General features: G+C 51.6%; 52 protein-coding genes (2 of these 52 running past the window's edge). 14 read left to right on the top strand and 38 right to left on the bottom strand.

The window, feature by feature from the left end:
* Window positions 1-335 carry the 3' portion of a GNAT family N-acetyltransferase gene (locus ACFSDB_RS01850; RefSeq protein WP_204891343.1) on the top strand. 229 nt of this gene lie to the left of the window's left edge, so the window shows 335 of its 564 coding nt (coding positions 230-564); the start codon falls outside the window, past its left edge; its stop codon occupies window positions 333-335.
* Between the two features lie 41 nt (window positions 336-376).
* Here the strand turns inward: ACFSDB_RS01850 and ACFSDB_RS01845 are convergent, their stop codons facing one another.
* Entirely contained in the window at window positions 377-1,171 is a 795-nt protein-coding gene (locus ACFSDB_RS01845) for a carbon-nitrogen family hydrolase (protein WP_204891344.1), read from the bottom strand.
* Window positions 1,172-1,259: 88 nt separating this feature from the next.
* Here ACFSDB_RS01845 and ACFSDB_RS01840 point away from each other — a divergent pair, with 88 nt between their 5' ends.
* Window positions 1,260-2,429: a pyridoxal phosphate-dependent aminotransferase gene (locus ACFSDB_RS01840; RefSeq protein WP_204891345.1), complete on the top strand. Its 1,170-nt coding sequence runs from the start codon at window positions 1,260-1,262 to the stop codon at window positions 2,427-2,429.
* Window positions 2,430-2,463: 34 nt separating this feature from the next.
* On the opposite strand, the gene ACFSDB_RS01835 is transcribed toward ACFSDB_RS01840, so the two are convergent.
* From ACFSDB_RS01835 to lepB, 8 genes are all read right to left on the bottom strand, one after another.
* Window positions 2,464-4,815, bottom strand: a complete 2,352-nt coding sequence (locus ACFSDB_RS01835; RefSeq protein WP_204891346.1) for a fibronectin type III domain-containing protein — start codon at window positions 4,813-4,815, stop codon at window positions 2,464-2,466.
* 416 nt (window positions 4,816-5,231) lie between these two features.
* Window positions 5,232-6,746, bottom strand: a complete 1,515-nt coding sequence (gene hutH, locus ACFSDB_RS01830; protein WP_204891347.1) for a histidine ammonia-lyase — start codon at window positions 6,744-6,746, stop codon at window positions 5,232-5,234.
* Between the two features lie 140 nt (window positions 6,747-6,886).
* Window positions 6,887-8,218, bottom strand: coding sequence for a YjiH family protein (locus ACFSDB_RS01825; RefSeq protein WP_204891348.1), 1,332 nt, complete (start codon window positions 8,216-8,218; stop codon window positions 6,887-6,889).
* 29 nt (window positions 8,219-8,247) lie between these two features.
* Window positions 8,248-9,180 (bottom strand): agmatinase family protein, encoded by a 933-nt coding sequence (locus ACFSDB_RS01820; RefSeq protein ID WP_204891349.1) that lies wholly within the window; start codon window positions 9,178-9,180, stop codon window positions 8,248-8,250.
* The gene (gene hutI, locus ACFSDB_RS01815) at window positions 9,177-10,424 is read right to left on the bottom strand and encodes an imidazolonepropionase (RefSeq protein ID WP_204891350.1); all 1,248 of its coding nucleotides are present in this window, start codon (window positions 10,422-10,424) and stop codon (window positions 9,177-9,179) included. Before hutI ends, ACFSDB_RS01820 begins: the two co-directional genes overlap by 4 nt.
* Window positions 10,417-12,099, bottom strand: coding sequence for a urocanate hydratase (hutU, locus tag ACFSDB_RS01810; RefSeq protein ID WP_204891351.1), 1,683 nt, complete (start codon window positions 12,097-12,099; stop codon window positions 10,417-10,419). Before hutU ends, hutI begins: the two co-directional genes overlap by 8 nt.
* Before the next feature lie 170 nt (window positions 12,100-12,269).
* Window positions 12,270-13,691, bottom strand: coding sequence for a helix-turn-helix transcriptional regulator (locus ACFSDB_RS01805; RefSeq protein WP_204891352.1), 1,422 nt, complete (start codon window positions 13,689-13,691; stop codon window positions 12,270-12,272).
* Window positions 13,692-13,712: 21 nt separating this feature from the next.
* Entirely contained in the window at window positions 13,713-14,246 is a 534-nt protein-coding gene (gene lepB, locus ACFSDB_RS01800) for a signal peptidase I (RefSeq protein ID WP_204891353.1), read from the bottom strand.
* A 129-nt stretch (window positions 14,247-14,375) separates the two neighbouring features.
* Between lepB and ACFSDB_RS01795 the strand changes: the two genes are divergently transcribed.
* The 4 genes from ACFSDB_RS01795 to ACFSDB_RS01780 all read left to right on the top strand — a co-directional run bounded on the left by ACFSDB_RS01795 (window position 14,376) and on the right by ACFSDB_RS01780 (window position 17,719).
* On the top strand, window positions 14,376-15,278 hold the full coding sequence (locus ACFSDB_RS01795) for an acetamidase/formamidase family protein (protein WP_204891354.1): 903 nt from the start codon (window positions 14,376-14,378) through the stop codon (window positions 15,276-15,278).
* A 12-nt stretch (window positions 15,279-15,290) separates the two neighbouring features.
* Window positions 15,291-15,815, top strand: coding sequence for a GNAT family N-acetyltransferase (locus ACFSDB_RS01790; protein ID WP_204891355.1), 525 nt, complete (start codon window positions 15,291-15,293; stop codon window positions 15,813-15,815).
* Between the two features lie 50 nt (window positions 15,816-15,865).
* Entirely contained in the window at window positions 15,866-16,885 is a 1,020-nt protein-coding gene (locus ACFSDB_RS01785) for an SEC-C metal-binding domain-containing protein (RefSeq protein WP_204891356.1), read from the top strand.
* Between the two features lie 324 nt (window positions 16,886-17,209).
* Window positions 17,210-17,719 (top strand): DUF421 domain-containing protein, encoded by a 510-nt coding sequence (locus ACFSDB_RS01780; RefSeq protein WP_204891357.1) that lies wholly within the window; start codon window positions 17,210-17,212, stop codon window positions 17,717-17,719.
* Window positions 17,720-17,752: 33 nt separating this feature from the next.
* Here the strand turns inward: ACFSDB_RS01780 and ACFSDB_RS01775 are convergent, their stop codons facing one another.
* On the bottom strand, window positions 17,753-18,226 hold the full coding sequence (locus ACFSDB_RS01775; RefSeq protein WP_204891358.1) for an acyl-CoA thioesterase: 474 nt from the start codon (window positions 18,224-18,226) through the stop codon (window positions 17,753-17,755).
* A 77-nt stretch (window positions 18,227-18,303) separates the two neighbouring features.
* Between ACFSDB_RS01775 and ACFSDB_RS01770 the strand changes: the two genes are divergently transcribed.
* Entirely contained in the window at window positions 18,304-19,122 is an 819-nt protein-coding gene (locus tag ACFSDB_RS01770; protein WP_204891359.1) for an AAC(3) family N-acetyltransferase, read from the top strand.
* Window positions 19,123-19,154: 32 nt separating this feature from the next.
* Here the strand turns inward: ACFSDB_RS01770 and ACFSDB_RS01765 are convergent, their stop codons facing one another.
* The 4 genes from ACFSDB_RS01765 to adh form a co-directional block, all read right to left on the bottom strand.
* Window positions 19,155-19,745: a Fic/DOC family protein gene (locus tag ACFSDB_RS01765; RefSeq protein WP_204891360.1), complete on the bottom strand. Its 591-nt coding sequence runs from the start codon at window positions 19,743-19,745 to the stop codon at window positions 19,155-19,157.
* Complete coding sequence (locus ACFSDB_RS01760; protein WP_377338915.1) at window positions 19,738-19,932, bottom strand: hypothetical protein; 195 nt, start codon at window positions 19,930-19,932, stop codon at window positions 19,738-19,740. Before ACFSDB_RS01760 ends, ACFSDB_RS01765 begins: the two co-directional genes overlap by 8 nt.
* A gap of 136 nt (window positions 19,933-20,068) precedes the next feature.
* Entirely contained in the window at window positions 20,069-20,431 is a 363-nt protein-coding gene (locus ACFSDB_RS01755) for a DUF779 domain-containing protein (RefSeq protein ID WP_204891362.1), read from the bottom strand.
* A gap of 20 nt (window positions 20,432-20,451) precedes the next feature.
* Complete coding sequence (gene adh, locus ACFSDB_RS01750; protein ID WP_204891693.1) at window positions 20,452-21,972, bottom strand: aldehyde dehydrogenase; 1,521 nt, start codon at window positions 21,970-21,972, stop codon at window positions 20,452-20,454.
* Between the two features lie 222 nt (window positions 21,973-22,194).
* On the opposite strand from adh, the gene rluF reads away from it, so the two are divergent.
* Window positions 22,195-22,902: a 23S rRNA pseudouridine(2604) synthase RluF gene (gene rluF, locus ACFSDB_RS01745; protein ID WP_204891363.1), complete on the top strand. Its 708-nt coding sequence runs from the start codon at window positions 22,195-22,197 to the stop codon at window positions 22,900-22,902.
* A 17-nt stretch (window positions 22,903-22,919) separates the two neighbouring features.
* Complete coding sequence (locus ACFSDB_RS01740) at window positions 22,920-23,636, top strand: DUF6904 family protein (protein WP_204891364.1); 717 nt, start codon at window positions 22,920-22,922, stop codon at window positions 23,634-23,636.
* Window positions 23,637-24,074: 438 nt separating this feature from the next.
* Here ACFSDB_RS01740 and ACFSDB_RS01735 read toward each other — a convergent pair whose 3' ends face one another.
* From ACFSDB_RS01735 to ACFSDB_RS01680, 12 genes are all read right to left on the bottom strand, one after another.
* The gene (locus ACFSDB_RS01735) at window positions 24,075-24,377 is read right to left on the bottom strand and encodes an AraC family ligand binding domain-containing protein (protein WP_204891365.1); all 303 of its coding nucleotides are present in this window, start codon (window positions 24,375-24,377) and stop codon (window positions 24,075-24,077) included.
* Between the two features lie 85 nt (window positions 24,378-24,462).
* Complete coding sequence (locus tag ACFSDB_RS01730; protein WP_204891366.1) at window positions 24,463-25,335, bottom strand: glycine betaine ABC transporter substrate-binding protein; 873 nt, start codon at window positions 25,333-25,335, stop codon at window positions 24,463-24,465.
* A 22-nt stretch (window positions 25,336-25,357) separates the two neighbouring features.
* The gene (locus ACFSDB_RS01725; protein ID WP_204891367.1) at window positions 25,358-26,188 is read right to left on the bottom strand and encodes an ABC transporter permease; all 831 of its coding nucleotides are present in this window, start codon (window positions 26,186-26,188) and stop codon (window positions 25,358-25,360) included.
* Complete coding sequence (locus tag ACFSDB_RS01720; protein ID WP_204891368.1) at window positions 26,185-27,378, bottom strand: quaternary amine ABC transporter ATP-binding protein; 1,194 nt, start codon at window positions 27,376-27,378, stop codon at window positions 26,185-26,187. Before ACFSDB_RS01720 ends, ACFSDB_RS01725 begins: the two co-directional genes overlap by 4 nt.
* 31 nt (window positions 27,379-27,409) lie before the next feature.
* Window positions 27,410-27,880 (bottom strand): thioesterase family protein, encoded by a 471-nt coding sequence (locus tag ACFSDB_RS01715; protein ID WP_204891369.1) that lies wholly within the window; start codon window positions 27,878-27,880, stop codon window positions 27,410-27,412.
* A gap of 22 nt (window positions 27,881-27,902) precedes the next feature.
* Window positions 27,903-28,871, bottom strand: a complete 969-nt coding sequence (locus tag ACFSDB_RS01710; RefSeq protein ID WP_204891370.1) for an L-carnitine dehydrogenase — start codon at window positions 28,869-28,871, stop codon at window positions 27,903-27,905.
* Entirely contained in the window at window positions 28,868-29,764 is an 897-nt protein-coding gene (locus ACFSDB_RS01705; RefSeq protein ID WP_204891371.1) for a beta-keto acid cleavage family enzyme, read from the bottom strand. Before ACFSDB_RS01705 ends, ACFSDB_RS01710 begins: the two co-directional genes overlap by 4 nt.
* 272 nt (window positions 29,765-30,036) lie before the next feature.
* A complete protein-coding gene (locus ACFSDB_RS01700; RefSeq protein ID WP_204891372.1) occupies window positions 30,037-30,573 on the bottom strand; it encodes a TetR/AcrR family transcriptional regulator in 537 nt (178 codons plus the stop codon).
* A 218-nt stretch (window positions 30,574-30,791) separates the two neighbouring features.
* On the bottom strand, window positions 30,792-31,514 hold the full coding sequence (locus tag ACFSDB_RS01695; RefSeq protein WP_204891373.1) for an amino acid ABC transporter ATP-binding protein: 723 nt from the start codon (window positions 31,512-31,514) through the stop codon (window positions 30,792-30,794).
* Between the two features lie 13 nt (window positions 31,515-31,527).
* Window positions 31,528-32,193 (bottom strand): amino acid ABC transporter permease, encoded by a 666-nt coding sequence (locus ACFSDB_RS01690; RefSeq protein WP_204891374.1) that lies wholly within the window; start codon window positions 32,191-32,193, stop codon window positions 31,528-31,530.
* Window positions 32,194-32,211: 18 nt separating this feature from the next.
* Complete coding sequence (locus tag ACFSDB_RS01685) at window positions 32,212-33,057, bottom strand: transporter substrate-binding domain-containing protein (RefSeq protein WP_204891375.1); 846 nt, start codon at window positions 33,055-33,057, stop codon at window positions 32,212-32,214.
* Between the two features lie 78 nt (window positions 33,058-33,135).
* A complete protein-coding gene (locus ACFSDB_RS01680) occupies window positions 33,136-33,978 on the bottom strand; it encodes a MurR/RpiR family transcriptional regulator (protein ID WP_204891376.1) in 843 nt (280 codons plus the stop codon).
* Window positions 33,979-34,440: 462 nt separating this feature from the next.
* On the opposite strand from ACFSDB_RS01680, the gene ACFSDB_RS01675 reads away from it, so the two are divergent.
* Genes ACFSDB_RS01675 through ACFSDB_RS01660 form a run of 4 tightly spaced genes read left to right on the top strand, consistent with a single transcriptional unit; the run spans window position 34,441 to window position 38,441 of the window.
* On the top strand, window positions 34,441-35,193 hold the full coding sequence (locus ACFSDB_RS01675; protein ID WP_204891377.1) for a carotenoid biosynthesis protein: 753 nt from the start codon (window positions 34,441-34,443) through the stop codon (window positions 35,191-35,193).
* Window positions 35,190-35,864 (top strand): lysophospholipid acyltransferase family protein, encoded by a 675-nt coding sequence (locus tag ACFSDB_RS01670; protein WP_204891378.1) that lies wholly within the window; start codon window positions 35,190-35,192, stop codon window positions 35,862-35,864. The genes ACFSDB_RS01675 and ACFSDB_RS01670 overlap by 4 nt, the downstream gene beginning before the upstream one ends.
* Window position 35,865: 1 nt before the next feature.
* The gene (locus ACFSDB_RS01665) at window positions 35,866-36,966 is read left to right on the top strand and encodes a glycosyltransferase family 2 protein (RefSeq protein WP_204891379.1); all 1,101 of its coding nucleotides are present in this window, start codon (window positions 35,866-35,868) and stop codon (window positions 36,964-36,966) included.
* Entirely contained in the window at window positions 36,963-38,441 is a 1,479-nt protein-coding gene (locus tag ACFSDB_RS01660) for a phytoene desaturase family protein (protein ID WP_204891380.1), read from the top strand. The genes ACFSDB_RS01665 and ACFSDB_RS01660 overlap by 4 nt, the downstream gene beginning before the upstream one ends.
* Window positions 38,442-38,477: 36 nt before the next feature.
* Here the strand turns inward: ACFSDB_RS01660 and ACFSDB_RS01655 are convergent, their stop codons facing one another.
* Genes ACFSDB_RS01655 through ACFSDB_RS01645 form a run of 3 tightly spaced genes read right to left on the bottom strand, consistent with a single transcriptional unit; the run spans window position 38,478 to window position 42,288 of the window.
* Window positions 38,478-39,311: a phytoene/squalene synthase family protein gene (locus ACFSDB_RS01655; protein WP_204891381.1), complete on the bottom strand. Its 834-nt coding sequence runs from the start codon at window positions 39,309-39,311 to the stop codon at window positions 38,478-38,480.
* The gene (locus tag ACFSDB_RS01650; RefSeq protein ID WP_204891382.1) at window positions 39,308-40,765 is read right to left on the bottom strand and encodes a phytoene desaturase family protein; all 1,458 of its coding nucleotides are present in this window, start codon (window positions 40,763-40,765) and stop codon (window positions 39,308-39,310) included. The genes ACFSDB_RS01655 and ACFSDB_RS01650 overlap by 4 nt, the downstream gene beginning before the upstream one ends.
* Window positions 40,762-42,288, bottom strand: a complete 1,527-nt coding sequence (locus tag ACFSDB_RS01645; protein WP_204891383.1) for a phytoene desaturase family protein — start codon at window positions 42,286-42,288, stop codon at window positions 40,762-40,764. The genes ACFSDB_RS01650 and ACFSDB_RS01645 overlap by 4 nt, the downstream gene beginning before the upstream one ends.
* 458 nt (window positions 42,289-42,746) lie before the next feature.
* On the opposite strand from ACFSDB_RS01645, the gene ACFSDB_RS01640 reads away from it, so the two are divergent.
* Window positions 42,747-45,101, top strand: coding sequence for an immune inhibitor A domain-containing protein (locus tag ACFSDB_RS01640; RefSeq protein WP_204891384.1), 2,355 nt, complete (start codon window positions 42,747-42,749; stop codon window positions 45,099-45,101).
* Window positions 45,102-45,229: 128 nt separating this feature from the next.
* Here the strand turns inward: ACFSDB_RS01640 and ACFSDB_RS01635 are convergent, their stop codons facing one another.
* From ACFSDB_RS01635 to gltB, 9 genes are all read right to left on the bottom strand, one after another.
* Window positions 45,230-45,796, bottom strand: coding sequence for a 3D domain-containing protein (locus ACFSDB_RS01635; RefSeq protein WP_204891385.1), 567 nt, complete (start codon window positions 45,794-45,796; stop codon window positions 45,230-45,232).
* A gap of 229 nt (window positions 45,797-46,025) precedes the next feature.
* Window positions 46,026-47,471 (bottom strand): DEAD/DEAH box helicase, encoded by a 1,446-nt coding sequence (locus ACFSDB_RS01630; protein ID WP_204891386.1) that lies wholly within the window; start codon window positions 47,469-47,471, stop codon window positions 46,026-46,028.
* A 151-nt stretch (window positions 47,472-47,622) separates the two neighbouring features.
* Entirely contained in the window at window positions 47,623-49,500 is a 1,878-nt protein-coding gene (locus ACFSDB_RS01625) for an alpha-E domain-containing protein (protein ID WP_204891387.1), read from the bottom strand.
* Complete coding sequence (locus tag ACFSDB_RS01620) at window positions 49,501-50,958, bottom strand: circularly permuted type 2 ATP-grasp protein (protein ID WP_204891388.1); 1,458 nt, start codon at window positions 50,956-50,958, stop codon at window positions 49,501-49,503.
* A gap of 143 nt (window positions 50,959-51,101) precedes the next feature.
* Entirely contained in the window at window positions 51,102-51,662 is a 561-nt protein-coding gene (locus ACFSDB_RS01615) for a hypothetical protein (RefSeq protein WP_204891389.1), read from the bottom strand.
* 130 nt (window positions 51,663-51,792) lie between these two features.
* A complete protein-coding gene (locus ACFSDB_RS01610) occupies window positions 51,793-52,314 on the bottom strand; it encodes an HD-GYP domain-containing protein (RefSeq protein ID WP_377338899.1) in 522 nt (173 codons plus the stop codon).
* A 472-nt stretch (window positions 52,315-52,786) separates the two neighbouring features.
* Window positions 52,787-53,218, bottom strand: a complete 432-nt coding sequence (locus ACFSDB_RS01605; RefSeq protein WP_204891391.1) for a hypothetical protein — start codon at window positions 53,216-53,218, stop codon at window positions 52,787-52,789.
* 253 nt (window positions 53,219-53,471) lie between these two features.
* The gene (locus tag ACFSDB_RS01600) at window positions 53,472-54,959 is read right to left on the bottom strand and encodes a glutamate synthase subunit beta (RefSeq protein ID WP_204891392.1); all 1,488 of its coding nucleotides are present in this window, start codon (window positions 54,957-54,959) and stop codon (window positions 53,472-53,474) included.
* Between the two features lie 18 nt (window positions 54,960-54,977).
* Window positions 54,978-57,671, bottom strand: partial view of a glutamate synthase large subunit gene (gene gltB, locus ACFSDB_RS01595; protein ID WP_204891393.1) — the 3' portion only. It continues 1,893 nt past the right edge of the window; only the last 2,694 of its 4,587 coding nucleotides appear in the window; its start codon lies off the right edge, out of view — the gene reads right to left on this strand; its stop codon occupies window positions 54,978-54,980.

Below are 57,671 nucleotides of genomic sequence, written 5' to 3'. Positions count from 1 at the left end.
ACGGCAGCGAAGCCGAAGCGCTCGACCGCTATCTTTACGATGAATTGAAGAAACAAGGGCACGACCGGACCATCGAACCGGAAGCCCATCTCGACGAGTGGTATATCGACACGGTTTCTGTGGATCCCGGATTCCAGGGGAAAGGCATCGGTTCCGCATTGTTCCGCCATGCAGAAGAGCTGGTCTCCAAAAACGGAGGCGGCAAGCTTGCGCTGAATGTCGATACAGGAAAAGATGGGGCCATCCGGCTTTACCACCGGCTCGGCTACACAATTGCCGGTCCCTGGACGATCATCGGAGAGCCGTTCCATCACATGGTGAAAACCGTCCACTAAAAAACCGCCCTGATTTTCGGATCAGGGCGGTTTTTTCGGATTTAATCAATTTTCTTGAAGCTATCGTACAGCGGGTCGCGCCGGTCGGCAAAAACCGGAATGCGCTTCCGCACTTCCTCCACCTCGGACAAGTCGATATCTGCATAGCCGATGCCTTCCTGTTTTTGCATGTCGAGGCGGATTTCCCCCCAAGGTGCGATGACCATGGAACTGCCCCCGAATTCGTTTTTCGGGTCGCTTCCGACCCGGTTAACTGCGACGATAAAGCACTGGTTCTCGATGGCGCGCGCCTGGAGCAGGATGCGCCAGTGGTCAATCCGTGCTTCCGGCCATTCAGCCGGCACAAAGACGACTTTTGCGCCATTGAGCGCCTGGGCGCGGATCCACTCCGGAAAGCGGATATCGTAGCAGATAACACCGCCGCAAACCGTGCCGTCCAATTCGAATGTCCCCAGTCCGCTTCCTTCTTCCAGATGGATATGTTCATCCATCAGCCCGAAGCGGTGGGCTTTGTCGTATTCCGAGACAAGTTCTCCGGAATTATTGACCACATACATCGTGTTGTAAAACCCGCCCTGCTTTTTAGTCGAGACCGAACCGCCGACAATATTCACGTTATGTTCTTTTGCAAATCTCACCAAAAAGTCCAAAGTCCGGTTCGTGCTGTCGGCAAGGGCCTCCAGTTCCGTCAAGGCATATCCCGTGTTCCACATCTCCGGCAGCACAATCGTCTCTGCCCCGTTCCGCACGGCTTCTTCCATGTATCCGGCAGCCTGCTGAAAGTTCAAATCCGGCTGTCCAAACGCGATATCCATCTGTACGCATGCAATTTTCATATGATCTTCCCTCCAGTAGACAAGTTACTCTAAACTCTATAAGATTTGGAGTAGATGTGCAATTATTAAGAAAATGAGGGACTTATACATGGAATTTTCAAATCGTCTGCAGCAATTGCCGCCGCAGTTCTTCTCAAAACTTGCTGCCAGGACTTTCCAGGCCATATCCGAAGGCCGCGACATCATCAATTTAGGCCAGGGGAATCCGGACCAACCGACACCTCCTCACATCGTCAAAGCGATGCAGGCAGCGGTAGCGGACCCGAAAAACCATAAATACTCGCCGTTCCGCGGCATTCCGGAACTTCACCGAGCGGCTGCGGAATTTTACAAGCGCGAATACGATGTCGATATCGATCCTTTTACAGAAGTTGCTGTGCTTGCCGGCACTAAAATCGGACTTGTCGAATTGCCGCTTGCTTTTTTGAATCCGGGAGAGCTTATGCTGCTGCCGGATCCCGGCTATCCGGATTACTTGTCCGGCGCACCGCTTGCCGAAGCCCAATTCGCAACCATGCCGCTGAAAGAAGAAGACGGATTTTTGCCGGTGTACGGGGAGTTGCCCATTTCGGACGTCGAACGCGCTAAACTGATGTATTTGAACTACCCGAACAATCCGACCGGCGCAGTGGCAACGCCGGAGTTTTTCGACGAAACAGTGGCATTTGCCAAAAAGCACGGCATTGCGGTTGTGCATGATTTCGCCTACGGGGCAGTCGGCTTTGACGGCGTAAAACCGCCAAGCTTCCTCCAGTCGCCAGGAGCGAAAGAAATCGGAATCGAGATGTACACCCTTTCGAAAACCTATAATATGGCCGGCTGGCGAATCGGTTTTGCTGTTGGAAACGCCAAAATGATCGAAGCATTGAATATTATCCAAGACCATTTGTTTGCCGGCCTTTCCCCTGCGCTTCAATTGGCGGCGGCTGAAGCGCTGACAAGCAGCCAGCAATGCGTCGCTGACCTTGTTGAGACCTACGAAAAGCGCCGGGGAGTTCTGGCACGGGAATGTGCCCGGATCGGCTGGGACATCACCGCACCGAAAGGTTCGTTCTTCGCCTGGCTTCCTGTACCCGAAGGCTTCACCAGCGTAGAATTCGCAGACCTTCTGCTCGAAAAGGCGGATATTTCGGTTGCGGCCGGAAGCGGATTCGGCGAAAGCGGCGAAGGCTTTATCCGCGTCGGCCTGTTGGTGGACGAAGAACGGATTGCTGAAGCTGTCCGGCGCATCGAGAAACTGAATCTGTTCCAAAAATAACCATAAAAAGGAGAGCCCAACGGCTCTCCTTTTTTCATTCGCCGGAACCGGTTTTCAGGTTTGTGACGAATTGCATTTCCCAAAAGACATCAGAGCTCTGTGGACTGTCCTGGTGCACTTGTACGGCCAGGACGTTTTCGCCTTCGACCAGAAGGCCGAGCGCTTCTTCATCAAGCCGGATGCGCTGGTCTTTGTTTTCTTCCGGAATGTCCTCTCCAGCAAAATCGAGCAAGTAGGAATCGGATGGGATCTCCCCTTCCGGCAAGTTGTACCGGCCGATTTCCTCGCCGTTCAAGTAGACGACCGCTGCGTCATCCGCCGCAAAGTCGATCAGTCCGAGGTTGCCGATTGCATCCGGATCGTCCACGTTGAATGAAGTCCGGAAGTAGGAAACCGGATGTTTATCGGATTCATCGTCCCCGTAGCCGATTTCCGTCTGGATAGCCCCGTAATCTGAATGCTCTTCCTCTTCCGGATAGCCAAGAGGTGCGTTGCCGGCCTCCCAATCGCTGTCGTCGAAGTCCGGCTGCCTCCACTCTTCATCTTGCTCCGACCCATCATCGAGGTACGTCCATTCAGCGCCCGGCTCCAGCAGCGTGGTTTCCGCATGCTCGACAAGCGAAATGGTTGTCCGGCCGGTCGTGATGGATTTCCCGTCCGCTTCGACTTCCGCCCATACTTCGACTTCTCCTGGCGAAGCGTTTTCCGCCGCAGTGACTACCCCTGTCGGTGCAATTTGAATCTGTCCTTCGGGTGCGGTCCTGAAAGTGATATCTTCCTGGAACAAATCGAACGGTCCGCCTTCCACGTTGGTCCCTTTGACGTCCAGCTTCACTTCCGGATAAAACTCGGTCGGCTCGGTTGCGAGTATGTCGCTGCTCAAAGCGAGTTCCGCATCTTCAAGCGCCGGGAATACCACTTGGATCGACTCATCCTTGATGAGTTTATAGGTATCCACGACTTCCATCGTATCCGTCCGGTACGTCGTGAATTCCAGGCTCGACGGTGTGACGTCGACATTCATGAATGTCGGCAGCTCGAGCTGTTCACGGACGGCAGCATAAGGTTCAGGCGTTTCATACATCTGGTAGAACTTGCTGCCGCTGGATGAATTCCCGGTCAAGTAAACGGTGCCTTCGGGATTGATTGCCGCTCCATCTTCCACTTTCAAGTTCTGAATCGGTTCGAATTCCCGCATTTGATGGGTCCGGACATAGGAATGGTCATGGCCCATCAGCACAGCATCGATATCAAGCCGGTCGATTACCGGCACCAGTGCTTCCCGCAAGCCCACCACATGATCGCTCCTCGAATGCACTGCTGCGCTGTAGATGGAATGGTGCAAGACAACGAATTTCCATTTGAAATCCTGGCCAGCGGTGGCAGCAGCTGTTTCTTCCATAAAGCGGATATGCTGCTCGGCCTCCGTCTGATTCGAATTCAGGTTGATGAACAGCGCATCGCCGTAAGTGAAATAATAATTTCCGCCCGATTGGTCGTAGTTCCCGAGTTCCGGATTTTGGTTCGGCACGTTGAAATGGTATTCATAATGGATCGTGTTGTCGTGGTTTCCCACTGTCGTAGCAGTCGGAATCTGACGCAGCACTTCCGGCGCAAAATAGGCATCGTATTCTTCTTCGAGGTAGCGGGTCTCGACCTGGTCGCCCGCTGATTGGATAAAACTTGTATGAGGGAATTTCTCAAGTGCTTTCTCCAGTGTGTCATTCCAGCCGGCGATGTCCGCATTCAAATCTCCGGAAGCGCCAATCTGCGGGTCGCCCATGAGGAGGAAATTATAAGAATCCTGCGGCCGGGTATGGAACCGGTAAGTATCGGTCCATTTTCCGGAACCGTCGCCGAACCGGTAAATATATTCAGCCGATGGCTCCAGTCCTGTAATCACCGCTTCATTAGCCGAATAGCCATCTGAAGCGGGAGCCAGTCTGGCAATGGCCTTTTTCGCCTGGACCGGCTCTGCTTCTTTGGAGAACTGATTGGTCACTTTAGCATATTCAATGACGCCTGGGGTGCCGGTTGCCGGCGAGTACCAGGAAAAATTCATTTCACTTTCATTGCTGCCCGGTGCGAATGCCAGGGCGCTGGCCAAATAGCGTGACGGCTCCGGGAAGACGGATGGCCCATTGCGGTCGAGGAGCAGATAAAACCGGTCGAACTCTTCCTGATAGCTGCCCGAGAAGCCCAGCAATTTGCGTCCCAGGCGGATATCCGCCTGGGCATAGGCAGGCGCTTCAGCCAGAGTGAGCGAAGTCGCTGCTGTACCTGAAGCTGCATACGAAGGTTGGGCAAGAGAAAAGACGAGACCCAACAGCAGCGCCGGCTTTATCCAAGATTTTAATATGCTGGATTTCATCGGTGCTTTGACCATTTATCTTCACTCCATTCCAAGAGATTTCACCAAGGTGTACTGTGCAGAAAAGGGAAAAACCACGCGAATTAATCAAGGAAAAAAAGGATATTGAGAAGCTATGACCGAAGGCTTTCAGAAAGCGGATCCTACTAATCCTTTCAAGGCATAAGGCAGACAAAAAAATGGATAATTTAATACATTTTTAATCCAATTAATGTAATAAAGGTTGTAACAGCCAATATTCAACATTATTATTTGATATTTCTGATTTTTATTATATCCTACACCTTTTCTGGATAAAAAGGAACCTTCTTCTTAGACTATTTGCATATTAAGACGCTGGACATGTGAAAAAAGTTCTTTTTTTGCCATCTTTCAAATACATCTTAAAATTCCCCAAAAAAATAAAGCCCGGAAATTCACGGGCTTTCTGATTATGTTGCAACTGTTTGCCGGTTGCCTTGCTTGGCTTCTTCGAGAAGGAGGCCTGCAATCCGTTCGATGTCCGGATTGAAGATCCGGTCTTCATCAATTGGTCCGGCAACGTTCCGAATTGCCTGAAGCCGTTCGGCAGTCCGGCCGGACAATTTTTCAGCCCCTCGGTATTCAACAGCCTGAGCGGCGCAGAATGCTTCAATTGCCAGCACCCTTCTTGCGTTTTCGATGACATCTCGCGCATGCCGCGCGCCGATCGTCCCCATGCTGACATGGTCTTCCTGATTCGCAGAAGACGGAATCGAGTCCACCGACGCTGGATGCGCCAAGGTCTTATTCTCCGAAACCAAGCTCGCCGCCGCGTATTGGAGGATCATCGCACCGGACTGAAGCCCCGGCTGCGGGCTCAGAAACGGAGGCAGCCCCTCATTCAATGCCGGGTTCACCAGCCGTTCAATACGGCGCTCTGAAATATTGGCAAGTTCCGCCATGCCGACTTTCAGGAAATCAGCAGCAAAAGCGATCGGCTGGCCGTGGAAATTGCCGCCTGAAATCACCACTTCCCCATCCTCAAAAATCAGCGGATTGTCCGTAGCTGCATTCATCTCGATTTCCAGTTTTTCTTTGACATAGCTGAGCACTTGCCAAGTGGCGCCATGCACCTGCGGAATGCAGCGGAGCGAGTAGGCATCCTGGACCCGGACATCGCCTTGGCGAGTTGCCAGCCGGCTGCCTTCAAGCCACCAGCGCATTCGTTCGGCCACTGCTGTCTGCTCTTTATAGCCCCGGGCTTCATGGACAGCCGGATGGAATGCATCCTTGATGCCATAGAGCGCCTGGAATGTCATTGCCGCTATCCATTCACTCTGGTATGCCAATGCCTCCGCTTCTATATAAGCGAGCGCCCCTTGGGCCGTCATGGCCTGCGTTCCGTTGATCAGCGCAAGCCCTTCTTTCGCTTCCAGTTCAAGCGGCGCCAAGCCAAATCGGTTCCAAACGCCTTCTGCCGGAACACGTTCCCCGCTGCGCCAAATTTCCCCTTCTCCAATTGCCACGAGAGCCAGATGGGACAACGGCGCCAAATCTCCGGATGCGCCGAGCGAGCCTTGCTGCGGAATCACGGGATGGATCCCTTCATTGACCATCATTGCCAGGCGTTCAGCCAGAATCGGACGGATGCCGGAAAAACCTTTCAGCAAAGCATTCAGCCGCAGTACGACCATCGCACGCGATACAGGCTCCGGAAACGGTGCTCCGATTCCACAAGCATGCGAACGGATCAGATGCAATTGAAGCGGGTTGCAATCTTCTCCGGCGATGACCACGTCGCTGAACTTCCCGAATCCGGTATTGATTCCGTAGACGGTCCGGTTTTCGGCCACAATCCGTTCGACAGCTTCACGGCTTTTGCGGACCTTCTCCATCGACTCCCTGTCCAGTTCGATCCGTTCATTTTCAAAAACGATTCTGCGGAGCTGTTCAATCGTCAAATCATTTCCTGTTAAAGTAATCATTCAAATTCCCGCCCTTCAAAAAAGATACAGTAGCTTAGGCTGCCGCATCTCCGATTATCCTCAGTATAAATTTTCTGAAAACAAAGCTCAAGGATTAATTACCAAATTTTAACAAGATACAGCGGCAGTGAATTAGCGCACTAAAGGATGAGGTAAGCAATCGGCGTAACAAATATAATGGTCAAGATCACGCGTTCGACCCAAATAACCACAAGTTTAGGAATTGAAAGCGGAATATCTGTCGCCACGATGCACGGCACCAGCGCCGAAAAGAATATGATTGAAGATACCGAGACCACTGCGACAACGAATTTCACCATGATCGCTGCTTCAGCTACAAGCAATGCAGGCAAGAACATTTCCGCGATTCCCAGCGCACTCGCTTTTGCAATCAGCATCGGTTCCGGCAATTGCATAGCCCAGGTGAACGGGAAGAACAGATAACCGAGCCAGTCAAAGACCGGTGTGAATTCAGCCAAGACAAGGCCCAGCAGGCCGATGGAAAGAATGGTCGGCAAAATGGCCATCGTCATCAGGAAGCCATCTTTCAAGTTCTGGATAATATTATCGACGAGTTTCGGGGAAGCGGCAACGGTTTCTCTCGCTTCGTTCCATGCCTTGGAAAATCTGTTGCCGTCGGTTTTTCCTTCCGGCTGCGGCGTCGCGTCCGGGTGGTAATCGTCTTTTATCTTCGAAAGCGGCCAGATGCGCACCGTTACCATCGTTACGAGGAATGTCACCACCAGCGTGACCCAGAAATACGTATTCCACATATCCATCAAACCGAGTGTCGAAGCGACAACGACCATGAACGTTGCCGAGACGGTGGAAAAGCCGGTCGCGATGATGGCGGCTTCCTTCGCTGAATATTTCCCTTCTTTATAAACCCGGTTGGTGATCAGCAGGCCGAGCGAATAGCTTCCGACGAACGAGGCCGCCGCATCGATGGCGGACCTCCCCGGCGTCTTGAACAAGGGCCGCATGATCGGCTGGACCAGCACCCCTATAAATTCCAACAGGCCATAGCCGACCAACAGAGCCAAAAAGACGGCTCCGATCGGGACCAGCAGACTGACCGGCACTACAAGCGCATTAAAGAGGAACGGCCCCATGTCCGGCGCAAAGAGCCAGGCAGGTCCTATGTTGAACATCACCATGATGCCGACGCCTAGGCCGACCACCTTGAACATGGAGAAGACCAGATCTACTGTGGATTTTCTCCAAGTACCGGCAACGAACGGGTAAAGAGCGCCTGCTGCAATGACCGCGAGCGCGTAATACGGAACAGCGCCTCCGGCATTTGTGCGGATATAAGTGACGATATGGTCGAGCATGATGGAACTTTTCCCTGCAATGGTCACTGGAACAAAGAACATGAATGCACCGATGAAACTGTATACGAAAAACTTCCACATGGCCGCCGTCTTTTTAGCCGGCACAAAATCTGATTCTTTAACCCCTTTTACCACCATATCCCCATCCCCATCCCCATTCCATTAGTTTATGTCCGTAGAGCGAAGCCTGTCATAAATTGCAGCCACGCATACACCCCTGTTTTAACTGTGGCAGCCACATGATTATCTTTTGCGGGATCCAGGCAGACAAAATCGATATGCTTCACATTCGGCAGTTTGCCGATTTCCAGCAAAGCTTCAAACAGTTCTTCCGCTTTCATGCCGCCGGGCGTTGAAGCAGGAACACCCGGCGCCGCGCTGATGTCCAAGACATCGAGGTCGATGGTGGCATAAATCCGGTCAACGTGCGAAAGCTTCCGGGCAGCTTCCGCGATGGCTGCCGCCATACCGCTCTTCCGTGCTTCCCGCATCGTCACCATATGGATGCTGTGTGCATCCGCATAGTCGACGAGCGGCTTGGCATTGAAATAGCCGTGCAGCCCGATGTTTACTATGTTCCGGCCTTCCACCGTTTCTCCGTCAATCAATTGTCGGATCGGTGTGCCGTTCGCCGGCCCGAGCTCAGCCGGATCCCGGACATCGAGGTGGGTATCAAGCTGCAGGATGCCAATGGTCTCTTCCGGGAAAGCAGCTTTGATGCCCCGGACGGCGCAAGCGGTCGTTGAATGGTCTCCGCCGATCATGCACGTGGTCTCGCCTGCAAGCTCCCTGGCTGCCGATTCGATGCGCCGGTGCGATTCCAGGATATCCGTAGTATGCATGGAGACGTTTCCGGCATCCCGCACGGAAATTCTGCTGAGGTCCACCCGCTCGTCCAGGTTGTACACCGTAAAACCTTTCCACATCTTGCGGAACGCATCCGGGTATTCGGATGCGGCAGAAGCGGAAATCGACGAGCGCGACAATGGAGCGCCAAACAACACAACATCCGCTTGCCCTTCCTGCTTCACCCATTGATGGACATGGGTCGCTTCACCTTCCGGCTGCCAGATCCATTCAGGTTTTTTCAAATAGCTCATCCAACCACCCGCTCCCCGTTTTTCCAGACAGACTCAACATGGTTCACGCCGAACAGATACTGCAATTCTTGATAGCTATGCACGCCCCACAGCACAACGTCCGCCCCTTTGCCTGTTTCAAGTGAACCAACCCGATCCTGGCGGTTGATCGCGCACGCCGCGTTATAGGTCGCAGCGGCGAGTGCTTCTGCCGGGGTCAGGCGCATGGAAATGCAAGCCAGGTTCATGACAAGCGGCATCGAGACGGTCGGTGAAGATCCCGGATTGCAGTCAGTCGATACGGCAACCGCGACGCCCCTGTCAATCATCTTCCGCCCTTCGGCCGCTTCTTCCCGCAAATACAGCGCGGTCGCCGGCAGCAGGCAGGCGATCGTGCCCGCAGCCGCCATCGCTTCGATTCCCTCATCCGAGGCTTTCAATAAATGCTCTGCCGAAATGGCGCCCACTTTTGCGGCAAGTTCCGCTCCGCCGTAGGAGACGATCTCGTCCGCATGGATTTTTGGCGTCAGCCCATAGCGCTTGCCGGCTTCGAGAATGCGCTCCGACTGTTCAGGTGTAAAGACATTCCGTTCGCAGAAAACATCATTGAATTCCGCAAGTCCAGCCGCTTTCGGCAACATTTTTTCTATTAGATGATCCACGTATTCATCTTCCCGGCCTTTATACTCGGCCGGCACCGCATGCGCGCCCATGAATGTCGGCACCAGGTCAATCGGATGTTCCGCATTCAACCGCTTCATGACTTCAAGCTGTTTCATTTCCGTTTCCAGGTCCATGCCGTATCCGCTTTTCCCTTCCACTGTCGTGACGCCGTGCACCAAGAAAGCATCCAGCCGCTTCCGGCTCTGGTCGTATAATTCTTCCTCCGAGGCTTCCCGGGTCATGCGCATCGTGGCATGGATTCCGCCGCCGGCATTCATGATTTCCATATAGGAAACGCCTTGCAGCCGCTTCTCGAACTCCCCTTCGCGGCTGCCTCCGTATACCACGTGGGTATGCGGATCCACTAGCCCGGGCGTGACCAAGCGTCCTGCTGCATCGACCACTTCCGCTTCACCGGAACGCCCTCCATAGGTGAGTGCCAGGTCATCGGTCGTCCCGACAGCCTGGATGATGCCGTCTTCCAGCCAAAGGCTGCCGTCTTCAATGATGCCAAGTTCGCTCATGGCGGCACCCGACCGCGGGCCCGCCTGGCCTTTCAATGTCGCGAGCAATGCATGTTTGATCCATACCGGCTTAGCCATGGTGTCCGCCATCCCCTTTCATCATCGGGATGCGGATTCCTTTTTCGCGTGCCGTCTTTTCAGCAAGTTCATATCCGGCATCCACGTGGCGGGCGACGCCCATCCCCGGATCGGTCGTCAGCACGCGCTCCAGCCGCGCTTCCGCATCCTTCGTCCCGTCCGCAACTATGACCATACCAGAGTGTATCGAGTACCCCATTCCGACGCCGCCCCCGTGATGCAAGGAAATCCATGTGGCGCCGCCGACAGCATTCACCAGCGCATTCAGAATCGGCCAGTCCGCTACGACGTCCGAGCCGTCTTTCATCGATTCGGTCTCCCGGTTCGGAGATGCGACAGAGCCTGAGTCGAGATGATCCCGCCCGATGACGATCGGCGCGCTCAGCTCGCCGCTTGCCACCATGTCATTGATGATCTTCCCGAAACGCGCGCGCTCTCCGTAACCGAGCCAGCAGATCCGCGAAGGCAGCCCTTGGAACTGGATTTTCTCCTGCGCCATTTTGATCCAATTGCAAAGATGCGTGTTGGCACTGAATTCCCGCAGGATCACTTCATCGGTCTTGCGGATATCTTCCGGGTCGCCGGATAGCGCCACCCAGCGGAATGGCCCTTTTCCTTCACAAAACTGCGGACGGATATAGGCAGGCACGAACCCCGGAAAATCAAAAGCATTTTCCACGCCTTCATCTTTTGCCACTTGGCGGATATTATTGCCATAATCGAACGTCACAGCGCCCCGGTCCATCATTTCGAGCATGGCGCGGACATGCTTCGCCATCGATGCTTTGGAACGCTTCACGTATTCTTTTGGGTCCGACTCCCGCAGCGCGGCTGCCTCATTCAACGCCATGCCGGACGGGATATAGCCGTTCAACGGATCGTGCGCCGACGTCTGATCCGTCAGCACATCCGGTGTGAACCCGCGTTCAAGCATCTCAGGGAGTATGTCCGAGGCATTGCCGAGCAAGCCGATCGACAGCGCTTTGCCCTCGGCTTTTGCTTCCTCCGCCAAGCGGATCGCTTCATCGAGCGAATCCGTCTTCACGTCGGTGTAGCGCGTCGCGATGCGCCGGTCGACCCGGGTTTCGTCCACTTCGATGCCGATGCAGACGCCGCCCGCCATCGTCACCGCAAGCGGCTGCGCCCCGCCCATGCCGCCGAGGCCGGCAGTCAATGTGATTGTGCCTTTCAGCGATTCGCCGAAATGCTGTTTCGCGAGTTCCGCAAATGTTTCGTATGTTCCTTGGACGATGCCTTGCGAACCGATATAAATCCAGCTGCCCGCCGTCATCTGCCCGTACATCATCAAGCCTTTCTTATCGAGTTCATGGAACGTCTCCCAATTGGCATAAGCCGGCACGATGTTGGAGTTGGCAATCAGGACCCGCGGAGCATTTTCATGGGTTTTGAAAATCGCCACCGGTTTTCCGGACTGCACCATGAGCGTTTCATCGTTTTCCAGCTCCTTCAATGATTTGACGATGGCATCAAAACTTTCCCAGTTCCGCGCCGCCTTGCCGATGCCGCCGTAGACGACCAGGTCTTCCGGGCGCTCCGCCACTTCATGGTCGAGGTTGTTCATCAGCATGCGGAGCGCCGCTTCCTGCTGCCAGCCTTTTGTATTCAATTCAGTTCCGCGGTAGCGGACAACTTTTTCTTGTGAAAGGGTTTTCATTTTTCTTCTCCTCCTTTTTCTTAATTTCAGTTTATAGAAACTATTCAATCTATATTTTTATAATTTCGAACATTTCTTATAATTTATTTCATTATTTATTCTTTATTTTTGCATAATGTTGTTTTATTGCTTTAAAATAATAAAAAAAGAGCTTCTTTTGCAAGAAACTCTCAACGGACATAATGGGTATGCTGTTTTCGGAAAAGCGACGGCGTGGCCGACTCGAACTTTTTATAGACGGCGCTGAAGTAAGAGGCGTTTGAGAAACCCGATAGGCGGGCGACTTCCTCAAGCGACAGGCGCGTTTCCTGCAGCAATTTCTTCGCTTCCTGCAGCCGCCGCTCCGTCAATGCGGCACTGAATTTCTTGCCGGTCTTCTGCTGGAACTTCCGGCTCAATGTACTCTTGCCCATATGCAGTGTTTCCGCACACGCTGCCAAACTCCAGGACGGGTCCCAGTAATGCGCCTCGATCAATTCCAGCGCTTTTTCCACCCCTGGCCCCTTGCCCGGCTCTTCCTTTTCCGCCATTGCCAATTCAGCGATAAAGCCGGCGGTTTCATCGACAATGCCGTAGACGACCGGCCCTCTGACGATGACTTCGAACACTTCGTGATAGCGCTTCTCCCAGCGGGCGTCTTTCAATCCGACCGCTTTCATGTAACGCCTGGCCTGGGCCAGCACACTTGTCAGCCGGATCCGGACCATCTCAGGATCCGGATACGGGCGCTCGTAATGGAGAAATTCCTCTTCCATCCACTTCCGCATCGCCTGGGCGTCCCGGGTTTCGAGCATCTCTATCCAAATCCGCTGCTCCAGCGGCGTCAGGAACGGATCGAGTTCCGTCCACCGGAGCATCCCGTGCTCCAGAACGATGATGTCATAGCCTTCGTAGAAAATCAGCGAAGTCATCTGCCGCGTCGTCTGGTAATAGGCTTTTACCGGCTCGTCCTGGTTTGCATTGACGAAAATCGACAAGGGTTCTTCGCTCTGCCCGTTCCATGCAGCATAGAACTTCCGGCACTCCTCTATGCATGCCTCCTCATCTTCCGACCGGTAGACGATCAGCACAAAATCGGAAAAATTGAAGACTTCCACCGGCTCATTGAACGGATACCCCCGCAGCACTTCGGAAAGCGCAGGGTAAACTTCCTTGTCCGCCGCCACCAGTGCCGCCATCGTGATGCCGCCAAGCGGCTCGGCGCGGTTGAAAAAATCCTCATAGGCGAGTGCATGGCGGATATTCAATCCGGCTTCCGCCGGTGAATTGCGCAGCCGGAACCGGATCTGCTGGACCAGTTTGATAAACACCATCGGATCAAACGGCCGGAACAGCAGGTCTTCCGCTTTCCCCTGCAGGGCACGGTATGCCGTCAAGAAAGTGCGGTCGGAGGAAAGCCCGATCCAGGTCTGGTTGGACGCTGAGAGCCACCGTTCCAGTTCAGGGGTCCACAACTCCATATCGACGATCAGGCAGTCTGCCGCTCTTTCTTTTTCCGTAAAGGCGACCTGCACCCCGTTCAAATGCGATTCAATGACCCATTGGAGCCCCTGGGCCTCGAGGGCGTTCCGGGACAGAATGGCAATCTCCACGCTTTCACCTGCTTTCCTAAGTTATTCCACCCGCCCGAAATGGCGGAGCGGCGAGATGCGGTACTTCACTTCGCCAAGCACCGCATCCCGCTGGATAAAGCCGATGGTCCGGGAGTCCACACTGTTCAGCCGGTTGTCGCCGAGGACAAAATAATAGCCGGTGGGAACCGTGAATTCCCCGAACTCGGTTGTCAGCTGCGGATAGCCTTGTTCTTTTGCCCACTCCCGGTTTTCCTTCAGATAAGGTTCTTCCATTTTCCTGCCGTTCAAATACAGCTGATCTTCTTCCATCTTCAGCCGGTCTCCGGGAATCCCGATCACCCGCTTGATGAAATTCTTGCCTTCCGGCGCCTTAAAAACAATGAGGTCGAAATTTTCGATCGGACTGATTTTCACCAGCAGCACTTTATCGTCCTCCTCGAACGTCGGCATCATGGACCGGCCATGCACCGACACCGGTTCGAACAGGAACTGGCGGAAAACCAGGATGATCAACGCAGTCAGCAGGATGATCTTCATCCAGGCAACCAGCTCTCTTATGGCTTGTTCGTTCATGCCCTTCCCCCTGTTTCAATAGTGTATTTTCATCTTACTACAGCCCTCCGGCAGTTGCACATTCGGTTTTGCTATTCGCATTCCGGATTGATACAATTGTGTAAATATTAAAAATAGGAGGACAATACCATGAAAACCTTATCTACGAATAAAGTCATCTACAGCTTTTCGTCCATGAATGAGCCGGTCATGCGCGCCAAACCGGGCGATACGGTGGCTATCGACACCTATGACTGCTTCCAGAACCAGATCCAATCCGAAGAGCAGGAAGTATCGGCGATCGACTGGAATGAAATCAACCCGGCCACCGGCCCAATCTTCATCGAAGGGGCGGAAATCGGCGATCTTCTTAAAGTGACGATCGACGATCTTGAAATCGGCAGCCAAGGCGTCATGGTGACCGGCCCCGGGCTCGGAGTCATGGGCCACCGCATGGAAGCGATGGAATCGAAGATCGTTCCGATCAAAGACGGGAAAGCTGTATTCAATGAACAATTGGAATTGCCGCTGAATACGATGATCGGCGTCATCGGCGTCGCCCCGGAAGGCGCTCCAGTATCCTGCGGGACGCCTGGGGCGCACGGCGGCAATATGGACACGAAGCTTATCACCAAAGGCGCGACACTCTACTTCCCCGTGTTCGCTGAAGGCGCGCTGTTCGCACTGGGCGATTTTCATGCGGCCATGGGCGACGGCGAAGTGAGCGTCTCCGGCATCGAAGTGCCCGGGCGCGCCACCGTGACGTTCGATGTCATCAAAGGAACGCATTCCAAATACCCGATCCTCCAGAACGAAGACGGGTTTGCGCTGCTTGTTTCCGCAATGACGCTCGATGAAGCGATCAAAATTGCGGTGGAAGAAACAATCGACCTACTGCTGCCGCATACCGATATGAGTGTCAGCGAAATGACGATGCTGATGAGCGCAGCCGGCGAAGCACAGATCAGCCAAGTGGTCGATCCGCTTGTGACTGCCCGCTTCTTCGTGCCGCAGCACATACTGGATTCATTGGGGATTAAATTGTTTGCATAAAGGGGCCAGATTATGTTCAAAGGAGAAAAAATCCGTTTGACCGCAATGCGGGCAGAAGATTTGCCCATCTACAGGACGTGGAACAGCGAAGCCGCTTTCGGGCGCAACTACAATTCCAGCCCGATCCGTGAAGTTTCCGAAAAACAGGCAACGGAATGGTTCCAGGAAAGTTCGGACAAGGATTACCGCTTCGCCATCCGCCCGGTTGACAACGAAAACTTCATGGGCGTCTGTGCCATCGAAGACATCGAATGGCCCCACCGGATTGGCTGGCTCTCCATTGCGCTCGGGGAGGATTATCAAGGCAGCGGATGCGGGACGGAGGCGATGCGCTTGCTGATGCATTACGCCTGGAACGAACTCAATCTTCACCGCCTCCAACTGACAGTCTTCGGGTACAACGCGCCCGCAATGGCCATGTACGAAAAGCTGGGCTTCCAAAAAGAAGGCGTGTTCCGCGAATTTCTGCAGCGCGACGGCAAGCGCCATGACATGTATTTATACGGCAAATTGGCGTCTGAATCATCGGACTTTTGAGCGCAGCGCCATTTTATGTTACACTCAATGAAAAACTGTAGGTGATTAGAATGGTTGGAAGAAATGACCCTTGCCCATGCGGCAGCGGAAAAAAATACAAGAAATGCCACGGAAAACAGCAGACGGTTTCCATCAATGACTTGGTGAACGAAGAATTGTTCAAAGTTCGCCAGCAATTCTTCTCGGAAAACCCGAATCAGGAACAACTGCCAGCTTTCCGCGAACTTCAGCAGGAATGGCAGCCGCGCTTGATGCAATCCATGGCGGAAAACGACGCACAGGCTTTTGTGATTGAGAACTTCCTATTCATGCAAAAGCCTGAACTTTGGGAAGCTTTCCTGACAAAACAAGTGGAGATCGCCCAGCGCCCGTCCACTAAAGAAGTGCTTGAAAACTGGAAAGACGCCAAAGTGTTCCTTGGGCAATACGTTGAAGGAAACGAAGCGTCTGCGCAGTTCAAGGATGCCTTTACCGGTGAAACCATCCAGATGACGGACCAGCCGCCGACGGATATGCAGGACGGCCAAGGCCTCCTGGCGATCCTTCTGCCGGATTCCCGCATCGGAAAAGACGGCGCGTTGTTCCTGAACGGCTACTTGACAGTCGTCGGCGACTTCGACCCGCTTTTCGAAGCAGTGAAAGCGAAGATGGCCGAAGCGAACACGGCTGATGGCGCCGCTTACCTGCGTGACAATTACTTGGCAGTCGTGGAAATGATCGTGAAGTATTCGACGGGTACAGTCGACGAAAGCATTGAGCTTTCGCCTGAACACGAATCTGTAATGGCGGAACTCGCCAAGCATGTCGACAAAGCTGATTTTGATGCGGAAACTGTTGATAACGTGACCAGCATCCTGAACAGCTACCTGGTAAGCCAGCAGCCGTCGGTCCAAAAACCGGAAGCGCTCGTTGCCGGCTACTGGAGATTCCTTCAGGATCACGAATTGATCAAAGGGCCGATGCTCGCTCCAAAAGATCTGAGCGAAAAATTCGGCGTTTCCTCAAGCACGATCCTAAAACGTTCAAAAGAATTCGGTTCTTATTTCGAAGAGCTTTTGGCGAAAAATTAATCTATCAAAAAGGGCAGCTTCCGGCTGCCTTTTTTATTTCCGCCTTTCAGCCGGTTTGCCGGAAATGATTGAACTATCGAACGGAAACTGCCGCATTTTCGTTTGCTGCCGATTTCGCCGGGAAAGTAAGGAATAAAGGAATTAGAAAAACTGCTGGGTTCCCTTTTTCCGTGGATAACTTCCTTTATGCACAAAATATGGGGGATATCCTCCTTTACCGGGGGATAACAGGCAGGTTTTCCGGAAATCCGGACGCAAATCGGGCTTATCCACATGTTGATAAGTGCGGCGGCTGGATGCTTTTCTATTGAAAGGGGAGGTAGTATGTTCTCGATCACGCTAGACAGCTTTATCCGTATCATTTCTGTGGGCATACTTGCTTACATTGGGTTAGTGGTTTTTTTGCGCGCGTCCGGAAAACGGACGCTGACCAAATTGAACGCTTTTGACTTGGTGGTCACGGTGGCGCTCGGTTCTACGCTCGCTACCATTCTTCTCAGCAAGGATGTCAGCCTGCTGGAAGGATTGACAGCATTCGCTTTGCTGATTTTGATGCAGTTTGCCATCACTTTCATGGCCGTCCGCTGGAACGGCTTCAGCAAATTCATCAAATCCGAACCGCAATTGCTTTATCTGGATGGTTCATTTCTTGAAGGGGCGATGAAAAAGGAGCGGATCAACAAAGCCGAAATATTGCAGGCCGTCCGCAACCAAGGGACCGGCGACATGGAGGGCGTAAAAGCCGTCGTTCTCGAAACCGACGGAAGCTTATCCATTATCAGCGGACAAACGGGCGATGCGTTGGCAAATGTAAAATCGGATAGGAAAATATAAAAAAGTTCCGGAATGTCCCGGAACTTTTTTGCTTTATCTCGGCGTTTTCACACGCATTTTCCGGTGTTCCCGGCGTGCAGGCGCCGTTTCGTGGAAAAGCTTTTCCCCTTCTGACTCCGGAATGACTTTCGGCACTGCCACCGGCTTGCCGTCTTCCCCCATCGCCACCATGGTCAGGAATGACTCGGTCGTCAGCCGTTCTTCGCCGGTCTGGAGATTCTGCGATTTGACGCGGACATAGACTTCCATCGATGTGCGCCCGGTCGATGTGACATTCGCTTCCAATTCAAGCACATCGCCAACATGGGCTGACGACAGAAAATCGACCGAATCGATCGACGCTGTCACGACCTGGCAGCGCGAGTGCTTCATCGCAGAAATTCCGGCGATCTCATCGATATAGGCAAGCACTTTCCCGCCGAAAATCGAATCCATGTGATTGGTATCAGGCGGCAATACGAGTTTAGTCTGGATGGTGCGGGATTCTTTCATAGGCCTTGCTTCCATTTTCAACACTCCATTTCTTCTGGAACTTATACTGTCTATTCTCCTCTATGATATATTAAAAATAAGGAGGAATCGTTATGACAGAATTATTGAGAATCTTGAACACACCTGAATTCCAATCCAAAGAAACATTAAAAGAACAATTAGCTGCCCTTGGCATTCAGGCAGGAGACGCACTTGTCGTCCATTCCTCGCTGAAATCGATGGGATGGATCGCTGGCGGCCCTCAGGCTGTCGTAGAAGCGTTAATGGAGACCCTGACCGCTGATGGGACATTGGTCATGCCCGCACAGTCTACGGACAACTCAGACCCTTCTAATTGGATGAACCCGCCCATCCCTGAAAACTGGCATCAGCCGCTCCGCGAAGGATTGCCGGCTTTTGACCCTCACCTGACGCCGATGCGCGGCATGGGGAAGATCCCGGAAACCTTCCATCGCCACCCGGGAACAATCCGCAGCCCGCACCCTTCCCATTCGTTCATCGCTTGGGGCAAGCAGGCGGCGGAATGGATGAGCGAACAGCCGATTGAAAATTCCTTCGGCCCCGGCTCGCCTCTCGGAAAAATGATGGACAGCGAAGTCAAGATCCTGCTGATCGGGACCGGTTTTGATTCGTGTACGGCGCTGCATTACGCAGAGTTCGTCCAGGAAAACCGGACAACGTCTCCACAAGGCGCGGCAGTCATGAAAGACGGCAAGCGGCAGTGGGTGGAATTCGCCTGCGTGGATATGGATTCCGAACGCTTTCCAGAGCTGGCCAAAGCATATCCGGGCGATATCCAAACCGGCATGCTCGGGCAGGCGGAAGTGAAACTTGTAAGGATGCGTCCGTTGGTCGAATTCGGCATTGAGTGGCTGAAAGCCAATCCGGCTCCAATAGAAGAGGGACAATAATAAAGCCTGCCCGCGAATTTCGCTGGCAGGCTTTACGCTGCAATGACTTCATCCAAAAGATTTTCAAGCCGTTCGTTATTCGTGTTGAAAGAATCCACAAACGCATTGATGATTTCAGCCGGAGCGGCGATCTTTTCCCACTCCAGCCGGTATCCTGCATTCAATGCCAACTGCCGGGCGAATTCCCGTACAGTGCGTCCGTTCCCTTCACGGAACGGATGAAGGGCATTCAATTCTGCCAGGTAATGGGCCAGACGGGAGATCAGCTTCTCCCGCGGCAGCCCTTTCAAGTAATTTTCCTCTGCCAGCCCGGCAAAGATTTTGCGCATTTCTACATCGATGAATTTCGGATGGGCGAAAGAAGAAGAACCTTTTGAAATCATTTCTTTCCGCAGTTCACCGGCGAATGGGTAGACATCCTGCAAAATATACCGATGGATTTCCAGGAAAGCCTCCATATCAAGCGGGTCTTTCGGCGGGCGGATCCGCAATTCCGACAGACGGAACAGCGTATAGACCTTCTCCAGTTCTTTCAGCTTCTCTTCGTCCTTCAAATCAAAAAGATTGATGAGGATATCCGTGTCAGGGTAGCAATACATCGATGTATGCTGGTATTTAGACATCGAACTTCGTTTTAATGGCCCGGTGGAATTGAGCTTCCGTCCGTTCACCAGTCAAGACCGACCGAACAAAATTCTCATCCTCATTGGTTACATCAAACCCTTCCGTAACTAGAGAGTGGGATGCATAAGAAATCGCGTGGTTGGCTTGTTCATGGGAAACACGGTTAACTAATTTCGTCAAGATCATGACCACCTTTCATTCCTTTATTGTAGCATTTCCGGGCCCTAAAATCCATTCTGAACCCTGATTCTGAAAGGGTTTTCAGCCGCTCGAGGCGATTTTTCGGCATAACAAAACCGGGTGCCTGAAGCACCCGGTTTTGTTATGCCTGCTGTTGCAATTCTTTCGTCTCCTCTGCCGTAAACGGCCGGGAACGGGTCAAAAACCGCTTGCCTTCGACGCCTTCGAGCGAAAACATGCCGCCCCGCCCTTCCACTACGTCAATGATCAGCTGCGTATGGCTCCAATAGTCGAATTGATTCTTGTGCATATAGAATTCACTGCCGCCGATGACGCCGAGCAGCACATCCTGGTCGCCTAAAAACAAATCGCCGACCGGATAGCACATGGGGGAGCTGCCGTCGCAGCAGCCTCCGGACTGATGGAACATGACCGGCCCGTGCTTGCTTTTCAGGAGCTCGATCAATTGGAGCGCTTCGTCTGTCGCAATTACACGTTCGACCATAGTCTATCCCTTCTTTCTAATCAAAAGAACCCTTGCTTGTCTTCGCTGTAGCTGACGAGCATGTTTTTCGTGTTCTGGTAATGGCTGAGCATCATTTTGTGGTTTTCACGGCCGAAACCGGACATTTTGTAGCCGCCGAATGCTGCGTGCGCAGGATACTGGTGGTAGCAGTTTGTCCAGACGCGTCCTGCTTGGATGCCGCGGCCGAAACGGTAAGCCGTATGCGTATCGCGTGTCCAGATGCCCGCTCCAAGACCGTATAGCGTATCATTCGCAAGTTCCATTGCTTCTTCTTTCGTCTTGAAAGTGGTCACGGAAACGACCGGACCGAAGATTTCTTCCTGGAAAATGCGCATTTTATTGTTTCCTTTGAAGACGGTCGGTTTGATATAGAAGCCTTCAGCCAGGTCGCCTTCCAATGTATTTCGGTCGCCGCCTGCAAGAACTTCAGCGCCTTCCTGCTTGCCGATATCCAAGTAGGACATGATCTTCTCCATCTGTTCCTTGGAAGCTTGAGCCCCCATCATCGTTTCCGGATCCAGCGGATTTCCGATTTTGATCGCTTCAACGCGTTTCAAGGCGCGGGCCATGAACTCTTCGTAAATGTCTTCCTGGATCAATACGCGGGATGGGCACGTACATACTTCGCCTTGGTTCAGCGCAAACATGACAAACCCTTCGATCGCTTTATCAAGGAAAGCATCGTCTTGGTCCATGACGTCCTTGAAGAAGATGTTCGGCGATTTGCCGCCCAGCTCCAACGTCACCGGAATCAGGTTTTGCGATGCGTACTGCATGATCATCCGGCCGGTTGTCGTTTCGCCGGTGAATGCCACTTTGCTCACGCGCGGGCTCGAAGCAAGCGGTTTTCCTGCTTCCAGTCCGAAGCCATTGACGATATTCAAAACGCCTGGCGGAAGAAGGTCGCCGACCAGTTCCGCCCAAACCATGATGCTCGCTGGTGTCTGTTCAGCCGGTTTCAATACCACACAGTTTCCTGCAGCTAAGGCAGGCGCCAATTTCCAAGTTGCCATCAACAGCGGGAAGTTCCAAGGGATGATCTGCGCTACAACGCCAAGCGGCTCATGGAAATGGTAAGCAACTGTATTTTCGTCAATCTGGCTGAGCGACCCTTCCTGTGCACGGATGACTCCTGCAAAATAGCGGTAATGGTCGATCGCCAATGGAATGTCGGCATTCAGCGTTTCACGGACAGCTTTTCCGTTGTCCCATGTTTCGGCGACTGCCAGCATTTCCAGGTTCTCTTCCATCCGGTCAGCGATTTTCAAAAGGATATTCGCCCGTTCCGTTACGGAAGTTTTGCCCCATGCATCTTTTGCCGCGTGAGCCGCATCCAGTGCCGCTTCCACGTCCTCAGCTGTAGAACGCGCGACTTCCGTGAATTTCTTGCCGTTTACCGGGGAAACGTTATCAAAATACTGGCCTTTTGCCGGAGCACGCCACTCCCCATTTATATAGTTTTCATAGCGTTCCTTAAACGAGTGTTTAGCTCCTTGCGTATTCGGCATTGCGTATTCCATTACCATTCTGTTTCCTCCCTTTATTTGTATAGTTCGCTTCTTTGTATGCGCTTACAGGAAATCCGGCATTTCAGCACATGCGAAGAAACGGCTTACCTTCTATATTGTCAAAAAAGTTAGAAAATTGCAACCCCCTATTAAGAATAGCCTCCTCCGTTTTGTTTGGCGGGCGCCAAGGGTATAATAAAAGCAGAAAGAAATAAGCAATGAAGGGAAACCATTATGCGAATCAATAAATTTTTAAGCGAAACAGGCATCACTTCCCGCCGTGGGGCGGATAAATTCATCGAAGACGGGCGGGTGACCATCAACGGGCAATTAGCCGAACTCGGAAGCAAGGTGCTGCCGGGGGACCAGGTCCATGTAGACGGCAAACTGATTGAACAGCCAAAAGAGGAATATGTCTATATCGCCCTCAACAAACCGGTCGGCATCACCAGTACGACAGAACGCCATATTGCAGGCAATATCGTCGACTTCGTCAACCATCCGCTCCGGATTTTCCATGTCGGCAGGCTCGACAAGGATTCAGAAGGGCTGATTTTATTGACCAATGACGGCGACATCGTCAACGAAATTCTGCGGGCTGAAAATGAGCACGAAAAAGAATATATCGTAAAAGTCGATATGCCGGTCACGGAATCCTTTTTGAAGAAGATGTCGGAAGGCGTTGAAATACTCGATACGAAAACGCTGCCGGCAAAAGCCGAGAAAATTTCAAAGTATACGTTCCGTCTGACCATCAAACAAGGGCTTAACCGCCAGATCCGGCGCATGTGCCAAGCCCTCGGCTATGAAGTGAGAAGTTTGAAGCGCGTGCGCATCATGAACATCCACCTTGGCAGCCTTGCAGTCGGCGAATGGCGCGATCTGACCGACAGCGAACGGAACGAACTGTTCCGCGAACTTGACTATACACCGAAACGATAGGAATAGGAGATGGAGATATGCTGACGATACAGAACACCCCCAATCATGCAGGCGTAAAAATAAGCGGCGATTATTTCGATTTGGACGAACTGAACAAAGCGATCTACCATGTTATCGGCGATGAAAACAAATACCATAACTACACCGGATCGCGCACCCGCCTTTTAGGGATTGCCTACGAAATCCGGCATGCAGCCCAGGGCGACCGCAACATCGAACCGGTCTTCAACGGCATGACCGAGCATATAAAAAAGCAGCACCGCTTTATCGCGCCGGACAAAAACATCTACTTCTCGGCTGAAGTGCTATGGCCTGAGATTTTATATGCCATTGTGGCTCTGAATGATTTTGTCCGCCTCCATCGGGAGGATCTCGAATTCCCCGACTGGGATCCTGAGCTCCATCTGATCCGGCATTTCCAGGCGCTCGTGCTGGATTGCCTGCACGGCCAAGTGCCTGAAGAGCAATACCAGACCATCCTGAAAACATTCAGCCAGACCCCTACGGTCAAAGATTACGCCGTTCAATACATCGACTTCCTAAACCTGAAATTTATCGATATGGCCAAACAGCAGCGCGAAAACACGCTCCCTGCTGTCGCGGTGAAAATCGCCGTGCAGGACAACGACTACCAGGCATTCCGCCAACAAGTCCTGACAGCCGCCACCCCGGCAAAAAAAGCCATACACGAAATCCAGTTCAAAGCCGAATACCCAGAACAAATCGACTGGTGAATAGAAAAGCGGAGGCGCCCTGGTAGATTCGACGGGCATAAGACGATTTGGCGAAGCGGCGTGTTTTCAGCCGCACAGCCGAAGCGGCTTATGACCCCGAGAATCTGGGCGCCGGAGCTGGACAATAGAAAAGCGGAAACGGCCGCTTAGGTTCGACAGGCAAGAGATAGCCCAAAAATAGTTTGGGCTATCTCTTTGCGACGAAGCGCAAAGCGCTGCAGGAGCAGAGGGTTTTAACGGACTGGCGAAGCGGCGCTTTTTGCCGCACAACCAGGCTGGCTTACGACCCGAGAACCTGGCCGTTGGAGCTGGACAATAGAAAAGCGGAGGCGCCCTGGTAGATTCGACGGGCATAAGGTGGAACCGGCTTTTATTGTTAACTTCCTTAATTACTGTCCTAAAACATCAAGAAACCGCGCTGATTCAGCGCGGTTTCTTTTATCCCTGTTTGATTTGCAGAACGAGAAAGTCACTGACTTCCAAGGCTTTCAAACTATGCCGTTCGCCTGGGGTCATGTGAAGGACGTTCTGCGGCGACACTTCCACTTCTTCCCCTTCTACCGTAAAGGCTACTTTCCCCGTCTTTACAATAATTAGGACATCTGCATCCACATCATGTTCCGCGACTTCCTCGCCCAACTGAAGCTGCATGTTGACGACATTCACTTTCCCGAAGTTCAGCACTTTATTTATGTGTTTATGTTTCTCATTCAAGTAATAAGGCGTATTGATCAATTCCATCATTCACCCTCCTTTTTCTTAACTCTATTCGACAGAAAAAAGCCGGGACCTTCCTTTTCCTTTGGAAGTCCCGGTTTTAATTCTGTTATTCGCCTTTCATTTCCGCTACTTTTTCAGGATTATTGTCAATCCATTCCTGGGCGACTGCGACAGGATCTTCGCCTTCTTCAATCTTCACGATCATTTTTTCTACTTCATCGATTGTAATGTTCCAGTTGCTAAGAAATTCATAAGCTTCTGGCGCATTTTCTTTCAATTCGCTGTTTGTGATGACTTCCACTGAAGAAGTTTCAAAAAATCCTTTTTCATTCGTCAGGACTTTCAGGTCGAATTTATTGAACATCGTATGCGGTCTCCAGCCGTAGAAGACCACCGGTTTTTCCTGTTCCATCATGCGCTGTGCCTGTGCAAGCATACCGCCTTCAGATGAATTGACCTGTGTAAAGTCGAATTCGTAAGCTTCGATGATTTCATCGCTTTCGATGGAGGCGCCCGCTCCTTTTTCGATGCCATAGAATTCGTTGTTGAATTCGCCTTCGCGGCCTTTCAAGTCTTCAAGGGAATTGATGTCTTCCATATAAGCCGGAACTGTCCACCCTGTATCCGCTTCCGGATAGCTTACAGCGGTGCTTTCGATTTTGCCTTCGAATTTGTCCAAGTAGTTTTGGTGCATCGGTACCCACGCATCCATGAACACATCAAGGTCTCCGCGTGAAAGGCCCATGTAGACGCTGCCGGCATCCGCTTCGGTCTCTTTCACTTCATAGCCCATATCCTCCAGGATCAAGCCGGCAATCTTTGTCGGTGGCACTGTGCTGGTCCACGGCGTCACACCAAACGTAATGGTTTTTTGGGATTGGCCAGCCGTCCCTTCTTCCGTTTCAGCAGTTTCCGATGAACAGGCAGCTGCAAATGCAGCCAATAAAATAATGGTAAGTGTCAGTAAAACTTTTTTCATTTTTAATTTCCTCTTTTCATTTTTAGAGTTTGCGTGCAAATCCTTGGGTGATCCGGTCCATGATAATGGCAAGGACGACGATTCCTAAACCGCCTGTCAGGCCAAGGCCGACATTAACGGTCGAAATCCCTTGCAGCACCACTGAGCCGAGGCCAGGAGCGCCGATCATCGAAGCGATGACTGCCATCGACAAGGCCAGCATCATCGTTTGGTTGATGCCTGCCATGATCGATGGCGTTGCGAGCGGCAGCTGGACTTTGGAAAGCAACTGCCACTTTGTCGAGCCGAATGCCTTGGAAGCTTCCACGACATCAGCCGGAACTTGCTGGATTCCCAGCGTGGTCATCCGGACTGCCGGAGGGGTCGCGAAAACGAATGTTGCAATCACTGCCGGCACATTGCCAAGGCCGAACAGCAGGATTGCCGGAATCAGGTAAACAAAGCTTGGCAATGTCTGCATAAAATCCAGTACAGGGCGTACAAGGTTCGCCATTGTTTTGTTCGTTGCTGCAAGGATGCCAAATGGAACCCCGATCAGAACCGATATAAACGTAGAAACCATGACGATGGCCACAGTCTGCATCGCCGATTCCCATAAGCCGACCGAGCCGAGGTAGAGTCCGCCCGCCAGAGCGAAAAGCGCCACGCCTTTTCCGGCGATTTTCCAGGCAAGCAGCACCAGCAGGACAGTCAGCAATTCAGGCGGAATGGCAATCAGCAGATTCGTCATTCCATCGACAAACGTCCGAAGCCCATTGCTGATGGCTCCGAAAAATTCACCGGTAACCGGCAACAGCCAGCCATCTACAAAGTCATTTGTCCATTGTTCAAGCGGAAGGTTGAAGTAGTTCATACAGCCGCCACCTCATCTTTCCCTAGAACCAGCCCTGAAAGAATGGAAACGCGGGAAACAATCCCCAAAAGCTTCTCGTCCTTTATGACCGCGAGAGGATATTTGGCTTCCACTGCGATGCCGAAAAGGTCATTCAACGGCGTATCAGGCGAGATGCTTTGAATGTCTTTGATGAGCACCTCTCCGATCGGCGCGCTTTCTTTATAAGCCTTGATGGCATCATCAATTGTCAGCAGACCTTGGAAGTTATTGTTTTTATCAACTACGAAGATGCTTGATACGCCAGCGTCTTCCATCTTTTTCACTGCTGCCAGCGCGCCGCTCTTGTCTGCCATATGGACAATCGGCTTTTTCATGACATGCGATGCCATGAGCACTTTGGAGCGGTCCACGTCTTTAACGAAATTCGAAACATATTCATTGGCCGGATTTTCCAGGATTTCATCCGCAGTCCCGACCTGAACGATTTCCCCGTTCTTCATGATGGCGATGCGGTCGCCCAGTTTCAGCGCCTCATCCAGGTCATGGGTGATGAATAGAATCGTCTTGCCCAATTTGCTCTGCAGATTCAGCAATTCATCCTGCATCTCTTTCCGGATCAGCGGATCAAGTGCACTGAACGCTTCATCCATCAGCAGGATATCCGAATCGTTCGCCAATGCCCGGGCAAGTCCGACGCGCTGCTGCATGCCGCCGCTCAGTTCTTTAGGGTAGCTTTTTTCGTAGCCCTGCAGCCCGACATCTTCGATCGATTTCTGGGCACGCTTGCTGCGCTCTTCTTTCTTGACTCCTTGGATTTCCAGTCCGTAAGCGACATTCTCCAAAACTGTCCGGTGTGGGAACAGCCCGAACTGTTGGAACACCATGCCTAGTTTTTCCCGTCTTGCTTTAATCAGTTCATTCTTATCCATCTTGGTAATGTCTTGTCCGTCAATCAGCACTTCGCCGTCAGTCGGTTCGATCAGCCGGTTGATCAGGCGGATCAACGTCGATTTCCCGCTGCCCGACAACCCCATAATGACAAAGAATTCACCCGGTTCAACTGAAAAACTGGCTTGGTTGACTCCGACTGTCATGCCCGTCTTGGCCAATATATCTTCCTTTTGTTCTCCGTTTTTCAAACGTTTGAGCCCTTGCTGGGGATGAGCGCCAAAGATTTTCGTTAAGTTGTTCACTTCAATCTTTTTCATCAACATTCTCCTCTATTCTCTTGTTCCAGTCTCAACGCCGGAATCCGATCGTTCGGCCGGCTTGTTTCGGCAAGTCCAGCCCTTTATGTTCGTCTTGAATCTTTTCAACTTTTTCAGCAACTGGCTTCGGAAACGGTGCGGGCCGCCCTTGTTCAGCATCCATGCCCATCAGCATCTGTTCGCTCGTCGCTACGATATCGCCAGCCGCATTTTCCATCTTCAAAAAGATATGGAGGCGTTTGGCATCGCTGTCCAAAAGCTGGTAGCTGACACGCAACGCTTCACCTTCATGGGCTTCCTTCAAATAACAAAGGTGCGTTTCCAGCGTAAACATCGTGTAAATGTATTGTTTGCGCGCTTCGGCATCCAAACCGATAGCTTCAATAAATTCATCAGCAGCCAAACTGAAAACTTTGGCATACGCCGCATCGTTCATATGGCCGTTATAGTCGACCCAATCAGGTTGAACTGAAACTTGAAATCTCAGGTTTGTATCCGCCATCGTGCTTCCTCCTAACAGATCCTCAGTTTTTTACAGCGGCTTTCGATTCCGGCCAATAGGACTCGACTAGATCCAGCAGCTCCACCAGGAACTCATTGCGTTTGGTTTCCAATTCAGCAATGGTCGTGTCTCCTGCATGGCTTTCGCAGCCGTTGATGACTTTTTCTTTCAGTTCATCCGTCAGTTCAGGTGCCTCAAGCTTTGTCCAGGGCAACTTCAGCGCAGGGCCGAATTGTTCAAGCATATGCCGCATGCCTTTTTCTCCGCCTGCCAAATGGAATGTCATAAACGGCCCCATCTGCGCCCAACGGAGCCCAGCGCCGTATACAATCGCTGCATCCACTTCTTCCGTGGTCGCAACGCCGTCATTGACCATATGCAGTGCTTCACGCCACAAGGCTTCCATCAATCGGTCTGCCAAATGCCCTTCAATTTCCTTTTGGATGATCAGGGGTTTCATTCCGATCTCTTGAAAGAACTGGCGTGCATGTTCCATGATCGCTGCATCCGTCTGTTTTCCGCCGACCAGTTCAACAAGCGGCAATATGTATACCGGGTTGAACGGATGGGCGACAATCAGCCGTTGTGGATGCTTTAAGCCTTCTTGGAGAATGCTTGGGACGATTCCGGAGGTACTGGAGCCGATGATTGCTTCCGGTTTGGCGTATTTGTCGATGTCCGCCAATACCGCTTTCTTCAATGCTTCACGCTCAGGTACGTTTTCTTGGATATAGTCCGCTCCGCGCACAGCTTCTTCGACCGTTTCTTTGAAGGTAATGCGGCTTTGATGCGCTCCTTCTGCCAGTCCCAGTTTCTCCAAGGACGGCCACGCTTGCGCAATTGCTTTTGTTGTCCGCTCTTTTGCGCCTTCAGCCGGATCGAATGCGATGACATCGAACCCGTTCGCCAAGAACCGTGCTATCCAGCCATTGCCGATTACTCCGGTTCCAACTACGGTTATATTTTTGATTCCGTGATTTCCTTTGTTCATGATTTTCCTCCTCCATATGGATTTCTGAGCTGGTAATGGATTCTTGCTTCCGCTGGAGTCATAACTTCAACGCCGGCTTCATGCAATTTTTTCACTGCAGCGTCTACCAACTGCTCGTTCGTTGCGAATACCCCTTTGCCCAGGTAAAGGTTGTCTTCGAGTCCGACACGGACGTTGCCGCCGTGCTGCGCTGCCATTTCCATAATCGGCATCTGCAATCGGCCGATTCCGAATGCCGACCAATGGGCATTATCCGGAAGTCGGTTTTTCATATATAGCATCGTTTCCTCATCCGCTTCCGCTCCCCACGGGATACCGAGACAGAATTGGAACATCGGATCACCGTCCACCAAACCTTCCTCGATCAGTTGCTTTGCAAAACGCAGATGGCCCGTGTCAAAGCATTCCAGCTCCGGCTTCACGCCGCTTTCCTGGATCAGCTTCGCTTGTTCGCGCAGCCAATTTGTCGGGCTCATATAGACCATGTCCCCGAAATTGACACTTCCGCAGTCCAATGTACACATTTCCGGCAAAAGCGAGCCTACCGGTTCGTGCCGTTCGCGCGGCACCTGCATATCTGTGCCTTTGCCGCCGGCTTCCGGATTCGCTAAATTCGGAATGAAATCTCCCCCGCCGCCTGAAGTGATGTTGATGATGACATCTGTTTCCGATTCGCGGATGCGCTCCACGATTTCCTTGTAATGGTTCAGGTCGTGGCTGATGCCGCCCGTCTTAGGATCCCGTGCATGGACATGGGCCACAGTCGCTCCTGCTTTTGCGGATTCAATGGCTGATTCGGCGATTTCTTTGGGCGTTACCGGCACATAGCTGCTTTTTGCGGTTGTGTCGCCTGCACCCGTCACTGCTGCCGTTAATAATACTTTTTGTTTCAAATCAATTCCTCCTTTTTTTGGTTCTATCGACTCATTCTTTTTATGTATTTTGTAATTATAATTATTCTTCGTTTTTTCAGCACTTTTAAACTGTACCATCTGGACGGTAACGTTTCAAGGTCATTTTTAGAATTTCTACAGCCCTTGAATAAAAGTTATGGGTTTTCCCGCCTTTAGGCACTGCCCTTAAAGGATTTACAAAAACCAGATTGTCCAATTTTTTCAACAAAAAAAATCCACATCCTTCGAAGAGGACATAGATTTTCGGCCGGTCATTCGCTGGCCCAAGAGATTAACTTTTTATAAATAGCCGTCTTTTTTTCATCGGTCAATTGGTTGAGATCGAAGAGTTCGTTGAGCCAGATGCCATCTGTAGCGAGCCGGATAATCGTAGCTTTCACAGGGTCGATTCCATCGTTTTCAATCTCCGATTGCCATTCCATGTACAGGTCCCGAATCGGGTTCAGCAGTTCCTCATTTACCGCTTTTGCAGCCAAAAGCCCCGAATTCATATCTGTTTTTTTATACGGATTATTGAAAGTGACATCTACGTAAGACGTGAGCCATCTTCCTTTTTCTAAGTTGGATTCGTGTGCCGCGGCTGCTATCTTCTCGCGGTAATTCTCCGCCAGATGTTCGACCATTCCCTGAACCAATGCTTCTTTCGAAGGAAAGTGATACAGCAGGCCTCCTTTGCTGACCCCCGCTTCTGCTGCTGTTGCTTCTAATGTCAGATTGAAGATCCCTCTTTCACTGACTATTTTTGATGCTGCATGTAATATTTCCACTTTTCTTGTCACTCTGCCCATACGAAACCCCTCTACAATGAATTTGCCTTTCACTATACTACCTGGACGGTTTTTTTACAAATAGATTTATCGGCCTGTTTTGAAAACAACCAGTATCAGGGATGTTCTTATAACAGTAAATCCAGCACTTTTTAACCGTCGCATCAAAGAACAAACCATTTTTTCAGAAAAGAAAACCGGGCTTCCCTTGGAGGAAACCCGGTTTTTTAATACTTTTTTTATTCGACCATTTGGATAAACTGGCGCGTGCGTTCGTGCTTCGGATTTTCGAAGAACGTCTTCGGATCGGAAGATTCAATGATGACGCCTTTGTCCAGCATGATGACGCGGTCTGCCACTTCCTTGGCAAACTTCATCTCATGAGTGACAACAACCATCGTCATGCCCTCTTCCGCCAACTGTTTCATGACCTGTAGCACTTCGCCCACCAGTTCGGGATCCAGCGCTGACGTCGGTTCGTCAAACAGCAGCACTTTCGGCTCCATTGCAAGCGCCCGGGCGATTGCCACCCGCTGCTTCTGTCCGCCCGACAGTTTGCTCGGGTACACATTCGCCTTGTCGCCGAGCCCTACTTTTTCAAGCAGGGACAATCCTAATTGCTTCGCTTTTTCCTTGTCCATTTTTTTTACAATGATCGGTGCTTCGATGACGTTTTCCAATACCGTTTTGTGCGGGAACAGATTGAAGTGCTGGAAAACCATCCCGACTTCCGCCCGGATATCCGGCAATTTGTCCTTTTTCGGATCGATGGTATGGCCGTCAATCGTTATTTTTCCGCTGTTCATTTCTTCTAAAAAGTTGAAGCAGCGCAGAAGCGTACTTTTACCGGATCCGCTGACTCCCACAAGAACGACCACTTCCTGGGGCTTTACATGCAGATCGATGCCTTTCAGCACTTCCAAATCACCAAATGATTTATGGATGTTTTCGCCAATAATCATGATCTTAACCCCCTCACACTTTGTCTACATCCAGCCTGTTTTCATACCATCTGACGATGTACGTGAAAATCATGACCAGGACCAAATAATAGAAGCCTACAACGATGAATGTTTCAAACTGTTTGAAGGAGCTTGCGGCTGCCCGGTTGGCCACCGAGAACAGTTCCGCTACCCCGATCATCCAGACCAGGGAGGAATCCTTCAACGTGATGATAAACTGGTTGCCAAGCGGCGGGATGGAACGGCGCAGCGCCTGCGGGAAGACAATTCTCCGCATCAACTGGCTGTTCGTCATCCCGAGCGCACGGCTCGCTTCCGTCTGGCCGTGGTCGATCCCTTGAATCGCCCCCCGGAAGATTTCGGCAATGTATGCCCCGTTGTGGACTCCTAGAGCCAGCGCACCGGCCCAGAAGTTATCAAGGACAACAATTTGCGTGATCCCGAAATAAAGGAACATGATCTGTACGAGTAAAGGCGTCCCACGGATGATCGTGATGTACAGATTGGCAATGCCTTGCAGAATTTTGGATTTCGATATTTTCATCAGGGCAAAGACCAAGCCCAGCACCGTACCGAGGACGACGGAAATTGCTGTCAATTCCAGCGTGATGATGACGGCATCCAAAAATCCTGGATAAGTGGTTAAAAATATATCAATTATCGTTTGAATGCTCTCCATGTCTATTCCCCTCTCCGTTTAGCGCAGAACTTCGATTCCTTCTGTCTCCACTTCGAGGAGGTTAGTGCCGAACCATTTCTCGGAAATCTCTGCGTAAGTTCCGTCTTCAATAATGGCATCCAATGCTCTGTTAATCTCTTCAAGCAAGGCTTCGTCTTCAGGACGGACTGCGATGGCAGCTTCTTCAATCCAGAGGTTATCGCCGATGTCCTTGATTTCAAGGCCGGCTTTCTGTGCTTCAAATCCGACAACGTCCGAAGTGATGACGGCGTCGACACGCCCAGGAACCAATTCCTGCAACGCGACAACATCGCTATTGTAGTACTGGATATCGTCTGTGAACTCTTTTGCCGCCGGTTCGTAGGTCGTCTGCGCTACAATTCCGATTTTCTTGCCTTCAAGGTCGGCTGGTTCTTTGATTTCTGTATTTCCTTCAGCGACCCAGATCTTCCCGCCTGACAAATAGTATGGATCCGAGAAAGCTACCGTTTTCGCGCGCTCATCCGTGATGGCCATTGAACCGAGTACGGCGTCATACTTCTTGCCGATCAGGCCCTGGATAATTGTTTCGAACGGGTTTGTCACCGGATTGTGCTCGAGGCCCATCTCTTCTGACAACGCCGCGCCGATTTCAATATCAAAGCCTGTCAATTTTCCGCCTTCTTCATAGTTGAACGGTTTGTAAAGCCCGCTGGCTGCTGTTGTGAACTTGCCTTCTTCAAGCAGATTCAGTTCGTTTCCGCCGCCTTCTGTGCTTGTTCCGCCCGATTCTCCCGATCCGGCCGAGTCTTCTGATCCTCCACAAGCTGCCATGAGCATCCCTGTTGATAAAATTACACCTAAAAATGATAATTTCTTTTTCATGCTGTTCTCCCCTTTTCGTTTTATGAATTGACCAAAACGCCTAGGCGTTCCGGGGCTTGCCGGTAAATTGAACAATCTTCAATAGAAAATATCCTTCTTCTTGTACATCTCTTCGATCCGCGCCAGATTCCCTTTCACTTTGGCGTGCTCTTTGACGTAGACAAAACGCATGATCGACGTCAGAAGCGCATGCACCGCCGTGTAGGAGTCGATGTTCAGGTTTGAATTCACTGCCACCGGAAGCGCAATGTCCGAAAATTCGGCGGCTGGCGAGTCTGCTGAATCTGTCAGCACAATCACTTCCGCCCCCTGCTCTTTTGCTGTTTGAAGGGTTTCGAGCATCACTTTCGTGTACCGCGGGAAAACAAAAGCAATGACAATATCCCCGGGTCCGACGCGTGAAAGCTGGCTGTAGAACTGGCCGTCCGACGAGACAAGCATTTCCGTCTGGTCGATGGCCATATTCAGCCATCCGGAAAACCAGTGGGCCAGGCCGTAATCGAAAAAATTGCTGGTGACATAGATATGGTCCGCAAAACTGATCATATCCACTACCTGCAGCAGCTTCTCCTCATCGATCGATTGCTTCAGCTTCTCGATGCTAAGAATATCTGCATCCAGCAGATTCTCCAGAAAAGACTGGTCTGCATCCGGCTCAAGCGTTTCCTGTTCCGCTTGCTCCAGCCTTTCCTGTGCCAGTTTCCGCTGTACCACTTGCTGGAACTCCGCATATCCCTTATATCCCAGTTTCTGTGTCCAGCGGATTACCGTCGATTCACTGACGTTCACCCTTCTTCCGACTTCCAAAGCTGAAGAAAATGCGAGGAATATGGGTTCCCGGAAAAACAAATCACCGACTTTCTTCTGGCCGGAACTGAAATCTTTATAAGATTCCGACACACTCCGCAGTAAATCCTGCATAATCTCCGCCCCCAAAACAAGAAATTACTCAAATGCCTATAAAAAGTATAACCTTTTGCAGGAAACCCTGCAATACTTCTCTGAATATTCGTTGAATCTTTTTACTTATTCTTTATTCCGAATCTTCCATGATTCCAGATATGTATGTCTTAACTTAAACATTTTTTAGATATTTTGCTTAATAAAGTCCTAGATAAAGAGAAGATGGGGAAAAGCCTTTTTGGTGTAAGACCTGTTTGGGAGGGTGAAAATGAAGGATTTGCTTCAGAATTCAGTTTTTAAAAAATATTCCCTCACCTCTCCCTTTTGAAACACAGTTTTTAACTATTTCATGAAAGCAATAGGAATGCGAGGAAGAAAGCGCGAATGTACCTTTATGGAGGCTCCTGATAGATTCCCGATACCTTATAAGTTAGAATAAAAATATAATATTTGTATAAGAATAGTATTGGAGTGGATGGCATGGTTTGGGATACGAGGATTTTCCGTCTTTTTATCGTTTGGTACTGCATCGGCATTGTATTGCTCAGTTTTGACCTGCTTCCGCCTTGGCTCGAATGGGCCAATGCATTTTTCCTGATGCTTGCCGGCACACTCGGCTTTCTTTATTTCTTCCGTAAGTTCGGCAAAACGACAGGCGGCATTCTTGGAGCAGTGATCTTCGTATTCACGTTCATCGTGGAGGGTGCAGGTGCCGGCGCTGATTTCCTGTTCGGTTCCTATGACTATACAGAACGTTTCGCCCCGAACCTTTTCGGGGTGCCGATTGCCATCGGGTTTGCCTGGCTGATGGTGATGGCGACGACCCACGTGCTGGCGCTTTCCATCTTTCCTGAGGGCGGTTGGCGCTATGCGGCTGCAGGCGGCGTCGGGGCAGTCGTCATGGATCTGATTATCGACCCCGTCGCCTTCCATTTGAAGGGCTATTGGATATGGGAAGACACCGGCCTGTACTACGGCATCCCGTGGACAAATTTCACCGGCTGGTTTGTTGTCGCCTTTGTGCTGCATCTCTTGATCGACAGGCTGATGAAGGCAAAGGGCGATCAGTGGAGCTTCGGCATTCCTGAGAAGCGGATGGTGCTGCTCTACATACTAGTGACAGCAATGTTCGTGCTGCTCGGATTGCTCGGCGGTTTATGGCTTGCTGCCGCCGCTTCAACGCTTGGCGCCGCTGCATTTGTTGCAACGGCCCGGAAAAGGAGGCCCGCATGATTACTGCAAAAAAGTCCCCTTTGTTTGAAAGCGTGTTCGAGAAATACTTAAATCCTCTCCTGCGCAGGTCTTTTGCCAATGTGTTCGGCAATGGCATCACGCCGACGCCTTCGAAGCCAGCCATTTTCATCGCCAATCACAGTTCCTGGTGGGACGGCTTGCTGTTCTTCTTTTTCAACCGGACTGTATGGCGGCACGACATCCACATGATGATGGATGAAAAAGGGCTGAAACAATACGGGTTTTTCCGGTATCTCGGCGCCTTCTCCATCAACCGCAGCAAACCGAAAGACATCCTCGCCTCGCTCCAGTATGCAGAACAGCTGCTGCTCAGCGGAAAGACAGTCGTTTTGTTTCCGCAGGGCGATGAATTCCATCAGGAGGTCCGCCCGCTTGGTTATAGTACCGGCATCGCCTATTTGATGGAGCGCTGCCCTGATATGCCGGTTGTCCCGATTTCGTTCTATTACTCTTTCCGCCATGAGAAGAAACCGGAAGTATGGGTGCAGCAAGGCGAACCCTTCCTTTACAGCAGCCTTCCCGGGACTAGCCGGAAAGAGAAAACAGCAGCCATTGAAGAAGCGGCCATCCGGCAATTGGACCGCTTGAAGAGTTTTGTCGTCGCTGAAGAAACAGGCGCATTCCGTAATTTTCTAAGAAAGGGGGATTAGCATGCTGTTTCTGATTGCAGCGCTTTCCGCTTTTCTTTTATGGACAGTCGCCAACAGTTTTTTCCTCCCTTCCTTGCCCCGGACTTCCCGGATGGAGGATCCGCCGCTGGTGTCCGTCCTGGTCCCGATGCGCAATGAGGAACGGAACGTCGAAACCTTGGCGAACGCCTTGAAAGCATCCCTTTATCCCAATCTGGAATTCATCATTCTGAACGACCAGTCGACCGACCGCACAGCCGAGCTCCTGGAGCAGCATACGGCAGGCGATTCCAGGTTCACCGTCATCGAAGGGAAGGAACTGCCAAAGGGTTGGGTCGGCAAAGTCTACGCCTGCCACCAATTGCAGGAGCATGCCACCGGCCGGTTCCTGCTGTTTATCGATGCAGACATCCGTTTCACACCGGAAGCGATCGGCCAGTCGCTGGTTTTATTGGCACGGCGGAACGCCCAATTGCTGTCCGGTTTCCCAGCCTTCGACGTACCGCCTTTCCTGAGCAAGCTGCTTGTGCCGATGCAGCATTTCGTCGTGTTCTTCCATTTGCCGCTGGCTGCGGCAAACCTCATGAATTTCCCTGCCGCAACGGCCGCCAACGGTATGTGGATGCTGTTCGAGCGGAGCGGTTATGATGCGGCCGGCGGACATGCCGCCGTCCGTGATTCTCTTGTCGAAGACGTGCACATCGCCCGGCGCATCAAAGCTTCCGGCCAGAAGATGCTCCTTGCGAACATTACCGGATCCGTGCGCTGCCGCATGTACGAAACCAATCATGACGTTTGGGAAGGGTTCTTGAAGAACAGCTACTCGGGCATTGGCCGCTCCCCCTTGCTCGCTGCCGGACTGATTGCTTTTTACAGCATCTTTTATATCTTTCCGCTGTTTTTGGCGGTTTACGGCATCATTTCTGGTGATCTGATTTACACTGCGCCTTATGGGCTCGCGGTCCTGCAGCAAGGATATGTCATGGCCCGTACGCGCCAGCGCTTGTACCTGGCATTCCTGATGCCGCTGCAGGCCGCAGCCATGATTGCCGTTTTGATGCAGTCCATGTGGAAGAGCTGGCGAAAAAAACCGTATTCCTGGAAAGGAAGGCATTATTCATGAAAAAGATCATCGTCATCGGCGGCGGGCTCGGCGGGCTGGCAGCTGCCGTCACACTTGCACACGCCGGGTTCCATGTCCGCCTGTTCGAGAAAAACCGGCATCTCGGAGGCAAGTTGATGCCGGTGCACCTCGGCTCCTATTCCTTCGATTTCGGCCCCAACACCATAACGATGCCCCAAGTGTTCAAAGGGATCATCGAGCAGACCGGGGAACGCGCAGAAGATTACTTCGACCTCATCCCGCTCCAAAGCCACACACGGAACCACTTCCCGGATGGCGCGACCCTTGATTTTTCATCGGATGCTGCGGAGATGGAAAAGGAGATCGCCCGCTTTTCGTCCCGCGACGCCGCCAATTATTCGGCGTTTTTAAAAGAAGTCGCCCGGCTGTATGGGATGTCCGAGCGCTATTTCTTCCCGGCCACCTTCCAGTCCTGGAAAGATTACGTTTCGCCTTCGCTCGGTCTTGCATTGCTGCGCGCCCGGCCGGCCGAAACGCTGCACCACTTTTTCAGCCGCTACTTTTCCGATAAGCGGCTGATCCAATCGCTCGACCGCTATGCCACTTACATCGGTTCGTCGCCGTTCAAAGCTCCGGCAACCTTTTCTATGATCGCCCATCTTGAACTCGCACAGGGCGTCTATTACACAAAGGGCGGAAATGTGCGGATTGCAGAAGCTTTTGCGGCTGTCGCCCAAAAACACGGCGCTATCCTTCATACGGAAACGGAAGTCCAAAAGATCCTGATTGAAAACGGCCAGGCAACTGGCGTCGTGCTGGCTGACGGGCGTACGTTCGAAGCGGACCTGGTAATTTTGAACGGCGATTTGCTGTCGGCTTATCCGAAGCTTGTTGAAGAAAGGTTCCGCTCTTCGTTCACAGATGACAAAATCCGCCGATTCGAGCCGTCCATCTCGGCTTTTGTCATCACGGCGGGGCTGAGCACCCGCCTTCCCGGCCTGAAACACCATAACGTCTTTTTCTCGGGTGATTACCAACAGGAATTCGACGATCTTTTCAGCAAGCAGCGTTACAGCGAAGAGCCGACTGTCTACATCAGCAATTCTTCCTATACCGATTCCGATGCAGCTCCGGAGGGGGACAATTTGTTCATCTTGGTCAATGCCCCGGCACTGGCTTCCGACGGCAGTCTGCAGATCAAGCCGGAACTCTATAAGGAGCGGATCTATGATTTTCTTCAGACCTACGGGCTCGACATCCGGAGCCATGTGGTGGAAGAGCGGGTCTTCACACCGGTTTTCCTGAAAGATAAATTCAATGCATACCGGGGCTCCCTTTACGGCCCTTCCTCCCACCGCAAAGCGGATGCCTTTCTGCGGCCGGCCAATGCCAGCACGGATATTGAAAACCTCTTCTTTATCGGAGGCAGCACCCATCCTGGCGGAGGCTCCCCCATCGTCACCATGGGCGGCCAGAATCTGGCCAGGCAGATCATCAGCAAGCATAAAACATAAAAAAGCTTCAGCGCCATAAAAGGTGCTGAAGCTTTTTTATAGGCAAGCGAGAATCGCTTGCTTGGATTTTTCCGAAACATAATGCTTTTCACGGAAAACGTTATATTCTTTTTCACGGATCGCGAACAGGATTTCCCGATAGACGAGGCCTGCCCCTTTCACCGCCATGCGGGACTGGAGCGGGTATTCCTGGATTGTCTCGAACGAATGCCGGTAATAGCGTTCTGCTTCAGCTGCAAGCTCTTCCCATACCGCTACAAACGGCTGGTTCACTTCATTTCGAAGCAAATGGGCTTCCGTCAGCCCGTGCTTGCGCATGGTTTCTTCCGGCAAATAAATCCGTCCGATCCTCAGATCCTGTCCGACATCCCGGAGAATGTTCGTAATCTGCATTGCATAGCCGAGCGACACGGCGCCTTCTTTCAGCACCGCCTCTTTGCCGGGAGCCAGGACCGGCAGCAGCATGAGGCCGACGCTACTCGCGACATGATAGCAATAGACCAATAAATCCTCAAGCGTTTCATAGCGGCTGTCGACAAGATCCATCTCCTGCCCGGCAATCAGGCAATTGAAGGCTTCCTCGTCCATCTGAAAATTTTTAAAGACGTCGTGCAGCGCGACCCACATCGGGTTTTCCGCATCAAACGAACCGGAGAGAAATTGCTGGAACGTCCCTTTGAACCTTGCCAGCTCCACATCAGGATTCTTACCTTCATCCACGATATCGTCAACCGTGCGGCAAAAGGCATAAACGGCCCAGACCGCTTTCCGTTTCTCCTTCGGCAGCAGCGAAAAGGCTTTGTAGAAGCTTTTGGAATTGGCAGCAATAATTTCTTCACAGCGATTGTAGGCTTCTCTAACGTCCATCATGAACCGCTCCTTCCACTGTTGAACTCGAGCTCCACTTCTTCCGCCAGCAGCTTGGCTCCCTGCATGACAATCGGGATGCCGCCGCCCGGATGGACGGATGCTCCGACTGCAAACAGGCCGCGCGTCTTAAACGGTTTGACCTGCGGGCGGAAAACGCCGGATTGGAACAGCGTCGGGCCAATTCCGAAACTGCCGCCTTTGAACAACCCGAAGGCTTCCGCTTCCGACGGCGTCCGCACTTCCATCCATTCCACTGCATCCCTTAATCCCGGAAATGCCAGTTGTTCAGCCCGGTCCACCACTTCGTCGATCCAGGCCGTTTCCGATGCCCAATCGACATCTGACCCCGCCGGAACCGGAATAAGCACATACAGCACACCTTTTCCTTCAGGGGCAAGCGAAGCGTCGATTTTGGAAGGATGGAACGTATAGAATGCCGGATCCTCAGGCAATTTCTTTTTGCTGAACACACTGTCCATATGCCCCGAATAGCTGGAACCGATAAAGAACTGGTGGACATTTACGTCCTCGTATACTTTGTCGAGCCCGAAGTAAAGCAGTACACAGCCCGATGAAGGGATAAACTCCTTCTTTTTTACACCGGGCAGCACCGAGGCAATCGACGGAAAGTCTCCATTATATATTACGCCGTCGAATGGCTGGAATCCTGCCTCAGTTTCAATTCCTTTTGCAGCCCCTTCTTCGATGACTAAACTTTTCACCGGCGTCCCGGTATGTATGGCCACGTTCGGACGGCTCCTCAATTCCTCTTCAAGGAGCGGTATGAGGCTGCCATAGCCGCCTTTCAAATAATGGACCCCGTGCTCGTGTTCGCTGAATGGCACAAGGGAATAGATCGCCGGAGCATTGAAGGGGTCGCCGCCGATGTAAAGCGCCTGCAAGGTATAAGCCAGCTGCAGGCGTTCATCTTTGAAATAGTTGGACATCAGTTTTTTGACCGACTGCTGCGGCTTCAGCTTCATCAGCTTTTTGATGTTCCCCGGCGTCCAGAAGTCCGCTTTGTTGACGAATGAATGCTCGAGAAATGCCGGAGCGCCGATATCAAACCGTTCTTTGCCTTCTTTCATAAAGCGGCGGAACCCATCCTGTTCACCCGGAAAGACCTTTTCCACCTCTTCCAATTGGCGCTCGAAATCCGGATACTTCGTATAGACCTTTCCATCCGGAAAACGGATCGTGTAAAGCGGGTCGCAAAGGAGCAGTTGGTACCGCTCCTTTTCAACCCCCGCTTCTTCGAGCAGCTTCTTGAACATCTCCGGCAGCAGGACAATGGTCGGCCCTTCATCGATCCGGAAACCGTCCCGTTCCACAAACGTCAGCCTTCCGCCTAGCTTGTCCTCTTTTTCAAAGATGGTGACATCAAATCCCTGTTTGGTGAGGAAAAGTGCGCTCATAAGCCCGCCGACTCCACCGCCTACAATTGCCAGTTTCATCGGGACCCCTCCCATGCAGGAAGCGGCATAATCGGGATGGCGGCTTTTCCATGCTGTTCAAAAATGCCGTTCGTCGTGATCCGCGCCGATTCGAGAATGGTCGGAAGCCCGCTGCCCGGATGTGTCCCGCCCCCGACAAGCCAGCAATTGTCCAGTTCTTCGAATTTATTGTGCGGACGAAAAATCATCATCTGCGACAATTGATGCCCGAGATTGAACGTTGCGCCTTTGTAAACGGAGTAATCTTCTTCCCAGCCCATCGGAGTGAGCAGCTTTTCTTCGACAATGTGGTTCCGCAGGCCTTTGAATTCGGTTTTTTCTTCAATGATGTCGAGAACCAGCTCGCGGAATGTTTCCTGCTCCTGTTCCCAGCCGATATCACTGAAATTGTTCGGGACCGGCGCCAGGATATACAAAGCCGATTTCCCTTCAGGCGCAAGCGTCGGATCGGTGACGCTGGCATTCTGGATGTAGATGGACGGATCTGCGGACAGCATCCGCGTATTGGTGATCTCTTCCACATTCTTCTTATAATCCTTTGAAAAGACGATGGTGTGGTGGGACAGATCGTATGTTGTATCGAGCCCCAGGTACATCATGAACGTCGAACAGGAATATTTCTTCTTCTCCAGTTTTTCCGGCGTGTATTTCTTCAGAATTCCCGGCTCCACCAGATGGGTCATCGCATGGGCGAAATCGGCATTGATGATCACTTCAGCAGCCAGTTCAACATCCCCGTTTTCAAGTTCCACACCTTTTACTGCCCGGTTTTCGATCACCAGCTTTTTGACGCCGCTGCCCGTATGGATCCGGCCGCCCAGTTCCTTGACCACTTTCGCCATCGCCTGCGACAGCTGGTTGACGCCGCCGATCGGATGATAGATGCCGTAAGCATGCTCCATATAGGAGAGGATCGTGAATGCGCCCGGGCATTCCCACGGGGACATTCCCAGGTACTTCGATTGGAACGCAAACGCCATCTTGAGCCGCTCATCTTTGAAATAACGGGAAAGCACGTCGTAGAGGGTCTTGCTGACTTCAAGTTCCGGCAGCGCTTTGATGACTTTCGGCTGCATCATGTGGATCAGGCGGTCCATCCGCGATTGCAGAAGCGGCGTCAATGCTTCAAGCTTCCTGCCCGTCTCGTTCATAAAGCGGACATAGCCTTCCCCGCTGCCCTCGAAATTTTCGTCGATCTGTTTTTTCATTTCCTCAAAATTATGCGTCATCACGAGGTTTTGGTCTTCAAATATCAATTCATACATCGGATCCAATTTCACAGCATCCATGTAGTCTTTCAAATCCCTGCCGGCAATGCTGAAAAGTTCTTCTACAAGATGGATCATGCTCAGGAAAGTCGGACCGGTATCGAACACAAAATCACCCAGCCGCAGCTCGGCATTGCGCCCTCCTACCCCGTCCTGCTTTTCGTAGACATCCACTTCATACCCCTGGCTTGCCAACAGCATGGCAGCGGCTAAGCCGCCAGGCCCAGCTCCAATAACAATCATCCGCTCTTTCATAACTTGACCCCCGTCCAGTCTAACTCGTTACAAAAGTTAGACATTACTTATACATACATTATATATAAGCCGCAAAATATAAACCAGTAATATGGATGACGAATGAGTAGTGAATTTTCAATAATCTTACCATTTTTCTTGAAAGAATACTTTCAAGACGCGGCGGTTCAAACAGGATTTATCGCAGTTTTTTCGGAGTAGAAATTGGAAAGTTATTGCTTCATGAATAAAGCTTAATCCAATTTCAAACGAAGCATATTTTTTAGTAGACCATTGCAAGTGTTTCGTTCATCTAAATATTTACAATTAAACATGTTAATGTATCCATTATCTATATCCATCGGTAGGTATTATTCTTCTTTTTTGAATTTAATGTAAATTTCTTATAGTATTTTACATTTCTCTCATATATATTTTAAATGTTATGAAAATTATATCTCTTACGAGGGGGAACAAAGTTGAAAAAGAACATCTTTGTGAGCACGACTTTAGCTGCAGTTCTTGGGTTCAGTGCGCTGGCTACAGGCAGCGTCTATGCAGCGCCGACCACCAAGGCAGCTGATGCCTTATCCAGCTTTACCGAAATCTCAGGAACGCCAGCGGATCTAGGCGTAGCCAACGACGAACGGCTGATCGAAATGCTTAAGAAAGACGGACGCTTGGCGAAAGATGCCAGCCCTGAAGAAGCACAAAAAGCTTTGCAGGCATTCCTGAAAGGGAAAGCTGAAAGCAATAAAAAAGTCGAAGAGCAGAATCCTCTTTCGAAAAAACACGAGCATTCGCTAAGAGACAAAGCGAGCGGACAGGGATTGGCCAACGGGAAAGGCAACAAGCTCGGCCAAGCCAATAAAACCGCTGTGGCTCCTGTCGAAAACGAAGCATTTGACGGTGAAGTCCGCAAAGACAAAGTGCTTGTCCTCGCCATCGACTTCCCGGATTATAAAACCGGCTCCATTACACCGGAAGAAAGCGACATGTTCTATGAAGACTACCCGACTTCGCATTTTGAAGACATGGTCTTCGGCGACAACGGCTATAAAGGCCCGAACGGCGAGACTTTCGTTTCCATGAAACAATATTACGAGCAGCAGTCAGGCGGCAGCTATACGTTCGACGGTGAAATTGCCGGCTGGTATACAGCTGATAATCCTGCAGCTTATTATGGCGGCAACTATCCTGGTCCTGATGACAGCGACCGCAGAGCAAGATCTCTGGTCTTCGAAGCATTGAAAAAAGCTGGACAAGATCCATCGATCAACCTTTCTGAATACGACGCTTGGGACCGCGATGATTATGACGGCGACGGCGTCTTCAACGAACCCGATGGCATCATCGACCACTTGATGGTTGTCCATGCCGGTGTCGGCGAAGAAGCCGGCGGCGGTAAACTTGGCGGAGACGCTATCTGGTCTCACCGTTCAAGCCTTGGCTTGGTAGCAGTACCAGGCGGCACATCCAACAGCGACCGTTGGGGCGGATTGTTAGGCGCTTCTGATTACACAATTGAACCGGAAGACGGCGCAGGCGGGGTGTTCGCACACGAATACGGCCACGATCTCGGCTTGCCGGATGAATACGACACACAATACTCTGGAACCGGCGAAGCGGTAGCCTACTGGTCCATCATGTCAAGCGGCAGCTGGGCAGGGAAAGTGCCTGGAACTGAGCCGACCGCGTTCAGCCCTTACGCCAAAGAAATGCTTCAAGCAGTCCACGGCGGCAACTGGCTGACAGGGACGACATTGAACGAAAAAGACATTACTGCAGATGGAACGACTGTATTGATTGATGAAAACGTTACGAAAGGCAAGAACAACGACACAGTGCGCGTCGACTTGCCGGAAAAAGCGACGGATGTGAACACGCCATTCAGCGGCACAAAAGAATACTTCAGCGGCAAAGGCGATGAACTGGACAACTCGATGTCAGTTGAAGTCGACTTGACGAACGCCACTTCAGCGGCTCTGAATTTCAAGACTTGGTATGACATTGAAACGGATTGGGATTATGCATCGGTCAAAGTGAACGGAGAATCTATCCAAGGAAATATCACGACAGATACAAATCCGCATGGCCAGAACCCAGGCCACGGCATCACCGGCTCTTCAAACGGCTGGGTGGATGCAAGCTTCGACCTTTCAGCTTTTGCAGGGCAAAAAGTGACGGTTGAACTGAACTATTGGACAGACGTAGCAGCAATCAACCCAGGCTTCTACGCGGATGATCTTGTGATCACAGCAGACGGTAAGACTATCGTTTCTGACGATGCAGAAGGCACTCCTGCTTTCACGCTTGCCGGTTTCACGCAAGATGAAGGAAAAGTCTATTCTGAAAGATACTACCTGCTTGACTGGCGTTCCCACAACGGCATTGATGAAGGCTTAGCCAACATCCGCCGCGGTGCAAGCTTGATGAGCTACGATAAAGGCTTGCTTGTCTGGTACGTAGATACGTTCTACACAGACAACTGGACCGGACTGCATCCAGGTGAAGGTTTCCTTGGCGTAGTTGACGCTGACCAGCAGACAAATTACTGGAGCAGCGGTGCTGTCGGATCGTCACGCTACCAGTTGAACGATGCGGCTTTCAGCTTGAACAAATCTTCTAAGATGTATTTGGATTACCTTGCGATCAACGGCTTGTCGTTGACTGACAACTTCACAAAACGCAACCCGCTATTCGATGACAGCGCTGACTACAGCAACCCGGGAATGGACGACGCAGGGCGCAATGTCCTGAGCACCGGCCTGAAGTTCCGAGTGACTGGCGAAAGCTCTGACGGATCAGTCGGGAAAGTGCACATCTTCAAATAAGAAAAAATGCCCCGGCGCATCCGTTGCGCCGGGGCATTTTTTGGATTCCGCTCAAACAGAAAAGCAGCAGGCGGACACCGGTCTTTCCGGGTCCCCTGCTGCTATTCTTCTATATAATCGATTTAGCCTTATTTAAGGATCTTGATTTTTACGTTTTTGCGTCCCCATTTAAGCGCTGCGCTTTTCGATGGGATAAAGACGTCAATCTTGTTTCCTTTGATGGCGCCGCCTGTGTCGCCGGCTACTGCATAGCCGTAACCTTCAACGTAGACTTTCGTTCCAAGTTTGATCACTCTCGGGTCAACCGCGATCACTTTCAATCCTGGGTTCTTCTTCAAGTTAAGGCCTGTTCTTGTAATTCCGGAACACCCTTTGCAAGATGCTGTATAAGCTGAAGCTGACACTGTGAATTCTCTGACAACCGTGCCGGAAGCTGCACGTGATGGTGTTTTTGCTTTTGAAGCTGTTTTAACTGCTTTGCCTGTTACTTTCAATTTCTGTTTTGGTTTGATGGTAGTGGATTTCAATTTGTTCCAGCTGATCAAGCTGTTCACCGATACTTTGTGCATTTTAGAAATTTTATATAAAGTGTCCCCACTTTTTACTGTGTATGTATTTGAAGCTGCTGAACTTTCTAGAGATGTACCAAGAAATAAAACTAGTGCAAAACTCAAGACGATTAGTAGTTTTTTCAATTTGTTCTCTCCTTTGTTTGTTTTTGCAGTACAAACAAAATAACACGTAAACATTACAGTTGTGTAACAGTTAGAGGGGCATTTCATTACAATTCGACTATTTTTCATGACAATAATGCTCATTATGTCATTTCAAATCCCTTTTTAGGGGTACAAAAGAACGCCAAGGAGATGGAAAAACGGCTTTTCGAACATGAAAAACGGATGCTCAAGAGAGCATCCGCACTGGCTATTTATTGGCTTTGTGGACTTTCAAGGTCTTCCCTTTGATGGTCTTGTCTTTCATCGCTTTCAGAACCATTGGCCCTTTGCCGTTCAGGATGTCAATGTAGGTGACGGTATCCTGGATTTTGATGATGCCGATGTCTTCGGCCGTGACGCCTGGTATGCTCGTCAGGGTGCCGACAAAATCGAATGCCCGCAGCTTTTTCTTCTTGCCGCCGTTGAAATACAATTTCAGGATGTCTTTGTTCACCTGCTCGTTTTTATTCTTTTTCAGCTTCGGCCGGCTTTCCAGCTTTTCAGTGAAAGCAGGGAGCGCCGCATGCACGTCGCGCTCGGAAGGTGCCGTGCGCTCTTCGATGTTAAAGCCGATATACGCTTCGATCTCCGCCAGGAATTTGTCCTCGTAAGGCGTAACGAATGTGATGGCCTTGCCGGTCTTTCCGGCACGTCCTGTCCGGCCTGCCCGGTGGACATAGCTTTCTTTCTCAAGCGGAATATCGAAATTGATGACATGGGTGATGCTGTCGATATCAATTCCGCGCGCGGCAACATCCGTTGCCACCAGGTAGCGGAATTCGCCCCGCTTGAATTCATTCATGACATCGAAGCGGTCTTCCTGGACCATGCCGCCGTGCAGCTTTTCACACGTGTAATGGTGCTTTTCAAGCTGCTCCATGACAAAATCGACGTTGTCCTTCGTCCGGCAGAAAATGATGCAGCTGTCCGGATTCTCGGTAATCGTCAGATCCCGCAGCAAAGCGAACTTCTTCTTTTCCTCGACCCGGATCAGCGAATGTTCGATGCGCTCCGTGATCGTTTCCGAGGAGGCGATTTCGATATGCACCGGGTCGACCATGTATTTGCGCTGAAGGTTCTCGACATTCTCCGGCAGCGTCGCAGAAAACAGCATTGTCGTGCGCTGTCTAGGAAGGGTGCCGATGATTTTCTCCACTTGTTCGATGAAGCCCATATTGAGCATTTCGTCCGCTTCATCGAGTACCAGGTATTCGATGCGGCTCAGGTCAATCGTTTCCCGTTCAATATGGTCCAAGACGCGTCCTGGCGTCCCGACGACCACGTGGCATTTCTGTTTCAGTTCGGCCTGCTGGAACGCAAAAGGCTGCTTGCCGTAAACGGCAGCCGCTTTGATGCGCTTGAACCGGCCGATGTTCGTGATGTCTTCCTTAACTTGGTCCGCGAGCTCGCGGGTCGGCGTCAGGATCAATGCCTGCGGCTTGTTTTCTTCCCATTCGACGAGTTCGCAGATCGGGATGCCGAACGCTGCGGTTTTCCCGCTCCCCGTCTGCGACTTGACTGCGGCGTCGGTTTTTCTGAGTGCGACCGGGATAACTTTCTCCTGCACCTCAGTGGGGCTCTCGTAGCCTAAACCTTCCAGCGCCTTGATGATCGGTTCGCTGATTTGAAAATCCTTGAATTGTTTTTCGCTCATTTTGTTATTGCTCCTTCTCCGTCCAAATTAGACACGTTTTTCTATTATCGCACGGATCCCCGTTTTTCTCCCTTTAAACGATTATTGAATTTTATCGCCTGTCCCGTTGCACAAATAAAAGCGGCAGGAAAATCCCGCCGCTTTTATTCCCTTATTGATCGAGCAGGCTGACGGACACCTTGACGTCCAGCGACTGGCTGCCGCCCCGGTAAACGCCCTGCACCGGGCTGACGTCGTTGTAATCGCGCCCTACGCCCACCATGATGTGGTGTTCCAGCGCTTCCACGTTATTCGTCGGGTCCAAACCGACCCAGCCGATTCCCGGAACCATCACTTCTACCCAGGCATGGCTTGCCGCGTCCCCGACCAAGGCGGAGTTTTCGCCAACGTACAGATAGCCGCTGACGTAGCGGGCTGGGATATTTTTGGCGCGCAGGATGCCCAGCATAACGTGGGTGATGTCCTGGCAGACGCCTTTCATAAGTTCGAACGATTCTTGCGCTTGTGTCGAAACCGTCGTTGATTCGCCGTCATACGTAAAGCGGTCGTGCAGATAATTCATGACATCGATGGAATACTGGACCGGATTGATCATTTCGCCGAGCGTCCCGTCCACTTGCCCGATATGGTCCGGCGTCAGATACGTATAAGCGGTATTGCTAAGATAGGCCAAGTATTGTTCCGCAAACAGCTTCGAATGGAAGATGGCCTCCATTTCCGGCGAGTAGTCGATGCGGTGGATGAACGGGCTTTTCTGGATGCTGACTGTCGACGTCGTCTTCACTTCAAGGTGGCGGTGATGTTCGGCAATGAAGAACGTCTCAACGTTATTGCCCCAGATGTCGATGTGCTCTTTCGTCAGAGATGCCGGCGTGATATCCGCCCGATATGAAAGCAGCCGCTGGCATTCATCAGACCTTGGCTTCAGCCGGATGGAGTTCATGCTTTGGTCGACGATAGTTTCGTATTCAAAAATATTCGTATGCTCAATTTTATATTTCATAGATGCATTTCCCTTCGCACTCATGGATTGTGTTTGTGTCTGGCTGGCCCCCTGTTCTTCAACAGAAGGATCGATCAGGTAATAGGTTTTGGAGAACAGCTGTCCGATTTCGTTGCAGCCGTCCTGGAAGTGGTTCAGGAACTCCAGCATGCCGTCTGTCGACAATTCATCCAGGTCCACTTCTTCGAATTCGGTCCGCACTTGATCAAGCTTGGCGTAAAGTTCCCAGGAATAATGGGAGATCTTCCCTTCTTCGAGTTCATCGATTGCTTCCCTGACATGATCAAGGCAATAGCGGATGGATCTCGGGAAGGTTTTATTGGCAATCAGGAAACTCAAGACTGCCCGAGGGTCCATTTTCGGCGGATTGGCTTTCAAGTATGCGTCGTAGGCATTGGTCATCCGAAGCGCCGACAGCCAATAATAATAATTCTCCGTCTGGGCGTTCAGCTGCTGTTCATATGTCCGCTCACATACGACATTCAGGATGCGCGCCGTCTTTTCCGCCCGCTCCAGCCATTTGGCGATTTTGATGATCTGGTATTCCACTCCGCGGGCCATCGACGCTTCAACGATTCCCTGGGAGGTCAATGACGTGTTTTTCACCCGGTCCAGGAAATAACGGATTTCAGCCGTCTGGCAATTCCGGGTGTCCATGTCCTGGAGGGCAAGATAGCAGCGGTTCCAGGTCTTCCAGTAATCGTCGGTGATATGGTCCCGGCTGACCCGGGCGTTTTCACGTGCTGTACGCACGCAGTTTGCGACAGAGTTGGGATTTTCTTCGGTTACCGCCAAATAGCTCACCAGTTGGTCTTCATTATAATCGGATTGTGATTTCAGCGCATTCAATTCTTCGCTTGAAGCACAGATTTCATAAATCAGTTTCCAGTCGCTGTCGCGGACAAGCTCTTCGTCAGACGCTTCGATCATCTGAAGGAGCTGGACATCCAGAATGCGGGCGTTGTTCTCCGCCCGCTCCGCATTCCGCGACAGCCAGTACAGCGAATTCGCAACTCGGCTCAGCATCTACAGTGCCCCCCTTTCTTCCTTCTCTTTATAGACCCAGGTATCTTTTCCGCCGCCGCCTTGGGAAGAATTGACGACGAGCGAGCCTTTTTTCAGCGCCACGCGGGACAATCCGCCGGGCAGCACGCGGGTGTTCTTCCCTCTCATGACAAACACGCGCAAATCGACATGGCACGGATAGAATTCTTCTCCCTGGTAAGCCGGTGCCCTTGAAAGCTTGATGGTCGGCTGCGCGATATACTGATGCGGCGCTTCGATGATTTTTTCACGGAACAGCTCGATCATTTCCTTGGAGGCATGAGGGCCGACCAGCATATCGTAGCCGCCGGAAGCACCGACATTTTTCACCACCAGTTCTTCCAGGTGTTCAAGTACCCATTCCCTGTCTTCTTCGTTATCAAGCAGATAAGTTTTCACGTTGTCGATAATCGGCTCTTCGCCCAGGTAATAGCGGATCATCTCCGGCACATAGGCATAGATCGCTTTGTCGTCCGCCACGCCGTTGCCGATGCCGTTCAAAATTGCGACGTTCCCATGGCGGTAGGCTTCTGTCAATCCGCGGACACCAAGAGCGGAGTCCTCCCGGAACGCTGCCGGGTCCAAGAAATCGTCATCGATTCGGCGGTAGATGATGTCGACCCGTTGAAGGCCGCGGATGGATTTCATGTAAACGATATTGTCCTTCACCAGGAGATCCCGTCCTTCCACGAGGTCGATGCCCATTTGCTGGGCCAGGAAAACGTGATCGTAATAAGCGGAATTGTACATGCCCGGCGTCAGGAGGACGGCGAACGGCTTTTCATTGGTGGTCTTGGGTGCATGGTCGAGGATGGCTTCGTGCAGATAGGACATTTGATGTTCAAGCGCATGGACGGAATGATTGCTGAAGAATTCAGGATAGACTTGCCGCATGACGTAGCGGTTCTGGTAGACATAGGACATTCCTGAAGGATTGCGCAGATTATCCTCGAGCACGTGGTACTTGCCGTGTTCGTCCCGTATTAGATCGATGCCGGCAAGGAAAATATGATTTTTCAGCGGAATGTCGATGCCTTGGACCTGCTTGGCGTAATAATAGGGGTTATCCTCCACCAGCCTGCGCGGAACGATGCCGTCAGCCAGGATTTTCCCTTCATGGTAGACATCATCGAGGAAACGGTTCAGAGCCTCCGTCCGCTGGATCATGCCTTTCTCGATCGTTTCCCATTCTTCCGGGGAGATGATGATCGGGACAAAATCAAAGGGCATCGTCCGTTCCGTGCCGACATTATTATTGTAGACGGTAAATGTGATGCCTTCCCGCAAAAACGACAATTGCGCGGTCTCGTGCTTTTCTTTCAGTTCCTCTTCAGAGAACTTGCGGAGTGTATTATAGAACTTCCTGTAATGAGGCTTTGGAGTTCCATTTTCATCAAACATTTCATCAAAAAACGGTTTGGTGCTGTACGACTCGAACATATGGACCCTCCTTATAAAGTGGAATACCTGCATTGCACCTGTAAAGGCAGAAAAAAGCTATGGCTCTTTTCTTGGGAGCTATAGCTTTTCTCTGAATTCATTTTATCCTATTTTAAAGTTAAAATGTTAAATTTTCTGAAAACTTATTTTTTCTTGTCATCTTCATCCAGATTCTTTTTCAACGATTCGCTGTAGGCAGTGCTGCCGCCGTAAACGCCGCCGCTTGGAGTCGTGCCGGTTGAAGATGTGCTCGATGAAGAGACTGAAGAACCGCCAGCCGTGCCGGAAGTGCCGCTGCCCGCTTTGTCGGAGCTCGACATTCCTGAAGTCGACCCAGCAGAAGAACCCGTAGTCCCGGAGCCTGTAGAACCGGAACTTGTCGATCCGCCGACTTCTTTGTTCAGCGTTTCATTGGCTTTGTCGAGTGCATCTTTTTCCTTGTCCAGCATCTGCTGTTGGCCTTCCATTGCGCCTTTTACAGCTTCTACTGCTTTGTTGACAGTCGGTTTCATTTTATCGACCATGCCGCCGGACTGCTCATTCAAACGATCCAAGCCCTTGACGACCGATTCTTTCAAATTGCCTGCCTGCGAAGTCGAAGTTCCGCCTTGCCCTTCTTTCTTCTGGGTCATAGCAGCCCCGATCAATGCCCCTACTCCCAATAAAACCAACTTGCCGAATGTACCGCCGGATTTTCTAGCCATATCTACCACTCCTTCATCATTTTAAAATATACTGTATTAATTAGTATTGACTATTTCAAATATTTTCAAACCTTTCATGAAAAAAATAAAAGACACCATTCATTGGATGAGGTGTCTTGGGTGGCGCTACTTATGAAATTTTCCCTTCTTCCAGAAGGACCTGTTCAAACGCTTCCACTACTGCCGAATCATACTGGATTCCCGCAAGCTGTTTCAGCTCATTCATCGCGTATTCTGCCGTGAACGCTTTCCGGTAGGCGCGGTCTTCGGTCATCGCATCGAAAGTATCGCAAACTCCGATGATCTTCGCTTCCGTCAAAATCTCTTCGTCTTTCAAGCCGAACGGGTATCCCCGGCCGTTGACGCGCTCATGATGCTGTTCGACAATATCCGCCAAATCGGCGTATGCGGTTTGGCGCAGCATTTCCGCTCCATCGCCTGGATGCTTTTTGACCAATGCGAATTCTTCATCCGTCAGTTTGGCCGGCTTTTTGAGCACTTCTTCCGGAATGTTGATTTTGCCAATGTCGTGGAGGATGGAGGCAATAAACAGATTATGGATACGGGCTCTTTCCAATCCCATTTTTGTCGCCGTTTTGACTGCATATTTAGAGACCCTCGAGCTATGCTTGAAGGTATACCTGTCTTTCATTTCTACTTTTTCACCTATTCTACGCAAATCTTTTATTTCTTCGCTAAGATAATGAAAAGTAGGAGTGTTAGACACAGAAAGAATTTTCACTTCTGTCTTTGCTAGGAAATAAACAGTTTCTTCAATGCTGATCGCAGAAAAAAATCCATCTTTTTCGATCTGAATTTTTTCTCCATCTAATTCTGCTTCAACTTCCCCTTCTAATATATAGAAAAATTCTTGAACATTTTCGCCTTCACCAGGAAGCAGTACAAACATTTTATCTTTCAAAACCGTTTGTATCATCAGTTCCACTCCATCGCCACGTCCTAAAAGACTGAGTGTAGTGGATCCATTGCTTACTGTTTCAAGATAATTATCTTTCAGTATATTTAAGCCTTTCACAAATCCACTTCCTTCTAAAAAAACTATGAGAGTATAGGAATCCTATACTCTCATAGTAATTGATGAATCCATCTAAGTACAATCTATTCTACCAGTCAATAACGTGAATCGGGTCAATCATCGCAACACGGTCAGCGAACTGCACCGGAATCCAGACGACTTCCACATTCACACCTGCAGCGGTGGCTTTTGCCACTCCGGCACGCGTCATTTCCTGCGTCTTGACGTCTAGCTTATGGATCAATGCATTCACTTTCAAATCATACTCAGCTGTTAAGGCAGTACGCTTTTCAGCATCTGTTTCTTCAGCATATTCGGAAAGGTATTCGGTGTATAATGCGTCGGCTTCTGCTTGAGCTTCAGCGATCTCCGCGTAAATCTCTGTGTTCACTTCTTCAATCTCCGCCAATGCTTCAGCGATTTCCGGGCTGATTCCTTCTTCTGCCGCAAAGGCCGAAGTCCCGAGCATCACCGTAAGAACTACCGAAAACAAAACAGCAAGTGCAGTTTTCTTGAACATTCTCATTCCTCCAATCAGGTCGGTTGTTGCGTTCACAATCATGCCAGCCGGCTGGCGATATAGTGGAGGTTCCCCCTGAACTCCCAGTACATAGACCGGTGTAAAATAGCTGGCCCAACTCCTTTAGTATATAAGAACCGGGTATATAGTACAACAGTATTCACCAAATCTTAACATTCATTAAAACCTTATGCACTATTCCTTTCTTGCATAACTAAAAAACCAGAAGCGCAAGCTCCTGGTTCTTCTCGATTTATGGCAATACAGTCGATCCCATCAGGAAACGGTCGCATTCTCTTGCGGCTTCGCGCCCTTCATTGATCGCCCATACAATCAGGCTTTGGCCGCGGCGCATATCGCCAGCTGCAAAAACACCTTCAATGTTCGTCTTGTACTTGCCGTACGCTGCTTTGACGGTTGATTTCTCGGTAGTTTCCACATTTAGCTGTTGGATCAGCCCTTGTTCAGGCCCGCTGAATCCGATGGCCAAAAGGACCAGGTCCGCTTTCCAGACTTTCTCGGTGCCCGGAATCTCTTCACGGATGCGGTTGCCGTTCTCATCAATCTTCAATTTCACGTTGACCGTATGCACTTCCTTGACGTTGCCTTCTTCGTCGCCGACGAATTTTTTCGTCATGACCGCGAACGCGCGCGGGTCATGGCCGAAAGCGGCAGCCGCTTCTTTCTGGCCGTATTCCACTCGGTGAATGCGCGGATACTGCGGCCATGGATTTCCGGCTTCGTCGCGGATCGCGCCTTTTTTATCGTAGACATCAAACTGCACAAGGTTCCGGCAGTTCTGGCGCACAGAAGTGGCCAGGCAATCGGTTCCAGTGTCCCCGCCGCCGATAACGATGACGTCCTTGCCTTCTGCGGAGATAAAGTTGCCATCTTCAAAATTCGAATCAAGCAGGCTCTTGGTGCTGCTGTGGAGGAAATCCATAGCGTAATGGATGCCTTTCAGCTCCCTGCCTTCCAATTGGACGTCCCGGTGGACCGTTGCGCCGCCGCACATGACGACCGCGTCAAAATCTGAACGGAGCGAGGAAACAGGATAATCTTTCCCGACTTCCGTATTGGTAATGAACGTAATGCCTTCCTGCTCGAGGATCTTCACCCGGCGCAAGACCGTCTCATACGACAGTTTCATCTCGGGGATGCCATAGGTCAGCAAGCCGCCGACGCGGTCGCTGCGTTCGAATACCGTGACCAGGTGTCCGGCTTTATTGAGTTGGGCTGCCGCTGCCAAGCCGGCTGGCCCGGAACCGATGACCGCCACTTTCTTGCCGGTCCGCGTCTTCGGCGGCTCCGGAACCACCCACCCCTCCGCAAAGCCTTTCTCGATGATGGAGCGCTCCACCGTCCGGATCGCTACAGGAGGCTCGTTGATCCCCAGCACACAGGCGCCTTCGCACGGCGCCGGGCAGGCCGCTCCTGTAAATTCCGGAAAATTGTTCATGACATGTTCCCGGTGCAGCGCCTCTTTCCACTGCCCACGGTAGACCAGGTCGTTCCATTCAGGGATCAGGTGATACACCGGACAGCCTGTCGTCGCACCGGCCAGCTCCATTCCCGATTGGCAGGTCGGCACGCCGCAATCCATGCAGCGGGCCCCTTGCTTCCTGACTTCCTCATCTGATAAGGGAATCGTGTAATCGGTCCAATCCTTGGTACGTTCCGCCGGATTCCGCTCTTTGATCGTCTGGCGGCTGTAATCCATAAAGCCTGTCGCTTTTCCCATCAAACCCCTCCTTAACGTCTATTTTCCGGCTCCCGCCATCTTGCTTTCTTCAAAAGCCGCCATTTCGGCATCAAACTTCGACATGCCGCTCTTTTGCAGCTTGTCGATGCGGTCGTTGATCTTCAAGTAGGCTTTCGGAATGACGCGGACAAACTTCTCCGAGAAGATGTCCCAGAACGCCAGAATCCGTTTGCCGTTGCTGCTGTCCGTGTATTGGACATGCTTTTGGAGCATTTCGCGCAGCTCCTCTTTTTCAGCCGGCTCCGCAAGCGGCTGCATGTGGACCATTTCTGGGTTGCAGCGGCTGCTGAACGTGCCGTCCTCATCAAGGACATAGGCCACTCCGCCGGACATTCCGGCAGCAAAGTTCTTGCCGGTCGGGCCAAGGATGGCGACGCGTCCGCCCGTCATATATTCACAGCCATGGTCTCCCACACCTTCTACGACGATCTGCGCACCGCTGTTGCGGACAGCAAAGCGTTCGCCTGCCACTCCGTGGATATACGCCTCGCCTGAGGAAGCCCCGTAAAACGACACGTTGCCGATGATGATGTTCTTCTCAGGGACAAACGTCGAATCCGGTGCCGGGAAGACGATGATCTTCCCTCCCGACAATCCTTTTCCGACAAAATCGTTGGCATCCCCGACCAGCTTCAGCGTCATGCCTTTTGGAATGAACGCCCCGAAGCTTTGGCCGGCAGAGCCCTGGAAATTGAATCTGACGGTATCTTCCGGAAGCCCTTCGGCTCCGTAGCGCTTGGAAATCGCGCTCCCGATAATCGTGCCGGTCGCCCGGTGGATATTGCGGATCGCGGTCGTCACTTCCACCGGTTCGCCGGTTTCAATCGCATTCCGGCAGCGCGGCAGAAGCTCCTGGTAATCCAAGGTCTGGCGAAGGCCGTGATCTTGTTTGACCGTGGCATAGCGGCCGACTTTTTCCGGCAGGTCCGGCTGGTGCAGCAGCACCGACAGATCCAGCCCTTTCGCTTTCCAATGGTCGATATCTTCTTTCATTTGCAGCACATCGGTTCTTCCAATCATTTCATCGACCGTGCGGAAGCCGAGCTCCGCCATCAGTTCGCGTGTTTCCCTTGCGATAAAGCGCATGAAGTTCGCAACATGCTCCGGATCGCCCATGTATTTCTTACGGAGCTCCGGGTTCTGAGTCGCGATGCCGACTGGACATGTGTCCATATGGCAAACGCGCATCATGATGCAGCCGAGTACGACGAGCGGGGCAGTGGAAAAGCCGAACTCTTCCGCGCCCAAAAGCGCTGCCGTGACGACGTCGCGGCCGGTCATCATTTTGCCGTCCGTCTCTACGACAATGCGGTCGCGCAAGCCGTTGAGAAGCAGGGTCTGATGGGTTTCGGCCAAACCGATTTCCCATGGCAGTCCGGTATGCTTCAGGCTGGTCTTAGGCGCAGCTCCGGTCCCCCCGTCATAGCCGCTGATCAGGACGACGTCCGCCCGGCCTTTTGCAACGCCGGCGGCGATTGTCCCGACGCCGACTGCAGATACCAGCTTGACGCTGATGCGGGCGCGCGGATTGGCGTTCTTCAGGTTGAAGATCAATTCCGCCAGGTCTTCGATCGAATAGATGTCGTGGTGCGGCGGCGGCGAAATCAGTTCAACGCCAGGCGTTGAACCCCGCACTTCCGCTACCCAGGGATAAACTTTCTTGCCCGGTAGATGGCCGCCTTCTCCCGGTTTTGCCCCTTGGGCCACCTTAATCTGGATTTCATCGGCATTCACCAAGTAATGGCTCGTCACGCCAAATCGCCCTGACGCCACCTGCTTGATCGCGCTCCGGCGGCTGTCGCCGTTTGCATCCGGAACAAAGCGTTCGGATTGTTCTCCGCCCTCGCCGGAATTTGAGCGGCCGCCGATGCGGTTCATCGCGACGGCCAGCGCTTCATGTGCTTCCTGGCTGATGGAGCCAAACGACATCGCGCCGGTTTTGAAGCGGGCACAAATCTGCTCGATCGTTTCCACTTCGTCGATCGGCACTGGCTCTTGCTTCTTGAATTCCAGCAAGCCGCGCAGCGATTGGACAGCTGAAGTTTCGCCCGTCAACAGGCCGGTGTATTTTTTGAACGTATCGTAATTGTTGGTGCGGCATGCCTGCTGCAGGGTATGAATGGTGACCGGATTATAGGCATGCGCTTCGCCGTTCGCCCGGTACTGGTATTCATCCCCCGGCTCGAGCGCCCCTTCGCCGCCTTCCCGTTCAGGAAAAGCCTGCCTGTGGCGCATCAGCACTTCTTCAGCGATGATATCCAGCCCGATTCCCCCAAGCCGTGATGGCGTACGGGTGAAATAACGGTCGATCACGTCCATATGGATGCCGACGGCTTCGAAGATTTGGGCGCCGCGGTAACTCTGGATGGTCGAAATGCCCATTTTCGACAGCACTTTGATAATGCCGTCCGTCACAGCACTGATATAGCGCTCTTCCGCTTCGGCATATGCTGCGCCGGCAAGGTCACCGGACAGGGCCAGCTCCTCTACCGAACGGAGCGCCAAATATGGGTTGATGCCTTCCGCACCGTACCCGAGAAGCGCAGCGAAATGGTGGACTTCCCGCGGTTCTGCGGATTCAAGAAGGATGCTCAGTTTTGTCCGCGTCCCCTTCCGGATCAGGTGGTGGTGCAGGCCGGAAACTGCCAATAGCGCCGGGATGGCCGCATGTTCTTTATCCACGCCGCGGTC

Source organism: Planococcus chinensis, assembly GCF_042681545.1.
In the GTDB taxonomy this organism is placed as follows: domain Bacteria; phylum Bacillota; class Bacilli; order Bacillales_A; family Planococcaceae; genus Planococcus; species Planococcus chinensis.
Note: the sequence above shows the minus strand (reverse complement) of the source record. Positions and strands in the feature narration are given on the sequence as shown.

Coding starts and splice junctions, on each gene's coding strand:
- ACFSDB_RS01740 (WP_204891364.1), top strand. CDS start 22,920: ATGCTGACGATACAGAACACCCCCAATCATGCAGGCGTAAAAATAAGC.
- ACFSDB_RS01630 (WP_204891386.1), bottom strand. CDS start 47,471: ATGAGCGAAAAACAATTCAAGGATTTTCAAATCAGCGAACCGATCATC.
- ACFSDB_RS01775 (WP_204891358.1), bottom strand. CDS start 18,226: ATGGAAGCAAGGCCTATGAAAGAATCCCGCACCATCCAGACTAAACTC.
- ACFSDB_RS01795 (WP_204891354.1), top strand. CDS start 14,376: ATGAAAACCTTATCTACGAATAAAGTCATCTACAGCTTTTCGTCCATG.
- ACFSDB_RS01625 (WP_204891387.1), bottom strand. CDS start 49,500: ATGCTGAGCCGAGTTGCGAATTCGCTGTACTGGCTGTCGCGGAATGCG.
- ACFSDB_RS01735 (WP_204891365.1), bottom strand. CDS start 24,377: ATGGAATTGATCAATACGCCTTATTACTTGAATGAGAAACATAAACAC.
- ACFSDB_RS01680 (WP_204891376.1), bottom strand. CDS start 33,978: ATGCAGGATTTACTGCGGAGTGTGTCGGAATCTTATAAAGATTTCAGT.
- ACFSDB_RS01755 (WP_204891362.1), bottom strand. CDS start 20,431: ATGGTCGAACGTGTAATTGCGACAGACGAAGCGCTCCAATTGATCGAG.
- ACFSDB_RS01695 (WP_204891373.1), bottom strand. CDS start 31,514: ATGATTATTGGCGAAAACATCCATAAATCATTTGGTGATTTGGAAGTG.
- ACFSDB_RS01650 (WP_204891382.1), bottom strand. CDS start 40,765: ATGAAACTGGCAATTGTAGGCGGTGGAGTCGGCGGGCTTATGAGCGCA.
- ACFSDB_RS01690 (WP_204891374.1), bottom strand. CDS start 32,193: ATGGAGAGCATTCAAACGATAATTGATATATTTTTAACCACTTATCCA.
- ACFSDB_RS01840 (WP_204891345.1), top strand. CDS start 1,260: ATGGAATTTTCAAATCGTCTGCAGCAATTGCCGCCGCAGTTCTTCTCA.
- ACFSDB_RS01825 (WP_204891348.1), bottom strand. CDS start 8,218: ATGGTGGTAAAAGGGGTTAAAGAATCAGATTTTGTGCCGGCTAAAAAG.
- ACFSDB_RS01710 (WP_204891370.1), bottom strand. CDS start 28,871: ATGAACAAAGGAAATCACGGAATCAAAAATATAACCGTAGTTGGAACC.
- ACFSDB_RS01685 (WP_204891375.1), bottom strand. CDS start 33,057: ATGAAAAAGAAATTATCATTTTTAGGTGTAATTTTATCAACAGGGATG.
- ACFSDB_RS01665 (WP_204891379.1), top strand. CDS start 35,866: ATGCTGTTTCTGATTGCAGCGCTTTCCGCTTTTCTTTTATGGACAGTC.
- ACFSDB_RS01655 (WP_204891381.1), bottom strand. CDS start 39,311: ATGATGGACGTTAGAGAAGCCTACAATCGCTGTGAAGAAATTATTGCT.
- hutU (WP_204891351.1), bottom strand. CDS start 12,099: ATGAAAACCCTTTCACAAGAAAAAGTTGTCCGCTACCGCGGAACTGAA.
- ACFSDB_RS01660 (WP_204891380.1), top strand. CDS start 36,963: ATGAAAAAGATCATCGTCATCGGCGGCGGGCTCGGCGGGCTGGCAGCT.
- hutH (WP_204891347.1), bottom strand. CDS start 6,746: ATGATTACTTTAACAGGAAATGATTTGACGATTGAACAGCTCCGCAGA.
- ACFSDB_RS01675 (WP_204891377.1), top strand. CDS start 34,441: ATGGTTTGGGATACGAGGATTTTCCGTCTTTTTATCGTTTGGTACTGC.
- adh (WP_204891693.1), bottom strand. CDS start 21,972: ATGGAATACGCAATGCCGAATACGCAAGGAGCTAAACACTCGTTTAAG.
- ACFSDB_RS01765 (WP_204891360.1), bottom strand. CDS start 19,745: ATGTCTAAATACCAGCATACATCGATGTATTGCTACCCTGACACGGAT.
- ACFSDB_RS01715 (WP_204891369.1), bottom strand. CDS start 27,880: ATGGCGGATACAAACCTGAGATTTCAAGTTTCAGTTCAACCTGATTGG.
- ACFSDB_RS01670 (WP_204891378.1), top strand. CDS start 35,190: ATGATTACTGCAAAAAAGTCCCCTTTGTTTGAAAGCGTGTTCGAGAAA.
- ACFSDB_RS01785 (WP_204891356.1), top strand. CDS start 15,866: ATGGTTGGAAGAAATGACCCTTGCCCATGCGGCAGCGGAAAAAAATAC.
- ACFSDB_RS01730 (WP_204891366.1), bottom strand. CDS start 25,335: ATGAAAAAAGTTTTACTGACACTTACCATTATTTTATTGGCTGCATTT.
- rluF (WP_204891363.1), top strand. CDS start 22,195: ATGCGAATCAATAAATTTTTAAGCGAAACAGGCATCACTTCCCGCCGT.
- ACFSDB_RS01615 (WP_204891389.1), bottom strand. CDS start 51,662: ATGGCTAGAAAATCCGGCGGTACATTCGGCAAGTTGGTTTTATTGGGA.
- ACFSDB_RS01770 (WP_204891359.1), top strand. CDS start 18,304: ATGACAGAATTATTGAGAATCTTGAACACACCTGAATTCCAATCCAAA.
- ACFSDB_RS01645 (WP_204891383.1), bottom strand. CDS start 42,288: ATGAAAGAGCGGATGATTGTTATTGGAGCTGGGCCTGGCGGCTTAGCC.
- lepB (WP_204891353.1), bottom strand. CDS start 14,246: ATGAACGAACAAGCCATAAGAGAGCTGGTTGCCTGGATGAAGATCATC.
- ACFSDB_RS01845 (WP_204891344.1), bottom strand. CDS start 1,171: ATGAAAATTGCATGCGTACAGATGGATATCGCGTTTGGACAGCCGGAT.
- ACFSDB_RS01600 (WP_204891392.1), bottom strand. CDS start 54,959: ATGGGAAAAGCGACAGGCTTTATGGATTACAGCCGCCAGACGATCAAA.
- ACFSDB_RS01620 (WP_204891388.1), bottom strand. CDS start 50,958: ATGTTCGAGTCGTACAGCACCAAACCGTTTTTTGATGAAATGTTTGAT.
- ACFSDB_RS01700 (WP_204891372.1), bottom strand. CDS start 30,573: ATGGGCAGAGTGACAAGAAAAGTGGAAATATTACATGCAGCATCAAAA.
- hutI (WP_204891350.1), bottom strand. CDS start 10,424: ATGGCTAAGCCGGTATGGATCAAACATGCATTGCTCGCGACATTGAAA.
- ACFSDB_RS01820 (WP_204891349.1), bottom strand. CDS start 9,180: ATGAGCTATTTGAAAAAACCTGAATGGATCTGGCAGCCGGAAGGTGAA.
- ACFSDB_RS01835 (WP_204891346.1), bottom strand. CDS start 4,815: ATGGTCAAAGCACCGATGAAATCCAGCATATTAAAATCTTGGATAAAG.
- ACFSDB_RS01780 (WP_204891357.1), top strand. CDS start 17,210: ATGTTCTCGATCACGCTAGACAGCTTTATCCGTATCATTTCTGTGGGC.
- ACFSDB_RS01790 (WP_204891355.1), top strand. CDS start 15,291: ATGTTCAAAGGAGAAAAAATCCGTTTGACCGCAATGCGGGCAGAAGAT.
- ACFSDB_RS01725 (WP_204891367.1), bottom strand. CDS start 26,188: ATGAACTACTTCAACCTTCCGCTTGAACAATGGACAAATGACTTTGTA.
- ACFSDB_RS01610 (WP_377338899.1), bottom strand. CDS start 52,314: ATGAAAGACAGGTATACCTTCAAGCATAGCTCGAGGGTCTCTAAATAT.
- ACFSDB_RS01760 (WP_377338915.1), bottom strand. CDS start 19,932: ATGATCTTGACGAAATTAGTTAACCGTGTTTCCCATGAACAAGCCAAC.
- ACFSDB_RS01605 (WP_204891391.1), bottom strand. CDS start 53,218: ATGTTCAAGAAAACTGCACTTGCTGTTTTGTTTTCGGTAGTTCTTACG.
- ACFSDB_RS01720 (WP_204891368.1), bottom strand. CDS start 27,378: ATGAAAAAGATTGAAGTGAACAACTTAACGAAAATCTTTGGCGCTCAT.